Annotated in this window: 54 protein-coding genes and 1 tRNA gene (1 of these 55 cut by a window edge); 26 read left to right on the plus strand and 29 right to left on the minus strand. The window is 67.2% G+C overall.

Going from position 1 to position 55,615, the window contains the following annotated elements; genetic code table 11:
• Positions 1–1,098: 1,098 nt before the first annotated feature.
• The 4 genes from G0D83_RS09660 to G0D83_RS09675 all read right to left on the minus strand — a co-directional run bounded on the left by G0D83_RS09660 (position 1,099) and on the right by G0D83_RS09675 (position 5,147).
• A tRNA-Thr gene (locus tag G0D83_RS09660) sits at positions 1,099–1,174 on the minus strand.
• Positions 1,175–1,219: 45 nt separating this feature from the next.
• Complete coding sequence (locus G0D83_RS09665) at positions 1,220–2,797, minus strand: heme biosynthesis protein HemY (protein ID WP_164192707.1); 1,578 nt, start codon at positions 2,795–2,797, stop codon at positions 1,220–1,222.
• Positions 2,798–2,815: 18 nt separating this feature from the next.
• On the minus strand, positions 2,816–4,333 hold the full coding sequence (locus tag G0D83_RS09670; RefSeq protein ID WP_164192711.1) for a COG4223 family protein: 1,518 nt from the start codon (positions 4,331–4,333) through the stop codon (positions 2,816–2,818).
• Positions 4,334–4,346: 13 nt separating this feature from the next.
• Positions 4,347–5,147 carry a uroporphyrinogen-III synthase gene (locus G0D83_RS09675; protein WP_164192714.1) on the minus strand — a complete coding sequence of 267 codons (801 nt, stop codon included), beginning with the start codon at positions 5,145–5,147 and terminating at the stop codon, positions 4,347–4,349.
• An 87-nt stretch (positions 5,148–5,234) separates the two neighbouring features.
• Here G0D83_RS09675 and tsaD point away from each other — a divergent pair, with 87 nt between their 5' ends.
• Genes tsaD through G0D83_RS09695 form a run of 4 tightly spaced genes read left to right on the plus strand, consistent with a single transcriptional unit; the run spans position 5,235 to position 7,969 of the window.
• Entirely contained in the window at positions 5,235–6,314 is a 1,080-nt protein-coding gene (tsaD, locus tag G0D83_RS09680) for a tRNA (adenosine(37)-N6)-threonylcarbamoyltransferase complex transferase subunit TsaD (RefSeq protein WP_164192718.1), read from the plus strand.
• Complete coding sequence (locus tag G0D83_RS09685) at positions 6,311–7,270, plus strand: NAD(P)H-dependent glycerol-3-phosphate dehydrogenase (protein WP_164192721.1); 960 nt, start codon at positions 6,311–6,313, stop codon at positions 7,268–7,270. The genes tsaD and G0D83_RS09685 overlap by 4 nt, the downstream gene beginning before the upstream one ends.
• A gap of 2 nt (positions 7,271–7,272) precedes the next feature.
• Positions 7,273–7,545, plus strand: coding sequence for a YciI family protein (locus G0D83_RS09690; protein WP_164192959.1), 273 nt, complete (start codon positions 7,273–7,275; stop codon positions 7,543–7,545).
• A gap of 4 nt (positions 7,546–7,549) precedes the next feature.
• Positions 7,550–7,969 (plus strand): EVE domain-containing protein, encoded by a 420-nt coding sequence (locus G0D83_RS09695; protein WP_164192724.1) that lies wholly within the window; start codon positions 7,550–7,552, stop codon positions 7,967–7,969.
• A 257-nt stretch (positions 7,970–8,226) separates the two neighbouring features.
• On the opposite strand, the gene G0D83_RS09700 is transcribed toward G0D83_RS09695, so the two are convergent.
• Entirely contained in the window at positions 8,227–8,568 is a 342-nt protein-coding gene (locus G0D83_RS09700; RefSeq protein ID WP_164192727.1) for a DUF2853 family protein, read from the minus strand.
• 263 nt (positions 8,569–8,831) lie between these two features.
• Here G0D83_RS09700 and G0D83_RS09705 point away from each other — a divergent pair, with 263 nt between their 5' ends.
• Positions 8,832–9,269, plus strand: a complete 438-nt coding sequence (locus G0D83_RS09705) for a universal stress protein (RefSeq protein ID WP_164192730.1) — start codon at positions 8,832–8,834, stop codon at positions 9,267–9,269.
• A 17-nt stretch (positions 9,270–9,286) separates the two neighbouring features.
• The gene (locus G0D83_RS09710) at positions 9,287–10,852 is read left to right on the plus strand and encodes a sodium:alanine symporter family protein (protein WP_164192733.1); all 1,566 of its coding nucleotides are present in this window, start codon (positions 9,287–9,289) and stop codon (positions 10,850–10,852) included.
• A 75-nt stretch (positions 10,853–10,927) separates the two neighbouring features.
• Here the strand turns inward: G0D83_RS09710 and G0D83_RS09715 are convergent, their stop codons facing one another.
• Positions 10,928–12,277, minus strand: coding sequence for an esterase-like activity of phytase family protein (locus G0D83_RS09715; RefSeq protein ID WP_164192736.1), 1,350 nt, complete (start codon positions 12,275–12,277; stop codon positions 10,928–10,930).
• A gap of 206 nt (positions 12,278–12,483) precedes the next feature.
• Entirely contained in the window at positions 12,484–13,869 is a 1,386-nt protein-coding gene (gene ahcY / locus G0D83_RS09720; RefSeq protein ID WP_108964171.1) for an adenosylhomocysteinase, read from the minus strand.
• A gap of 122 nt (positions 13,870–13,991) precedes the next feature.
• On the opposite strand from ahcY, the gene G0D83_RS09725 reads away from it, so the two are divergent.
• Genes G0D83_RS09725 through G0D83_RS09735 form a run of 3 tightly spaced genes read left to right on the plus strand, consistent with a single transcriptional unit; the run spans position 13,992 to position 15,531 of the window.
• On the plus strand, positions 13,992–14,438 hold the full coding sequence (locus G0D83_RS09725; protein ID WP_164192739.1) for a hypothetical protein: 447 nt from the start codon (positions 13,992–13,994) through the stop codon (positions 14,436–14,438).
• Positions 14,439–14,440: 2 nt separating this feature from the next.
• The gene (locus G0D83_RS09730) at positions 14,441–15,043 is read left to right on the plus strand and encodes an HD family hydrolase (RefSeq protein ID WP_164192742.1); all 603 of its coding nucleotides are present in this window, start codon (positions 14,441–14,443) and stop codon (positions 15,041–15,043) included.
• Between the two features lie 50 nt (positions 15,044–15,093).
• On the plus strand, positions 15,094–15,531 hold the full coding sequence (locus G0D83_RS09735) for a GNAT family N-acetyltransferase (protein ID WP_108964174.1): 438 nt from the start codon (positions 15,094–15,096) through the stop codon (positions 15,529–15,531).
• 105 nt (positions 15,532–15,636) lie between these two features.
• Here the strand turns inward: G0D83_RS09735 and G0D83_RS09740 are convergent, their stop codons facing one another.
• Positions 15,637–16,191: an ActR/PrrA/RegA family redox response regulator transcription factor gene (locus G0D83_RS09740; RefSeq protein WP_164192745.1), complete on the minus strand. Its 555-nt coding sequence runs from the start codon at positions 16,189–16,191 to the stop codon at positions 15,637–15,639.
• A 77-nt stretch (positions 16,192–16,268) separates the two neighbouring features.
• Entirely contained in the window at positions 16,269–16,904 is a 636-nt protein-coding gene (locus tag G0D83_RS09745) for an SCO family protein (protein WP_164192748.1), read from the minus strand.
• A 141-nt stretch (positions 16,905–17,045) separates the two neighbouring features.
• Between G0D83_RS09745 and regB the strand changes: the two genes are divergently transcribed.
• From regB to trxA, 8 genes are all read left to right on the plus strand, one after another.
• A complete protein-coding gene (gene regB / locus G0D83_RS09750; protein ID WP_164192751.1) occupies positions 17,046–18,434 on the plus strand; it encodes a sensor histidine kinase RegB in 1,389 nt (462 codons plus the stop codon).
• 104 nt (positions 18,435–18,538) lie between these two features.
• Positions 18,539–20,044, plus strand: a complete 1,506-nt coding sequence (locus G0D83_RS09755; protein ID WP_164192754.1) for a PAS-domain containing protein — start codon at positions 18,539–18,541, stop codon at positions 20,042–20,044.
• A 48-nt stretch (positions 20,045–20,092) separates the two neighbouring features.
• The gene (gene tsaE / locus G0D83_RS09760) at positions 20,093–20,554 is read left to right on the plus strand and encodes a tRNA (adenosine(37)-N6)-threonylcarbamoyltransferase complex ATPase subunit type 1 TsaE (RefSeq protein ID WP_164192757.1); all 462 of its coding nucleotides are present in this window, start codon (positions 20,093–20,095) and stop codon (positions 20,552–20,554) included.
• Positions 20,551–21,510, plus strand: a complete 960-nt coding sequence (locus tag G0D83_RS09765; RefSeq protein ID WP_370457218.1) for an aminoglycoside phosphotransferase family protein — start codon at positions 20,551–20,553, stop codon at positions 21,508–21,510. Before tsaE ends, G0D83_RS09765 begins: the two co-directional genes overlap by 4 nt.
• Positions 21,510–22,184: a nucleotidyltransferase family protein gene (locus tag G0D83_RS09770; protein ID WP_164192760.1), complete on the plus strand. Its 675-nt coding sequence runs from the start codon at positions 21,510–21,512 to the stop codon at positions 22,182–22,184. The genes G0D83_RS09765 and G0D83_RS09770 overlap by 1 nt, the downstream gene beginning before the upstream one ends.
• On the plus strand, positions 22,177–25,107 hold the full coding sequence (gene addB, locus G0D83_RS09775) for a double-strand break repair protein AddB (protein ID WP_164192763.1): 2,931 nt from the start codon (positions 22,177–22,179) through the stop codon (positions 25,105–25,107). Before G0D83_RS09770 ends, addB begins: the two co-directional genes overlap by 8 nt.
• Positions 25,104–28,478 (plus strand): double-strand break repair helicase AddA, encoded by a 3,375-nt coding sequence (addA, locus tag G0D83_RS09780; protein WP_164192766.1) that lies wholly within the window; start codon positions 25,104–25,106, stop codon positions 28,476–28,478. Before addB ends, addA begins: the two co-directional genes overlap by 4 nt.
• Before the next feature lie 94 nt (positions 28,479–28,572).
• Positions 28,573–28,893: a thioredoxin gene (trxA, locus tag G0D83_RS09785; protein WP_164192769.1), complete on the plus strand. Its 321-nt coding sequence runs from the start codon at positions 28,573–28,575 to the stop codon at positions 28,891–28,893.
• 73 nt (positions 28,894–28,966) lie between these two features.
• Here trxA and G0D83_RS09790 read toward each other — a convergent pair whose 3' ends face one another.
• Positions 28,967–29,938, minus strand: a complete 972-nt coding sequence (locus G0D83_RS09790) for a phosphotransferase (RefSeq protein ID WP_235958020.1) — start codon at positions 29,936–29,938, stop codon at positions 28,967–28,969.
• A gap of 100 nt (positions 29,939–30,038) precedes the next feature.
• Between G0D83_RS09790 and hslV the strand changes: the two genes are divergently transcribed.
• The 3 genes from hslV to G0D83_RS09805 all read left to right on the plus strand — a co-directional run bounded on the left by hslV (position 30,039) and on the right by G0D83_RS09805 (position 32,736).
• Positions 30,039–30,596 carry an ATP-dependent protease subunit HslV gene (gene hslV / locus G0D83_RS09795; protein WP_108964184.1) on the plus strand — a complete coding sequence of 186 codons (558 nt, stop codon included), beginning with the start codon at positions 30,039–30,041 and terminating at the stop codon, positions 30,594–30,596.
• Between the two features lie 22 nt (positions 30,597–30,618).
• Positions 30,619–31,926, plus strand: coding sequence for an ATP-dependent protease ATPase subunit HslU (hslU, locus tag G0D83_RS09800; RefSeq protein ID WP_164192775.1), 1,308 nt, complete (start codon positions 30,619–30,621; stop codon positions 31,924–31,926).
• A 132-nt stretch (positions 31,927–32,058) separates the two neighbouring features.
• Positions 32,059–32,736 carry a D-lyxose/D-mannose family sugar isomerase gene (locus G0D83_RS09805; RefSeq protein ID WP_164192779.1) on the plus strand — a complete coding sequence of 226 codons (678 nt, stop codon included), beginning with the start codon at positions 32,059–32,061 and terminating at the stop codon, positions 32,734–32,736.
• A gap of 18 nt (positions 32,737–32,754) precedes the next feature.
• On the opposite strand, the gene G0D83_RS09810 is transcribed toward G0D83_RS09805, so the two are convergent.
• A complete protein-coding gene (locus tag G0D83_RS09810) occupies positions 32,755–34,293 on the minus strand; it encodes an ABC transporter substrate-binding protein (RefSeq protein WP_164192782.1) in 1,539 nt (512 codons plus the stop codon).
• A gap of 109 nt (positions 34,294–34,402) precedes the next feature.
• Complete coding sequence (pip, locus tag G0D83_RS09815) at positions 34,403–35,401, minus strand: prolyl aminopeptidase (RefSeq protein ID WP_164192785.1); 999 nt, start codon at positions 35,399–35,401, stop codon at positions 34,403–34,405.
• Positions 35,402–35,452: 51 nt separating this feature from the next.
• Between pip and ubiG the strand changes: the two genes are divergently transcribed.
• Positions 35,453–36,193 (plus strand): bifunctional 2-polyprenyl-6-hydroxyphenol methylase/3-demethylubiquinol 3-O-methyltransferase UbiG, encoded by a 741-nt coding sequence (gene ubiG, locus G0D83_RS09820; protein WP_108964189.1) that lies wholly within the window; start codon positions 35,453–35,455, stop codon positions 36,191–36,193.
• Between the two features lie 9 nt (positions 36,194–36,202).
• On the opposite strand, the gene G0D83_RS09825 is transcribed toward ubiG, so the two are convergent.
• The 4 genes from G0D83_RS09825 to G0D83_RS09840 are packed head-to-tail and all read right to left on the minus strand — an operon-like array spanning position 36,203 to position 38,520.
• Positions 36,203–36,643 carry a MarR family winged helix-turn-helix transcriptional regulator gene (locus G0D83_RS09825; protein ID WP_108964190.1) on the minus strand — a complete coding sequence of 147 codons (441 nt, stop codon included), beginning with the start codon at positions 36,641–36,643 and terminating at the stop codon, positions 36,203–36,205.
• Complete coding sequence (locus tag G0D83_RS09830) at positions 36,640–37,473, minus strand: carbon-nitrogen hydrolase family protein (protein WP_164192788.1); 834 nt, start codon at positions 37,471–37,473, stop codon at positions 36,640–36,642. The genes G0D83_RS09825 and G0D83_RS09830 overlap by 4 nt, the downstream gene beginning before the upstream one ends.
• A gap of 12 nt (positions 37,474–37,485) precedes the next feature.
• Positions 37,486–37,743, minus strand: coding sequence for a glutaredoxin 3 (grxC, locus tag G0D83_RS09835; RefSeq protein WP_108964192.1), 258 nt, complete (start codon positions 37,741–37,743; stop codon positions 37,486–37,488).
• Positions 37,744–37,788: 45 nt separating this feature from the next.
• Positions 37,789–38,520, minus strand: coding sequence for a ComF family protein (locus G0D83_RS09840; protein WP_164192791.1), 732 nt, complete (start codon positions 38,518–38,520; stop codon positions 37,789–37,791).
• A 14-nt stretch (positions 38,521–38,534) separates the two neighbouring features.
• Between G0D83_RS09840 and G0D83_RS09845 the strand changes: the two genes are divergently transcribed.
• Positions 38,535–39,407, plus strand: coding sequence for an SAM-dependent methyltransferase (locus tag G0D83_RS09845; protein ID WP_164192794.1), 873 nt, complete (start codon positions 38,535–38,537; stop codon positions 39,405–39,407).
• A 51-nt stretch (positions 39,408–39,458) separates the two neighbouring features.
• Positions 39,459–40,523, plus strand: a complete 1,065-nt coding sequence (gene hemH / locus G0D83_RS09850; protein ID WP_164192798.1) for a ferrochelatase — start codon at positions 39,459–39,461, stop codon at positions 40,521–40,523.
• Between the two features lie 99 nt (positions 40,524–40,622).
• Here hemH and G0D83_RS09855 read toward each other — a convergent pair whose 3' ends face one another.
• Together G0D83_RS09855 and G0D83_RS09860 are read right to left on the minus strand one after the other, a co-directional pair.
• Positions 40,623–40,817, minus strand: coding sequence for a ferrochelatase (locus G0D83_RS09855; protein WP_164192802.1), 195 nt, complete (start codon positions 40,815–40,817; stop codon positions 40,623–40,625).
• Between the two features lie 161 nt (positions 40,818–40,978).
• Complete coding sequence (locus G0D83_RS09860; RefSeq protein WP_108964196.1) at positions 40,979–41,578, minus strand: L,D-transpeptidase; 600 nt, start codon at positions 41,576–41,578, stop codon at positions 40,979–40,981.
• 231 nt (positions 41,579–41,809) lie between these two features.
• Between G0D83_RS09860 and G0D83_RS09865 the strand changes: the two genes are divergently transcribed.
• Positions 41,810–42,367, plus strand: coding sequence for a CAP domain-containing protein (locus G0D83_RS09865; RefSeq protein ID WP_108964197.1), 558 nt, complete (start codon positions 41,810–41,812; stop codon positions 42,365–42,367).
• A 157-nt stretch (positions 42,368–42,524) separates the two neighbouring features.
• On the opposite strand, the gene G0D83_RS09870 is transcribed toward G0D83_RS09865, so the two are convergent.
• The 8 genes from G0D83_RS09870 to G0D83_RS09905 form a co-directional block, all read right to left on the minus strand.
• On the minus strand, positions 42,525–43,046 hold the full coding sequence (locus tag G0D83_RS09870; protein ID WP_108964198.1) for a murein L,D-transpeptidase family protein: 522 nt from the start codon (positions 43,044–43,046) through the stop codon (positions 42,525–42,527).
• A gap of 97 nt (positions 43,047–43,143) precedes the next feature.
• A complete protein-coding gene (locus tag G0D83_RS09875; protein WP_164192805.1) occupies positions 43,144–44,361 on the minus strand; it encodes a class I SAM-dependent RNA methyltransferase in 1,218 nt (405 codons plus the stop codon).
• A 70-nt stretch (positions 44,362–44,431) separates the two neighbouring features.
• Positions 44,432–46,264 (minus strand): ABC transporter ATP-binding protein, encoded by a 1,833-nt coding sequence (locus G0D83_RS09880; protein ID WP_164192809.1) that lies wholly within the window; start codon positions 46,262–46,264, stop codon positions 44,432–44,434.
• Between the two features lie 27 nt (positions 46,265–46,291).
• Complete coding sequence (locus G0D83_RS09885) at positions 46,292–48,148, minus strand: ABC transporter ATP-binding protein (protein ID WP_164192812.1); 1,857 nt, start codon at positions 48,146–48,148, stop codon at positions 46,292–46,294.
• A gap of 42 nt (positions 48,149–48,190) precedes the next feature.
• Positions 48,191–48,772: a LysE family translocator gene (locus tag G0D83_RS09890; RefSeq protein ID WP_164192815.1), complete on the minus strand. Its 582-nt coding sequence runs from the start codon at positions 48,770–48,772 to the stop codon at positions 48,191–48,193.
• A gap of 9 nt (positions 48,773–48,781) precedes the next feature.
• Positions 48,782–49,945, minus strand: a complete 1,164-nt coding sequence (locus G0D83_RS09895; RefSeq protein ID WP_235958021.1) for a CCA tRNA nucleotidyltransferase — start codon at positions 49,943–49,945, stop codon at positions 48,782–48,784.
• Positions 49,942–50,544 carry a CoA pyrophosphatase gene (locus G0D83_RS09900; RefSeq protein WP_164192817.1) on the minus strand — a complete coding sequence of 201 codons (603 nt, stop codon included), beginning with the start codon at positions 50,542–50,544 and terminating at the stop codon, positions 49,942–49,944. The genes G0D83_RS09895 and G0D83_RS09900 overlap by 4 nt, the downstream gene beginning before the upstream one ends.
• Complete coding sequence (locus tag G0D83_RS09905; protein ID WP_164192821.1) at positions 50,541–51,536, minus strand: Hsp33 family molecular chaperone HslO; 996 nt, start codon at positions 51,534–51,536, stop codon at positions 50,541–50,543. Before G0D83_RS09905 ends, G0D83_RS09900 begins: the two co-directional genes overlap by 4 nt.
• Before the next feature lie 76 nt (positions 51,537–51,612).
• Here G0D83_RS09905 and G0D83_RS09910 point away from each other — a divergent pair, with 76 nt between their 5' ends.
• Complete coding sequence (locus G0D83_RS09910) at positions 51,613–52,050, plus strand: NUDIX hydrolase (protein ID WP_164192824.1); 438 nt, start codon at positions 51,613–51,615, stop codon at positions 52,048–52,050.
• 6 nt (positions 52,051–52,056) lie between these two features.
• Here G0D83_RS09910 and G0D83_RS09915 read toward each other — a convergent pair whose 3' ends face one another.
• Positions 52,057–53,298 (minus strand): PP2C family protein-serine/threonine phosphatase, encoded by a 1,242-nt coding sequence (locus tag G0D83_RS09915; protein WP_370457219.1) that lies wholly within the window; start codon positions 53,296–53,298, stop codon positions 52,057–52,059.
• Between the two features lie 140 nt (positions 53,299–53,438).
• Between G0D83_RS09915 and G0D83_RS09920 the strand changes: the two genes are divergently transcribed.
• Complete coding sequence (locus tag G0D83_RS09920; RefSeq protein ID WP_164192830.1) at positions 53,439–53,834, plus strand: Hpt domain-containing protein; 396 nt, start codon at positions 53,439–53,441, stop codon at positions 53,832–53,834.
• A gap of 61 nt (positions 53,835–53,895) precedes the next feature.
• On the opposite strand, the gene ilvA is transcribed toward G0D83_RS09920, so the two are convergent.
• Entirely contained in the window at positions 53,896–55,122 is a 1,227-nt protein-coding gene (gene ilvA, locus G0D83_RS09925) for a threonine ammonia-lyase IlvA (protein WP_108964207.1), read from the minus strand.
• A 61-nt stretch (positions 55,123–55,183) separates the two neighbouring features.
• Positions 55,184–55,615, minus strand: the 3' portion of a protein-coding gene (locus tag G0D83_RS09930) for a hypothetical protein (RefSeq protein WP_164192833.1). The gene runs 306 nt beyond the window's last position; only the last 432 of its 738 coding nucleotides appear in the window; its start codon lies off the right edge, out of view; its stop codon occupies positions 55,184–55,186.

The raw sequence follows: 55,615 nt of genomic DNA on the forward strand, positions 1-55,615 counted from the left end.
GCCCGGCCGGAAGCGGTCACACGCCGCTGCGTCTCATCCTGATTGACGCGGAATCTCATCCTGTTTGTCGCGCCGCAATCTACCGGACCTCCTTCGCTGATAAGCAACGAGAAGGTGGGATATGAGCGGTTGAAACAGCTGCTTTGAATATCAGTTAGCTGCCAGCTCTACGTCCGGAAGGCTAGTGCGGAAGGATTCGCACGCCTTGAGATGGTCTAGTCATCGCATTGAGCTGGGTGCGCCGGTTACACGCTCCTGTCGATAAGTAGCTGCTGGGTTAGATCAGTCATGCGTCTTGCCAAGCATGAAGGTCGGCACTGGACCTATCGCAACCGATTCTCGCACTCCCGTATTGGCGTACGCCAATATATAGAGGGCCCAAGGGGCGTGAGGAATAGATCCACTAGGGGGCTCTTTGCAACGCTTACCGCGCAGGGCGACGGGTAGTACCCCCAAGGGCTTAGACTATTGCCTCGCCTAGTGGACCAGCGCAGGGAGGCTCGTGCAAGATATGAGCTAAATGGAGTTTTTTGGGCCATGGAGGCCAACCAAAAACATTGATTAGCCGCAATACACCGGCAGCTCGAACCAAAAGTGGGCAGAAGCAGTATTTCAGGCAACTCCTCCTAGCACCGCCCATCTCTTGAGGATGTGTTCCCCGCAGTTCCCCACACAGCTGCGGCCCGGGGAACGCGAAGAGCACCAACAAAAGAAAGAGCGTTCCCCGTGTTCCCCACGTTCCCCGCCAAGAACACAGTGATGCGAGCGTCATCAGGCTAAACGTGATCAATATTTGCCGGAAACCGGCGCACAGCTGATCCATCGGATACGAGAGGATGTGCTAAGAGGCGCCGCGCGCATCGGGCAGAGACAACCCTCCCAATGCGAATCGGTTCATGCAGAAAGATCGCAACCCGGAAACTGATCTCATAGCCCCCGTCGAGGCTAGATTTTGAGCGCCGCAGTAGGTCACACTTCCGCGACTGACGCCTAGCTCTTTCGCACTCTAAACTGGTTCCGCAATGGTTCCGCGCTTCCTCAAAAGCAGAAGGCCGCCCCGAAGGGCGGCCCTTTTGCACTGGTTTACCAGCTATTTAGTGGTGCCGCTGAAGGGACTCGAACCCCCGACCCCATCATTACGAATGACGTGCTCTACCAGCTGAGCTACAGCGGCACTGGTGGGCGGCCTCTTAGCACCGGGGCCGCCGCAGGAAAAGGCCTATTTTGCCTTCTCGTGTTCAACCGCGCCGTGGCTGCCTTCCGCCGTGTCTTCAACGGTCTCGGCATCCGGCACGTCCCGCTTCAGGTCAGGAGACGTCTCGGCGCCGTCGAGCGGGTCCGCCGGCGTCTCGGGCGCCGGCGTAAGCACCTCGTGCGCCTCTTCCGCCTCGGTCGCGGCCTCGGCCTCGGCGCTGCGATCCTCGAGCGAGCCGATGATCAACGGCAGCATCTCGGCCCCGGCGGGGGCGACGTCGGACTGCGGCGGGCTGCGCCAGCTCAGCGTATCGAAGCCCTCGCAATTGGCGCAAACCGGCACCCATTCGCCGTGGATGTGGTTGCACTTGTCGCAGACCCATTGCGGGCCGCGCGGCGCCAGCAGCGCCTTTGCCAGCCAACCGCGCACCACCGGTTCGGCCGCGCCCTCGCCCTTGGCGATGGCCGCCATGACGGTGAGCACGCGGGCATCCGGCTCGGTCTCGGCGAGGTTGCCCACGGCGCGGCGTGCCTCGGGGAAGTCCTCGGCGGCGAGCGCCAGCTCGGCCTTGAGCAGCTTGGTCTCGCGGTGCTCGGGGTTGATCGAGGTGAGCGTCCCAAAACGCTTCATCCGTGCCGACGGGGTCTCGTCCGGGGCGATCTCGGCGAAGGCGGCGGCCAGGTCCGGGTGCGGCTGAACCGACCATGCCTTCTTGAGGATGCGGGTCGCCAGCTTGGGCTTGTCCTGCGCGATATAAGAGCGTGCCGCCATGGCCGCGCCGGGGATCAGGTCGGGCGAGCCCTTCGACGCAGCGATGGCCGCCTCGCGGGCCTCGATCGGCTTGTCCTCGTCCATGATGTCCTTGGCCTCCGACAGCGCCAGGACGGCGTCGCGGCGGCGGTAGACATCGCGCGGCAGGGCGCCGTGCTTGAGCTTGGCCGAGAGCGTCTTGCGCGCGCCCTGCCAGTCATGTTTCGAAGCTTGCAGCTGCAGAAGCAGGTCCTGGATTTCCTCGTGCTTGGGCTTGAGCGCAAAGGCGCGCTCGGCCAGCTTCAGCGCCGTGTCCGTGTCGCCCTTGGCCAGCTTCTGCTTCATCATACCGCGGATGCCGACGAAGCGGGTCTGCTCGTTGGTGATGAGCTTCTTGTAAACTTCCTCGGCCTTGCGGGTGTCGCCGGTCATCTCGGCGGCCTGCGCGGTCAGCAGTTGCGTCAGCTCGGGCTTGTGCAGGTAGCGCTCGGCTTTCTGCGCCTTGGCCATGGCGAGCTTGCCCTCGCCCGAGGCCAACGCCAGCAGCCCCTCGGACATCGCCTGGTACCCTTTGCGCTCGCGGTTGCGGTCGAAATAGCGCGACAGTGCCGTATCGTCGCCGTTGATGAACTTCAGGATGGCGATGAGCAGCGAGACCAGCTTGAAGACCACCCACAGCACGAAGACCAGCACGATGGCGGCGATCACCGACTGCAGCGGCCCGAGGGTGAACTCCATCCCGCCGGCGGTGACCTGCACCCCGCCCGAGCTTTCCATCAGGTAGCCGGCCCCGAGGGTCAGCCCCGCCACGGCGGCGACGAAGAGAACGATTTTCAGAAGTGACCAAAGCATGAAAACGATCCCTTACCCTCAGTTCTGGTTCAGTGTCTGTGCGACGGCATCGGCGCCGTCGAGCGCCGCCTTGCGCGCCTCGGCGCGGGCGGTCCAATCGGCCAGCTCGGCCTGCGCCGGTTCCGGCAAAGTCGCAAGCTCGCTCAGCACGGTGCCAAGATCAGCCGATCGCAGTGCCGCCTCGGCGCGCGAGAGGACGGCGTCGGGGTCGTCCCCCTCGCGCGGCTCAACAGAGCGGGCGCCAAGCTGGTTGGCGAAGAAAGTGGTGACCCGGCTGGCGGTATCCTCGGTGGTGGCCTCGGCCCGGCGGGCAGCCGAAAGCGCATCGCGCGCGGCGGGCGGGAAATCGGCCACCAGCGCAGCCTGGGTCGGTGCACCCTCGTCCGCGGAAGCGGCCAGCCCATCGGGGACGTTCACACCGTTTGTCTGCAGCACCTGCAGCGCCTCGGTGTAGGGCGCGCCATCGCGCAGCGCGGTGTTGATGTCGGACAGCGCGGTGCGCGACTTGGCCAGCATCGCCTGATCCGAGGCGCTCTGCTGCGCCGCCATGGCGTCCTGGGTCATCTGCTCGACCTCGGCGCGCTGCGTCTCGATCGCGGTGCGCACGTCGGCAAGCGCCTTCTCGTAGGCGGCCATGGCCTCGGGCGAGACCGATTCCGACAACCACTGGTTCTGCATGCTCTCGATCCGGGACTGCAACTGCGCCACCTGCTCGGTGAGCGTCGCCGCAGAGCCCTCGGCGGCCTGCATCCGCGCGCCGAGATCGGCGGTGGAACTCTCGAGCCCGGAAAGGTCGATGCCGCCCACCTGCGCCGCGGTCTCGGCAACCGTGCCACTCAGCGCGTCGATCTTCTCGGATTGCTCTGCCAGAGAGGCCGCGGTCTGCGCCTCGAACGCGTCACCGCCGTCGCCGAAGGGGTAACTCCCGGACTGGTAGCTCGAGGCGCCCCAGCCAAGCGCCGCGGCGAGGATGCCGCCAAGCGCCATCGGCACGAAGCCCCCCTTGCGCTCGACCACCGTCTCGCGGACCACCTCGCGCGGCGGCACAGCGGCGGCCGGCGCGGAGGTGTCGGTCCGTGCCGCGAGGCTATCGTCGCCCTCGGCGATCAGCGTGTCGGCGTCCTTGCCCACATCGGTGTCGCTGTCGAGCTCGACTGCCTCGCCCACCGAGTGGATCGATTCCATGGAACTGGCAGGCTCCTGCGCCGCCGTATCCTGCGCAACCGTGTCCTCGGCCTCGGCGCTGAGGAGCGAGTCCTCGGTCACGAAGGTGTCAGTGCCCTCGGCGCTTGCGATCGTGTCGGGCGCGTCGCCGGCGAGCGTATCGTCCGCGTCGGCCTCGAGACTCTCGGCCCCGGCGGCGTTCTTCACCTCGTCCCCGAGCGTGTCCTCGCCTTCAGGCGCGGCACTGTCATCCGCCGGCGCGGTGTCGGTGCCTTCGGCCGTCTCATCGAGGGTGGCCTCGGTCTCGGGGGAGGACTGCCCCTCCTCCGGCTTGTCCTTGGCGTCGTCTAGAGGCTTCTTCTTGTCGGCCACGCGGTCCACCCTTTCAATCTGTCGCTTGCGGATCCTCTGCAGATCTCGCGTCACTTTCATAACTTTTCACGGACCCGACGCGCTCCACAAGCAATCGCGCGCATTCTAGGAGCTTTTCCACCGACTTACGCATAAGCCCGGCGTCGGGACGCAAAACAATCTCTGAGTCGAGAACATAGAGGCCGGAGAGGGCCGCTTCCACCTCCGCGCTCATATATGCGGCGAAAAGCGGCGCGGTAGCGTTAACGTCCCGCGCAGCCGCGGCAAAGAGCGCGGCGCTGCGAGGCGAAAAAAGCGGCACGACCACCGGGAGTTGTCCGCGCAGCGCAGAGACCGCCTCGGCGCTGAGCGGCCGAGTCGGCTGGTCGTAAATAACCGCCTCGGCGCAGGGCTGACCGGCCGCGGTGAGTCGCGCGGCAAGATCGCCCCGCGCATGGGTGCCGCGCGGATGCAGCAGCGCGCCGCCGGGCGACTCGCCTAGAACCAGCGCCAGAAGTGCCTCGGCATCGCCCTGTGCGACGCGCGGGGTCATCCCGATCAGCCGCGCCGCGCGGGCCGTCGCCTCGCCCACGGCATAGCACAGCGGCAGCGGCGTACCCCCCAGTTCGGCATAGGCGCGCACGCCGCTTGCAGAGGTGAAAACGAGCCCGGTAACTCCCGCGAGCTCGGGCAGCGGGCCGGTGGTCTCGACCTCGATCAGCGGGCTGAGGATCGGCGTGAACCCCGAAAAGCCGTCGTCACGAAGCTCGCCGAGAAAGCGCTCGGAGGCCGCGCGCGGGCGGGTGAGCAGCAGGAGGGGCTGGGAATCTGGCATCCTTGCTCCGGGATTGGAGGGCTCGGGATTGTGAGGGCCCTGCTCTGGTGGTAGCTGCAGGACCAAAGGGATGCAACGGATGTGCCGATGCCGGAACTGACGATCCTCGGGCTGGAAAGCAGCTGTGACGACACCGCCGCCGCCGTGTTGCGCGGGCAAGAGATCCTGTCCTCGGTGGTGCTCGGCCAGAATGAGCTGCACGCGGCCTTTGGCGGCGTGGTGCCCGAAATTGCCGCCCGCGCCCATGCCGAAAAGCTCGATCTGGCCATCGAACAGGCGCTGGTGCAGGCCGGGGTGCCGGTGACCGAGCTCGATGCCATCGCGGTGACGGCGGGCCCCGGTCTGATCGGCGGCGTGCTCTCGGGCGTTATGATGGGCAAGGGCATCGCGGCGGCCACCGGCAAGCCGCTGATCGGGGTGAACCACCTTGCCGGCCACGCGCTGACGCCGCGGCTGACCGACGGGCTCGCCTATCCCTATCTGATGCTGCTGGTCTCGGGCGGGCATTGCCAGTTCCTGATCGTGCGGGGCCCGCAGGCCTTCAAGCGGCTCGGCGGCACCATCGACGACGCGCCCGGTGAGGCTTTCGACAAGACCGCCCGCCTGCTCGGGCTGGCGCAGCCCGGCGGCCCCTCGGTCGAGGAGGCGGCGGAATCCGGCGACGAGACACGTTTCCGTTTCCCGCGTCCACTGCTCGACCGCGAGGGCTGCGATCTGTCCTTCTCGGGGTTGAAGACCGCGCTGCTGCGCCTGCGCGACAAGCTGATCGAGGAGCAGGGCGGGCTTCACCGGCAGGACGTGGCCGACCTCTGCGCCGGTTTCCAGGCGGCGGTGCGCGACGTGCTGGCCGAGAAGACCCGGCGCGCGATGCGGCTCTATCTCGAGGAAACTCCCGCCGAGCCGGCGCTGGCCGTGGCCGGGGGCGTTGCCGCCAACAAGGCTCTGCGCGGCGCGCTGGAAGGTCTCTGCGAAGAGCATGGGGTGGCCTTCACCGCCCCGCCGCTGCGGCTTTGTACCGACAATGCGGCGATGATCGCCTATGCCGGCGGCGAGCTTCTGGCGGCCGGGGAAGTGTCTGACATGACCCTTGCCGCGCGTCCACGCTGGCCACTCGACAAGACCGCCGCGCCGCTGCTCGGCTCGGGGAAAAAAGGGGCAAAGGCATGATTGGCGTTCTTGGCGCGGGTGCCTTTGGCACGGCGCTGGCCGTGGCGCTGGCGCAGGACGGTCGGAAGGTGATGCTCTGGGGCCGCGACGCGGACACGATGGGCGCGATGGCGCAAAGCCGCCAGACCGCCCGCCTGCCCGGGGTGACCCTGCCTGAAGGGATCGAGGTCACCGCCGATCTCGCCCGCGCCTCGACCGCCGAGACGCTGCTGCTCGCGGTGCCGATGCAGACGCTTTCGTCCGTATTGGGGTCGATTGCCCAGCCGCTCGAGGGGCAGAAGCTGGTCGCCTGCTGCAAGGGCATCGATCTGGCGACCGGCGAGGGGCCGAGCCATGTGATCGCCCATGCCAAGCCCGGCGCCCTGCCCGCAATCCTCACCGGCCCGAGCTTTGCCGCGGACATTGCCCGCGGCCTGCCGACAGCGCTGACGCTGGCCTGCGCGGACGCCGAGGCAGGGCTGGTGCTGCAGCACGTGCTCTCGACCAAGACACTGCGGCTCTACCGCAGCACGGATGTCACCGGCGCCGAGGTCGGTGGCGCGCTGAAGAACGTCATGGCCATCGCCTGCGGCGCCTGCATCGGCGCCGGCTTCGGCGACAGCGCCCGTGCCGCGCTGATGACCCGTGGCTTTGCCGAGATGACCCGGCTTGCGGTGCACCTGGGAGCAAAATCAGAGACGATCACAGGGCTTTCGGGCCTTGGCGACCTGGCGCTCACCTGCACCTCGGAGTTGTCGCGCAACTACCGCTACGGCCAGGCGCTCGGCCGCGCCGAGGGATTCGACCCCTCGGTCACCGTCGAGGGCGCCGCCACTGCCCGCGCCGTCGCCGCGCTCGCGGCGCGTGACGGACTCCCCATGCCGGTCTCGGGCGTTGTCGCCGCGCTGACCGAAGGCAAAGTCACCATCGCCGAAGCTCTCGAAGAGCTTCTGTCTCGACCCCTGAAGGAGGAATGACCATGCTCGTCGCGCTTTTCGCCAAGGACAAACCCGGTGCCCTGCAGATCCGCAAGGATACCCGTGCGGAACATCTCGCCTACATTGATCGCACCGGCGTGGTCGCACAGGCGGGACCGCTGCTGGATGACGCCGGCGAGATGGCCGGCAGCCTGGTCATCCTCGACGTCGCCGACATGGCCGCGGCGCAGGACTGGGCCGACAAGGATCCCTATGCGCTGGCTGGCCTCTTCGAGAGCGTCACGCTGACCGCGTGGAAAAAGGTCATCGGGTGAGCAGATGAGATACTGGCTCTTCAAGTCCGAGCCCTCGACCTGGTCCTGGGAGGACCAGCTCGCGAAGGGCGACGCGGGCGAGGAATGGGACGGCGTCCGCAACTACCAGGCCCGCAACTTCATGCGCGAGATGAAACTCGGCGACCGCGGCTTCTTCTACCACTCGCAGAGCGAGAAGGCGGTTGTCGGCATCATCGAGATCTGCGCCGAGGTGCACCCCGACAGCAAGGCCGATGACCCGCGCTGGGAATGCGTGGACATCAAGGCTGTCGAGACGCTGCCGACCCCGGTCACGCTCGAAGAAATCAAGACCGACCCGGCGCTCTCGGAGATGGCGCTGATCAAGCAGTCCCGCCTGTCGGTACAGCCGGTGACCGAGGCCGAGTTCTTGCACATCTGCGCCAAGGGCGGGCTGAAGGCCTGATCCGGCGGTGAGGCCGCTTGGCAGCGCTGGGGCCGGACGGGAGTCGCGGACGGTCTGAGAACCACCGGCGACGGAAGCAACGCGCGGCTTCACCACGCAAACAGGGGTCCGCCAAGAGCCGGACCCCTGTACCACCCCGCGTGCTCCCACGCACGTTTCGGAGAAACTGGACCCGACCGTTCTGGCCGAGCCTAGAATGTCGCATGGTCGCGCCCTGGGCGCAAAGCGGTAGTGTTTAGAATTCTAGCGACCCGCCCTCAGGCGTAGGCGCCTTCCTTGCCGAAATGCTTCACCAGCAGGTAGTAGACCACCGCCCGGTACTTGTTGCGCTCGGAGCGCCCGTAGGTATCGACCACGGCATTGATCGCCTCCATCAGTTCCGGCCCGTCCTCGAGCCCCAGCTTCTTGACCAGAAAGTTGTCCTTCACGGTCTCCAGCTCGTGCGCTTCGCTGGCGGCAACGGTCGAGGCATCGGTATCGTAGATCGACGGACCGCAGCCGATGGTGACCTGGGTGAGCAGATCCATGTCTGGCTCCGTGCCGCACTTCTCGCGCAGGTCCGCGGCGTATTTCTGGATAAGATCGTCTCGCTTGCCCATCTCACTCTCCTCCTGAACTGGGTCTTCCTGCGCGCCGGGCGCAGCTTTTCCTGACCAGACTATAGTCCCCCTTGATTGTTGATAAAGAGAGGAAAATCGTTCTGTTTTTCTGCGCGGCGCGTAGTCGCGGCATGGCGTTAAACTTTTTTTAGTGACAAAGCCGTGATGCCGCCCGCAGCATGGGCGGGGGAGTGCAAGGATTGGCAGACCCGGATAACGGGCATCGCCCTGTGCTCTCAAACGCAGAAACCCGGGGAATTCCAATGGCAACAGAGACGTTTGTCGTCGCCTACGAGAATAAGGAAGGTGATGACGGCCTGCTCGATTATGCAATCGCGCGGGCCAAGAAGGACGATGCGGCCTTGCTGCTTGTCCATATCCTTGAATGGTCGCCCTACAAGTTCCTGACACCTCAGGAAATCGAGGAGCGCCACGCCCGCCGCAAGCAGGAAATGGCGCGGGCCAGGGAAGTGATGCTCGATCCGGCGCTCGCCAAGGTGCACGCCGCCGGGCTCGAGGGCGACTGCCGCATCCGCTACGGATCGGTGGTCGAGCTGGTGGCCGAGATCGCGTCGGACGCAGGCGCGAGCATGATCTTCGTCGGCAGGTCCGGCACGCAGTCCATGGCCGCACGTATCTTTGGATCGGTGCCCCTTGGCCTTGCGCAGGTCGCCCCCGTGCCAACCGTCATCGTGCCCTGAGCCGCTGGAGACCCGTCATGAAACCCATTCAAATCGCCCTTCGCGTCGGCCTTCCGGCCCTCGGCGCGACGCTCGCCGCCCTTCCCGTCCAAGCGCAGGAGGCGGCGCAGACCCTCGACGATCGGATCAACGAGGTTGTCGGCCGCTTTACCACCCCCTTCGTCAACTTCATCTTCGCCCCCTTCCCCGGCACATCCTTCCCGTGGATCGTGCTCTGGCTGGTGGTCGCGGCGACGATCTTCACGCTCTATTTCGCCTTCGTGCAGTTCCGCGCCTTCCCGCATTCGATCGCGCTGGTGTCAGGCAAGTATTCCGATCCCGATGACGCCGGCGAGGTAAGCCACTTCCAGGCCCTCGCCACGGCGCTTTCGGGCACGGTCGGTCTCGGCAATATCGCCGGTGTGGCTGTTGCCGTGTCGATCGGCGGGCCCGGCGCGACCTTCTGGATGATCCTCGCGGGTCTCATGGGGATGGCGTCCAAGTTCACCGAATGCACGCTCGGCGTGAAATACCGCAATGAATACGCCGACGGCACCGTCTCGGGCGGACCGATGTACTACCTCAGCAAGGGCATGGCGGAGCGCGGCTTTGCCGGCTTCGGCAAGGTGCTGGCGATCTGCTTCTCGATCGTCTGCGTGCTCGGCTCGCTGGGGGGCGGCAACATGTTCCAGGCCAACCAGGCGCATGCGCAGCTCGCCAATATCATCGGCGACTACCCGGGCTGGATCACCGGTGTGATCTTCGCGGCCATCGTCTTTGCGGTGATCATCGGCGGCCTGAAAAGCATCGCCCAAGTCACCGAGAAGATCGTTCCCTTCATGGGCGTGCTCTACGTCGGCACGGCACTGATCATCATCTTGATGAACTATGACCGGATCGGCTGGGCACTTGGCCAGATTTTCGACGGCGCCTTCACCGGGCTCGGCGTCGCGGGCGGGCTCGTCGGCGCGCTGATCCAGGGCTTCAAGCGGGCGGCCTTCTCGAACGAGGCGGGCGTCGGCTCCGCGGCCATCGCCCACTCGGCGGTGCGCACCAAGGAGCCGATCACCGAGGGGTTCGTGTCGCTGCTCGAGCCCTTCATCGACACGGTGGTGATCTGCACCATGACCGCGCTGGTCATCGTGATCACCGGCGTGCTGCAAGTAGACACGGAGACCGGCCAGTACATCTGGAACGCTGAACTGGGCCGGGTCGAGACCCTGGGCGACGTCTCTGGCGTGGCGCTGACCTCGGCGGCCTTCGGATCCGCCATCTCGTGGTTCCCCTACGTGCTGGCGCTGGCGGTGATCCTCTTCGCCTTCTCGACGATGATCTCCTGGAGCTACTACGGGCTCAAGGCCTGGACCTACATGTTCGGCGAAGGCAAGTTCCAAGAGGTGAGCTTCAAGATCCTGTTCTGCATCTTCGTCATCATCGGCGCGGCGATGAACCTCGGCCCGGTGATCGACTTCTCGGATGCGGCGATCTTCGCGATGGCGCTCTTCAACATCGTCGGCCTCTACTTCCTGATGCCGATCGTGAAGGCCGAGATGAACAGCTACATGAGCCGGCTGAAGTCGGGCGAGATCAAGCGCTACGCCTGAGCCCCGACACGACACGGCACGACGGAACACGAAGGGGGCGCCGAAAGGCGCCCCCTTTTTACTTGGAACAGAGCCTTACTTCGCGGCCAGCAGTTCCGGCACCTCGAGCAGGATGAACTCGTTGTGCGCCGCCTCGCCCGGCACGCGCCCGCCCGAGAAAGGCAGGTTGTTGTCGTTGGCGACCAGGATGTGGGTCTCGTCCACCGCGATCACGTCCTCGATGGTGAAGAAGGGGAAGCTGAAGTGATCGCCGCCCGCGCCCATGCCCTCGAGCGCCTTGGCATCGGGGTCGGCGATGTTCAGCAGGTCGATCTGGCCAATGCGGCGGATGAAGCCCTCTTCGTCGGTGTCGCTCATGTCGACCAGCACGATGTTCTTCACCTTGGCGGGGTTCGGGTAGCACTCGGCGGTCTCGGTCGCACCCTCGGCGCAGGCCTGCGTCATGTCGCCCTCGCCGTTGTCGCGCTCGATGACCAGCGCGCGGGTCTCGTCGATGAAGTTGAAATCACCGATCGCCGTGGCACCCTCGGCAAGCTGGAACTTCACGCTCTCACCGGTCCATTCTCCTGCTTTAGGGTCGAAAGCGATGACCCGCAGGAAGGGCCCCTCGGTTTCGCCGCCCTCGATCAGGATCGGCTTTTCCAGCATCGCCCAAAGCAGGTCCGTGCCCGGCTGCAGCGCCATGCCCTCGTAGCCGCCCGAGCGCTGCACCTGGTAGTCGGTGCCCGCAGTCGCGGGGACAAAAACGCTGTAAGTGTCGGGGCCATGAAGCTCCTTGCCGTCGAACTCGGTGGCAAAGACATCTTTCACGACGCCGTCGAGCCCGGCGCGGATGATGTAGGGGCCGAACTCGTCGCCGATCCAAACGTCACCGTCCAGCACCTGGATCGACTCCGTGTCGAAGTCGGCGCCAGTCAGATAGCGGCTCTCGGTGCCTTCATAGGCAATGCGGAAGGGCACCTTGTGGTCCGGGTCCGACAGGAAAATCGTCTCGCGGCGCTCGACCGTGCCGGTCTCGAAATCCGGCGCCATGCGGTGGAAGAACAGCATGGCGTCGGGCGAGTTGCGCTTCGAGCCGAAGCCGTTGTCGGTCAGCGTGTAGAAGCTGCCGTCCTCGGCGCGGGTCATGGCAAAACCCGACATGCCCTGCACCGGCTGACCGATGAAGGGCAGCGAAATGCCGGTGCCGTGGTTGCCGTAGGTCTTGCCGGTGTTGCCCTCGACGCTCATCGCTTGGCCATTGCGCGCGGCGCCGGTGAACTTGCCGGAGAGCCAGGCATCACGCGGCGCATCCGCCGGCGGCTCGACCAGCGACAGGGCGGGCAGGTAGGCGTGACCGGCGAGCTTGGCCGGAAAGATCTCCTGGGCCGTGGCGGGCGCGGCGGCCGCGCTGGCGAGGGCGAGAAGGGAAAGCGAAAGGCGCATCGGGAACTCCTCGTGGATGCATTGATGCGCCGCTGCTACGGACATTGCGTAACGCTCACGTGGCCGTGATGTGACGCTCCGGTGAAACCCGGCGCCCTGTCATCTTTGCCCAGGTATTCCCTCAGGACGCATCTTCACGCCCCAAAATGCGAAACGCCCCACCGAACGGCGGGGCGTCTGCAAAATAGCCTGAAACAGGCTCTAACTCAGTAGCGGTAGTGCTCGGGCTTGAACGGCCCTTCCGGCGTCACGCCGATATAGGCCGCCTGCTCGGTCGAGAGCGTGGTCAGCTTGGCACCGACCCGATCGAGGTGCAGGCGCGCCACTTTCTCGTCGAGGTGCTTGGGCAGGATGTAGACCTTGTTCTCGTATTGGTCGCCGTTCTTGTAGAGCTCGATCTGCGCCAGCACCTGGTTGGTGAAGGAGGCCGACATCACGAAGCTCGGGTGGCCGGTGGCATTGCCGAGGTTCAGCAGGCGGCCTTCCGACAGCAGGATGATCTTGTTGCCCGAGGGCATCTCGATCATGTCCACCTGGTCCTTGATGTTGGTCCACTTGTGGTTCTTCAGAGAGGCCACCTGGATCTCGTTGTCGAAGTGGCCGATATTGCCGACGATGGCCATGTTCTTCATCTCGCGCATGTGCTCGATGCGGATCACGTCCTTGTTGCCGGTGGTGGTGATGAAGATGTCGGCGTCGGCAACGACGTCCTCCAGCAGCACCACCTCGAAGCCGTCCATCGCCGCCTGCAGGGCGCAGATCGGGTCAGCCTCGGTCACTTTCACCCGCGCACCGGCACCGGCCAGCGAGGCGGCCGAGCCCTTGCCCACGTCGCCGTAGCCGCAGACCACGGCGACCTTGCCCGCCATCATCACGTCGGTGGCGCGGCGGATGCCGTCCACGAGGCTCTCGCGGCAGCCGTACTTGTTGTCGAACTTCGACTTGGTGACGCTGTCGTTGACGTTGATCGCCGGGAAGGGCAGCTGGCCCTTCTTCTGCAGATCATACAGGCGATGCACGCCGGTGGTGGTCTCTTCCGAGACGCCCATGATCGCCTCGCGGGTCTTGGCGAACCAGCCCGGGCTCTGCTCCATGCGCTTCTTGATCTGCGCGTGGATCACCGCTTCCTCTTCCGAGGTCGCCACGCCTAGATCCTCGCCCGCCTCGGCGCGCGCGCCGAGCAGGATGTAGAGCGTCGCGTCGCCGCCGTCATCGAGGATCATGTTCGCGCCCTCGGGGAACTGGAACGAGCGATCGAGGTAATCCCAGTGCTCTTCCAGCGTCTGCCCCTTCACGGCAAAGACCGGCGTGCCGCCCGCGGCGATCGCGGCGGCGGCGTGGTCCTGGGTCGAGAAGATGTTGCACGAGGCCCAGCGAACGTCGGCGCCCAGCGCCTTCAGCGTCTCGATCAGCACCGCGGTCTGGATCGTCATGTGCAGCGAGCCGACGATCCGCGCGCCCTTCAGCGGCTGCGCCTCGCCGAACTCGGCGCGGCAGGCCATCAGGCCCGGCATCTCGGTTTCGGCGATGTCGAGTTCCTTGCGGCCAAAGTCGGCCAGCGAGATGTCCTTGACGATATAGTCTTCAGCCATGGTCCGGCGCTCCAATTCGAATATCGGGATTGCTGGGCTGGGTAGCATCCCTTGCTATGCCCCGCAACGTGGATCACAGTCTGGCCTAAACGGAAGCATAATCCGCCAAAGGCAGCCGCGGCATGGACCAGACTCCTCCCAGCAAGGCTTACGGGCGCTACTGCGTGCCCGCAGGGCTCGAGACGCGCCCCGCGATGAAGGCCGTCCTGGCCGGCGGAATCTATGAACCTCAGACCATGGCCTTCATGCGCGCCCATGCGGGCGGCGGAGACATCGTTCACGCCGGCACCTTCTTCGGCGACGTCCTGCCCGGCGCCGCAGCGGCGATGCTCGACTTCGTCATTCCGCGCGACCGGCAGGTGACGATCGTGCAACTCGACGTCGAGGGTCACGAGAAGCGCGCGCTCAAGAGCGCCTATCACCTCATCCACCGCTGCAGGCGGATCCTGATCCTCGAGAACCGCGGCAACGAGACCTGGATCCAGCGCAGGTTCCGCGGCCTCGGCCACTGGGTCCGCGGCAAGCTGCACGGCAATTTTGTCTACGCCACGGAAGACCTGGACCTCTGAAGATGCCTCCCAAACCCAAGCAACCCCGCGCCTGGCAGCGCATGCTCTCCGGCCGACGCCTCGACCTGCTCGACCCCACACCGGTGGACATCGAGATCGAGGACATCGCCCACGGCCTCGCCTTCGTCGCCCGCTGGAACGGCCAGACCCGGGGCGACTTCCCCTATTCCGTCGCCGAGCATTCGCTGCTGGTCGAGACGCTGTTCTGCCGTCTGTGCCCCGGTGCCAGTCCCGCCGAGAAACTCTTCGCGCTGCTGCATGACGCGCCCGAATACGTCATCGGCGACATGATCTCACCGGTGAAAGCGGCGGTCGGCCCGGGCTACGGCGAACTCGACAAGCGGCTGGCGGCGGCGATCCATATCCGCTTCGGCCTGCCCGCCACGCCCGGCATCCGTCTCAAGAAGCAGATCAAGAAGGCCGACAACGTCTCGGCCTGGATGGAAGCCACCCAGATCGCCGGCTTTTCCGAAACCGAAGCCTCGCGCTTCTTCAAACGCCCCGACGCTACCCTGGTCGAAGGGCTCGACATCCACCTGCGTCCGCCGGTCGAGGTGCGCCGCGCCTATACCGCGCGCCACGCCGAGCTGCTGGCGCTGCTGTGAGCCGCGCTGGGATCTCCATCCGCCGTGCGGGCACGCTCGATGCGCGGCCGATGGCCGAGCTGCTCAACGAGATCATCGCGCAGGGCGGCACCACGGCGATGACACAGCCCGTCAGCGGAGAGGATCTGCGCCACTGGATGGGCACGCCGCGCGCCGTCTGGCACGTTGCAGAGGACGAGGCCGGCACGTTGCTTGGCTTCCAATGGGTCGAGCCGCACCCGCAACATGGTGACACGGTCGCGCAAATCGCAACTTTCGCGCGGGTCGGCCGCACCGGGCTCGGCATCGGTTCGGCGCTTTTCGAGGCCACCCGCGCCGCCTGCCGCGACGAAGCCTACGCCTGGATCAACGCCGAGATCCGCGCCGACAACGAGGGCGGGCTGATCTACTATCAGAGTCGCGGCTTCGAGGACTACGGCACGATCCGCGACTATCGGCTCGGCGATGGCGGCACCGTGGACAAGGTGCTCAAGCGCTACGACCTCTGAGCCCTGCCGGACAGACGGAAGCCGCGCCCTTGCGAAGCGCGGCCCCTGATTTCTCCTAGGCAGACATACCGCCGCCGGAGGGTGCGCTTGCCCGGGCGCTGCCCCTCACTTCGGCGAGCGCTTCGCGAGGATGCGCTGCAAAGTCCGGCGGTGCATGTTGAGACGCCGCGCGGTTTCCGACACGTTGCGGTCGCAAAGCTCGTAAACCCGCTGGATGTGCTCCCAACGAACACGGTCGGCGCTCATCGGGTTCTCCGGCGGCGGCGGCAGGTCGTCGCCGCGCGACAGCAGGGCATTGGTGATGTCGGTGGCGTCGGCCGGCTTCGACAGGTAGTCGGTGGCGCCGATCTTCACCGCGGCGACGGCGGTGGCGATGGCACCATAGCCGGTCAGCACGACGATGCGGCTGTCGGGGCGCCGCTCGCGGAGCACCTCGACCACGTCGAGCCCGTTGCCATCCTCGAGCCTCAGGTCGACCACGGCATAGGCCGGCGGACGCGCCTTGGCGATGGCAGTGCCGGCCGCGACCGACTCGGCGATCTCGACCTCGAAGCCGCGTTTTTCCATGGCCTTGGCCAGCCGCTTGAGGAAAGGCTCGTCGTCATCGACAAGCAGCAGCGAGCGATCTTCGCCCAGGTCGTCTTGTGTGAGTTCCGCCACGGAGGCCCCCGTCCTATGGACCGGCTTGAAGCGCCGTATGAGAAATTCTCTTATCCCGCCCGCGACATGCGGTCAAATCAAGCCGGACCCATGCGATCGATGTAGCAGGTGGTACGCTCGGCCAGCTGCTCCGGCGTCACGTCGCGGCGGAAAAACTCGGCGAAGCCGAGGCCCGGCAGGACGAGGTAGGTAAAGGCCGAATGATCCACCGAGTAGAACTCGGGATCCTCGTCGTTCTTTTTGTAATAGGCGCGGTAGGCCTTCGCGGCCTGCGCGACCTGCGCTTCCGAGCCGGTCAGCCCGATCATCTTGTCGTGAATGTTCGCGGCATACTGCCCCATGACCTCGGGCGTGTCCCGCGCCGGATCGACCGAGATCATCATCGGCGTCGCCGAATAGCCGGCCTCGGCGAGCAGGTCGACCGCATCGGCGTTGCGGATATTGTCGAGCGGGCAGATGTCCGGGCAGAAGGTGTAGCCGAAATAAAGCAGCGTCGGCTCGGTGATCACATCGGCGTCGGTCACCGTCTCTCCCGAGGGGAGCACCAGCTCGAAGGGCCCGCCGATCGCCCCGGCCCCGCCAGCCACCACGCCTTCGCGGCAGTCGGCAAAGGGATCGTCCCCCCGGCCCCATTGGGTTGCCACCCAGATCCCGGCGGAAAGGGCGACGAGGCCGCCGGCGGCGACAATGGCGACAAGCGTGGCGGGCTTCATGGCGGGTTCCTTCCGGGGATCGATCGGGCCGGCGCCGGGGCGAGGCGCATTGCAAATCCCCGACCCAAGCATGACACTCCCAGACCTAACGATTGCCCCCCGAGGCGCAAGCCAAGAAACCATGCGAAAGAAGACACCGGCATGAGCCCGACGGACCTGGTCCTGCCCTGGCAGGAAGAACGCAGCACCTTCATCCGGCTGCGCACGATGATCCTGCTGCGCTGGGTGGCCATCGTCGGCCAGATCGCCGCGCTTGTGGTGGCCCAATCGGTCTACGATCTGCAGCTGCCGCTCGGCCTGTGCTATCTCGCCGTCGGCATTTCGGTGATCGGCAACCTCGTCGCCAGCCTGATCTTCCCCGAGACCAAGCGCCTGTCGGAAGCCGAGAACTTCCTCATGGTGATGTTCGACCTCTTGCAGCTGTGCTTCCTGCTCTATCTCACCGGCGGGCTGCACAATCCCTTCTCTGTCATGGTGCTGGGGCCGGTGACCGTTTCGGCGGTGATGCTCTCGCTGCGCTCGACCATCGTGCTCAACGTCACTGCCTTCCTGCTGATCTCGGGCATGGTCTTTGCGCATGTGCCGCTGCACACAGTCGACGGGCAGGTGCTGCAGATCCCCGATCTCTTCGTCTTCGGCCAATGGGCGGCCATCGCCATCGCTCTGGTCTTCCTGTCGGTCTATGCCCGCCGGGTCACCACCGAGATGAACGCCATGTCAGATGCGCTCAACGCCACACAGATGGCGCTGTCGCGGCAGCAGAAACTCAACGATCTGGGCGGCGTGGTGGCTGCGGCGGCGCATGAGCTGGGCACGCCTCTGGCAACCATCAAGCTGACCTCGGCCGAGCTCATCGAAGAGCTTGACGACCGCCCCGAGCTGCAGGAGGACGCACGGCTGATCCGGGCGCAGGCCGACCGCTGCCGCGACATCCTTCGCTCCATGGGCCGGGCGGGGAAGGACGATCTGCACCTGCGCACTGCCCCGCTCACCGAGGTGATCCGCGAGGCAGCCGAGCCGCACGAGAACCGCGGCAAGCACGTCAGCCTCGAGACGATCGGCGACACCGATCTGCCCATGCCGCAGGTCCTGCGTCACCCAGAGGTGATCCACGGGCTGCGCAATCTCGTGCAGAATGCCGTCGATTTCGCCCGCAGCCGGGTCTGGATCGAGACCGGCTGGGATGCGCAAAGCGTCACCGTGCGGATCATCGACGACGGGCCGGGCTTCCCGCCGCATCTCATAGGCCGGATCGGCGATCCGATGATCCGCCGCCGCAAGACCGAGGCCGAACGCCGCGCCCGGCCCGAATACGAGGGCATGGGGCTGGGCCTTTTCATCGCCAAGACCTTGTTGGAGCGCTCCGGCGCCGAGTTGAGCTTCGCCAATGGCTCGGATCCGACCGCACCCGAGCCTCCGGGCACACGCCGGGGCGCGGTGGTCGAACTGGTCTGGCCGCGCGTGGCCATCGTCGCGCCCGAGACCGCGCCGGGCACCCCGCTCGGCGAGAATCCCGCCTTCGGCGCCTGACCTCACCTCTCTGCGCACCGCTCTTGATCGCTCGCTCAAAATTAACCGTCTATTAACCAGTAAGACCGTAATCTGGCCAAACGTCCAACGGAACGGAGGCCGGATTGGAGCTCACAATCGCGCTCGCCATCGGAGTCGGCGCTGGTATCGCGGCGTTTTTGGGAACCTACGGCTTGCGCGCGTCCCACGCATCGCCCGCCTCGGGGCGCGTGGACGAAAGCCCGAGTTGCCGCGACGAAGAAACCGAAATCCTGATGATCGGCCAAAGGGTCGCCGACATTACCCGGGCAGCGCGAAACTTTCTCGAAACCGAGCCCGGCGACACGCCGGACTGGCCGTCGCTGCGGCCGCGGCTCGAGGTCTATTTCGGCCCGCTGCCCGAAACCCTGCCCGCCGAGCCAGCAAGCTTTTCCGCCGTCGGGGCATCCGGCGCCCGGCTGCTGGTCCGTCCAGAGGGCCCCGCGCTTCGGCTCTTGATCGAGGCCGAGCCCATGGCCGCGGGTGCGCGGCTCAAGCTGCAGTCCGAGTTGAACGAGCTGCCCCGCCTGCGCCGCGCCCTAGCCCTGGTGCCCTGCCCGATCTGGCAGACCGACGAGACGCAAAACGTGGTCTGGAGCAATGCCGCCTACGAAGACGCCTGCGCGCAGGTCGACGCCTCGCCCACTGGCCCCGCACCCTTCGATTTGGTCGCCCCCGACGGCAGCGACACGCGCCGCAGCCGGACCGCTCTTGGCGCGCGCGGCGAGGACAGCCGCTACTGGAACGAGGTGCAGTCCCATCGCAACCGCGATGGCTGGATGCATTTCGCCACGAATATCGACGCCATCATCCGGGCCGAGATAAACCAGCGCAGTTTCCTGCAGACCCTGACCCGTATCTTCGCGCATCTGCCCATCGGCCTCGCGGTCTTCGACCGCGATCACCGCCTGGTGCTGTTCAATCCCGCGTTGATCGACCTCACCGGCTTGCAGGCCGAATTTCTCAGCGCCCGCCCAAACGTCATGAGCGTCTTCGATACGCTACGCGAGGGGCGCATGATGCCCGAGCCGAAAAACTACAAGGGTTGGCGCGAACACCTGACGGGGCTCATCGCCGCGGCCTCCTCCGATCTCTACATCGAGACGTGGGAGCTGCCCGCGGGCCTGACCTACCGGATCACGGGGCGGCCGCATCCTGACGCCGGGATCGCTTTTCTGTTCGAGGACATCAGCTCCGAAATCACCCTCACCCGGCGCTTTCGGCAAGAGCTGGACCAGGCCCATTCGGTGCTCGACAGCCTCGAGGAGGCCGTGGCGGTCTTCTCACCCCAGGGGGTTCTCAGCTTCTGCAACGAAGCTTATCGCGGGCTCTGGGGCGATGATCCCGACACCTGCGTGGCCGATCTGTCGGTGAGCGAGGCCACCGCCTCCTGGCAGGACGCCTGCGCCCCCAGCCCGATCTGGGGTGACATCCGCGACTTCGTGCTGAGCCTTGGCGACCGCGCCGCCTGGGAGGCGCCGCTGCTCTTGCGGGACGGCCGGCCGCTCTTGTGCAGGGTCAGCCCGATGACCGGCGGCGCGACGCTCTTGCGCTTCAGTCACGATCCCCGGATGGCGAACGTCCCCGGCTGACGCCCCGATGCCGCTTGCGCGCGCGGGCGGGGATTGTATCTTCCCGCCATGACGACGCGCGCCCTGTCCCTGCCCTCTCCAGACGCCACCGGCGCGCTGGCCGCCACGCTGGCCCCGCGCCTGCGCCCCGGCGACTCGCTGCTGCTGACCGGCGGCATCGGGGCGGGCAAGACCCATTTCGCCCGCTGCCTGATCCAGTCGCTGATGGACGAGCCCGAGGACGTGCCTTCGCCCACCTTCACGCTGGTGCAGGTCTACGACGTGCCCACGGGCGAGCTCTGGCACAGCGACCTCTACCGCCTCTCGGACCCTGACCAAGTGGTCGAGCTGGGGCTGACCGAGGCCTTCGACGAGGCGATCTGCCTGGTGGAATGGCCCGACCGGCTGCAGGACCTGACGCCCGCCGCCGCGCTGAGCCTCAGCTTCGAGGTCACCGGCGACGAGACCCGGCAGGTCACGCTCGACTGGCAGGACGCGCGCTGGGACAGCCGCCTGGAGGGGCTCTGGTGAAAGATTTTCTGCTCAATGCGGGCTGGGGCGGTGCCGAGGCGCATCCGCTCGCCGGCGACGCCTCGTCGCGCCGCTATACCCGGCTGACCCGCGGCGCCGAGAGCGCCATCCTCATGGACGACCCCGAGGGCGACGTGGCGCTCTTTGCCCGGCTCGCACGGCATCTGCTGTCGATCGATCTCAGCGCCCCGCGGGTGCTTGCGGAAGCGCCGGGGAAGCTGCTTCTGGAAGACCTCGGCGACGGGCTCGTCGCGCGGCTCTGCACCGATGCCGAGACCGAAAAGCGGCTCTATCTCGTGGCAACCGACGCTCTCATCGCCCTGCACCGCCACGCCCCGCTCGAGGGTCTGCCGCTGGCCGACGCGGCGCACCTGTCGCGGATCACCGGCCTCGTCTTCGACGCCTATTGCCCCGGCAGCGGCGCGCGCCACGACCCCGAGGCGCGAGACAGGGTCATCGCGGCGCTGCACGATCTGATCGCCGAGCACGCCCCCGAGACCGACGTGATGATCCTGCGCGACTATCACGCCGAGAACATCCTCTGGCTGCCCGAACGCGAAGGCGCCGCGCGCGCCGGTCTGCTCGACTTCCAGGATGCCCTCAAAGGCCCGCGCGCCTATGACTTGATCTCTTTGATCCGCGACGCCCGGCGGGATGTCTCCAAGGCGACCGCCGAGGCCTGCATCAGGCACTATCTCGCAGAAACCGGCGCCGAGGAGGCGCGTTTCCGCCCCGCGCTCGCCGTGCTCGGCGTGCAGCGCAGCCTGCGCATTCTCGGCATCTTCGCCTCGCTCGCCAAGACCCGCGGCAAGCCGCAGTACATCGACCTGATTCCGCGCGTCTGGCACAACCTGCAGACCGACCTCGCCCATCCGGCTTTGACCGAGTTGCGCGCCCTGCTCGAGCCGGCCCTGCCCGCGCCCACGCCGCAGACCCTTGAAAGGCTGAAATCCTGATGCCCCACGCCGTGATGCTCTTTGCCGCGGGTTTCGGCACGCGCATGGGCGCGCTCACCGCCGACCGCCCCAAGCCGCTGATCGAGGTCGCCGGAAAGCCGCTGCTCGATCATGCGCTGGAACTGACGGCCGGCCTGCCCACGCGCGTCGTGAATGCCCATTACCGCGCCGAGCAGGTCGCCGCGCATCTCGACCGCAGCGGGGTCGTGGTCTCGGTCGAGCAGCCGCAGATCCTCGACACCGGCGGCGGGCTGCGCCACGCGCTGCCGCTGCTGGGGCCCGAGCCGGTCTACACGCTCAACACCGATGCCGTCTGGGCCGGGCCGAACCCGCTGCACCTGCTCGCCGAGGCCTGGGACCCCGCCCGCATGGACGCGCTGCTGCTCTGCGTGCCGCTGACCAATGCCGTGGGCCGCAAGGGCGCCGGAGACTTTACCCTCGAAGACGATGGTCAGCTGCGCTGGAAGGGCGATCAGGTCTACACCGGCGCACAGATCCTCAAGACCGAGCTTCTGGCCGAGATCCCCGACGACGCCTTCTCGCTGCGGCTGCTGTGGCAGCGGATGGGCGATCAGGGCCGCCTCTATGGGACCAGCTACCCCGGCCACTGGGCCGATGTCGGCCACCCCGAGGGGATCCTCCTCGCCGAAGAGATGCTGGCGCGCCATGTTTGAGCCCTCCGGCACGCCCCGCATCTTTGGCCTCGCTCCCGGCGTCGACTTCCCCGCCGCGCTGGTCGCGGGTCTGCGCGCGCGCATGACAGGCCGCCCGCCCGAGGAAATGGCCAGGGTCGAGCTGATCCTCAACACCTCGCGCATGGCGCGGCGGGTGAAGGCGATCTTCGATACCGGCCCCGCAACCCTGCTGCCGCGCATCCGGCTGCTGACCGACATGGCCGACCCCGCCGCGCTGCGCGACCTGCCCGCGCCGGTGCCGCCGCTGCGCCGCAGGCTCGAACTCACCGGATTGGTGTCGAAATTGCTCGACGCGCAGCCCGACCTTGCCCCCCGCGCCGCGCTCTTCGACCTTGCCGACAGCCTCGCCACGCTGATGGACGAAATGCAGGACGAAGGCGTGTCGCCAGACCAGATCGCCGCGCTCGACGTCAGCGACGAGTCGGGCCACTGGCAGCGCGCGCTCAGCTTCCTCGGCATCGTGCAGCGCTACTTCGAGCAGGGCGAGGAAGCGCCGGACCGCACCGCCTTCCAGCGCTATGCCCTCGACGAGAAGCTGAAGAGCTGGGAGGCCGCGCCGCCGACCCATCCGATCATCGTCGCCGGCTCCACCGGCTCGCGCGGCGGCGCCTACAAGCTGATGTGCGCGGTCTCGCGCCTGCCGCAGGGCGCGGTGGTGCTGCCCGGCTTCGACTTCGACACGCCCGGCCCGATCTGGGGCGGCCTGAGCGACGCGCTCTCGGCCGAGGACCATCCGCAGTTCCGCTTCGCCAAGCTGCTGCTCGACCTCGCGCTCGACCCGATGCACGTGCCGCATTGGCACGAGCAGACACCGCCCAGCGCGGCGCGCAACCGGCTGGTCTCGCTCGCCCTTCGTCCGGCGCCGGTAACCGACCAGTGGCGCTCCGAAGGCGTGCATCTGCCCGATCTGACCGAAGCGACGGAAAAGCTGACGCTGGTCGAGGCCAACTCCAAGCGCGAAGAGGCCATGGCCATCGCCCTGCGCCTGCGGCAGGCGGCGCAGGACGGCACCACCGCGGCGCTGATCACCCCCGACCGGATGCTGACCCGGCAGGTGACCGCGGCGCTGGACCGCTGGGACATCGTGCCCGACGACAGCGCCGGCATCCCGCTACAGCTGACCCCGCCGGGGCGCTTCCTGCGGCAGGTGGCGGCGCTGTTCCAACGCGATCTGACCGCCGAGAGCCTGCTGTCGCTGCTCAAGCACCCGCTGACCCACAGCGGCTCGGAGCGCAACAACCACCTGCGCGCCACCCGCGAGCTGGAACTGCACATCCGCAAGAAAAGCTGGCCCTTCCCGCAGGCCGAGCTGATCGAGGCATGGGGCGAGGCCGCCGGTTTCCCCGACTGGGCGACCTGGGTCGCCGAGACGTTCTGCCAGCCACCGCTATACGGCACGCGCACGTTGAGCGACTGGCTGATGATTCACGTGGAACGGGCTGAGGCCATCGCCGCCGGTCCCGAGATGGGCGAATCGGAGCTCTGGAAGGAAGGCGCGGGGCGCAAGGCAAGGCAGGTGGTGACCGAGCTCGAGGGCGAGGCCAGCCACGGCACCGACCTCGACGCGCGCGACTACGCCGACCTCTTCGGTGCGATCCTTGCCAAGGGCGAGGTGCGCGACCGCGACGCGCCGCACCCGCATATCCTGATCTGGGGTACACTCGAGGCCCGCGTCATGGGCGCCGAGCTGCTGATCCTCGGCGGGCTGAACGAGGGTAGCTGGCCGGAGATTCCCGGTGCAGACCCTTGGCTGAACCGCCGGATGCGCCACAAGGCGGGACTGCGCCTGCCCGAGCGCAATATCGGCCTTGCCGCGCATGACTTCCAGCAGGCGGTCGCCGCCGAAGAGGTCTGGCTCACCCGCGCGCTGAAGTCCGACGACGCCGAGACGGTCCCCGCCCGCTGGGTGAACCGGCTGATGAACCTGATGAACGGCCTGCCCGCGAAGCAGGGGCCCGAGGCGCTGAAGGCGATGCAGGCGCGCGGCCGTCACTGGCTGGCGCTGGCGCGGCAGGTCGAGGCCCCGATCAAGGCGCCCTCTGCCGCCCGCCCCTCGCCGGTGCCGCCCGTCGCGGCGCGGCCGAGGCAGCTCTCGGTCACCGAGATCAAGACGCTGATCCGCGACCCCTACGCCATCTACGCCAAGCGCGTGCTGCGGTTGCGCCCGCTCAACCCGCTGCAACGCGCCCCGGATGCGCTGCTGCGCGGCATCCTCATCCACCGTGTGTTCGAGGAATATGTGCGCGAAACCGTCTCTGACCCGGGGCTTTTGACCCCCGAGGCCCTGCGCGCCAAGGCGGCCGAGGTGATCGGCGATCCCGAGGTGCTGCCCTTCCCGGTGACCCGCCACGTCTGGCAATCGCGCATCGCCCGCATCGCCGACTGGTTCACCCGGACCGAGGCTGAACGCCAAAGTCTGGCCCGCCCCGTGCATTTCGAAACCAGCGGCTCCAGCGACATTGCCGCGCTCGGCTTTACCCTCAAGGGCACCGCCGACCGGATCGACATCGACGAGAAGGGCAATGCGCACCTCTACGACTACAAGACCGGCGCTGCCCCCACTGCCAAGCAGCAAAAGAATTTCGACAAGCAGCTGCTGCTCGAGGCGGCGATGGTCGAACGCGGTGCCTTTCCGAACCTGCACCCGCGCCACGCTGCGCGCGCCGTCTTCGTCTCGGTTTCGACAAGCCCCGCCGAGGTCGAGGCCCCGCTCGACGAGGTGCCGCCCGCCAAGGTCTGGAGCCAGTTCGAGACCCTGATGACCCGCTGGTTCGAGCCCGATCGCGGCTATACCGCCCGCGCTGCCATGCTCAGCGAGACCGATTTTTCCGACTATGATCACCTCTCGCGCTTCGGCGAATGGGACGTGATTGACGCCGCCGAACGGGAGATGCTGGAATGAGCCGCAACGAGGCCAGCGAAAAGCAGGTCGAAGCCGCCCGCCCGGATGCCTCCACATGGCTCGCCGCCAACGCCGGTTCGGGCAAGACCCGCGTGCTGACCGACCGGGTGGCGCGGCTGCTGCTCGACGAGGTGCTGCCCGAGCATATCCTGTGCCTGACCTACACCAAGGCCGCCGCCACCGAGATGCAGAACCGGCTGTTCAAGCGACTCGGCGCCTGGTCGATGCTCGACGACGACCAGCTCATCGCCGAACTGCGGCAGCTCGGCCTTGACGGCGCGCTGCCGCCCGAGCGGCTGCGGCAGGCCCGCACGCTCTTTGCCCGCGCCATCGAGACCCCCGGCGGCCTGCGCATCCAGACCATCCACTCGTTCTGTGCGAGCCTGTTGCGGCGCTTTCCGCTCGAAGCCGGGGTGTCGCCGCAGTTCACCGAGATGGAGGACCGCTCCGCCGAAATGCTGCGCGCCGAGGTGCTCGAACGCATGGCCGAGGGGCGCGACGCCTGGCTGGTCGAGGCCATGGCCCCCTTCCTCGGCGAACAGCCCGAGGCCCTTTTGGCCGAACTTTGCGGGCGCAAGGCGGCCTTCCTGCCGCCGCGCAGCCCCGAGGACATCCGTGCGCTCTACTGGTTGCCCGGCGACATGGACGAGGACGCGGTTCTGGCCGAGGTCTTCCTCGGCAGCGAGAGCGATCTCATAGCCCGGGTGATCCCGGTGCTGCAGGCTGGCAAGAGCACCGATCAGGGCGCCGCGAAGAAGCTCGCGCGCTTCACCGGGCCGGACATGGCCGGGATGCTGGCGCTCGAGGACGCGCTGCTCACCCAGAAGGGCACGATCAGCAGCCGTGTGCCGACGAAGGACAGCAAGCAGGCGCTCGGCTTCGATGCGCCCCGCCTCGAGCAACTGGCGCAGCGGGTGGAATCGGCCCGCGAGAGCCGCCTCGCCGTCGAGGCGGTGAAGCGCGAGATCACCCTGCACCGCTTCGCGCAGGTCTTCCTGCCCGCCTACGAGGCCGAGAAGATGCGCCGCGGCTGGCTCGATTTCGACGATCTGGTGGTGCGCGCCCGCGACCTTCTGGCCGATGACCGTGTCGCCGACTGGGTGCTCTACCGGCTCGATGGCGGCATCGATCATATCCTTGTCGACGAGGCGCAGGACACCAGCCCGGTGCAGTGGCAGGTGATCGAGCGGCTGGCGCGCGAGTTCACCTCGGGCGAGGGCGCGCGCGGCGATGTGCGGCGGACGATCTTCGTCGTCGGCGACAAGAAGCAGTCGATCTATTCCTTTCAGGGCGCCGACCCGCGCGAGTTCGACCGCATGTGCGACGACTTCGCCGAGCGCCTGCAGGCCACCGACGCGCCGCTCAGCCGCATGATGCTGGAATATTCCTTCCGCTCCGCCGGGCCGGTGCTGCAGCTGGTGGATGCCACCTTCGAGGGCCGCGAGGAATCGGGGTTTTCCGCGGAACAGAGACACAAGGCGTTCAAATCCGAGATGCCTGGGAGGGTCGATCTCTGGCCGCATATCGAGCCTGCCAAGGAGGAAGAGGACGACGCCGAATGGTACGAGCCCGTCGACCGCATCGGCGCGCAGCACCATACCGTACGGCTGGCCAATCGCATCGCCGGCTTCATTGCCGAGACCATCGGGAAACCGCTGCCGGTCGAGATCGGCTTCAGCGGCCAGTACAAGGCCCGCCCCGCCCATGCCGGCGACTTCCTGATCCTCGTGCGGCGGCGCGGCACGCTCTTCACCGAGATCATCCGTGCCATCAAGGCCCGCGGCCTGCCCATCGCCGGGGCGGACCGGCTGAAGGTCATGTCGGAGTTGGCGGTGAAGGACATCGGCGCGCTTCTGGCCTTCCTTGCGACGCCCGAGGATGACCTGTCGCTCGCCACCGCGCTGCGCTCGCCGCTCTTCGGGCTGACGGAAAAGGCGCTCTTCGATCTGGCGCATCCCCGCAAGCCCGGCAGCTACCTCTGGGTCGCCCTGCGCGAGCGCCGCGAGGAGTTTCCCGCCGTGCTGCAGGTGATGGACGACCTGCTGAACCGCACCGACTTCCTGCGCCCCTACGACCTGATCGAGCGCATTCTGACCCGTCACCGCGGCCGCCAGAAGCTGCTCGGGCGCTTGGGCGAAGAGGCCGAGGACGGGATCAACGCGCTGCTGCAACAGGCGCTGGCCTATGAGCAGAGCACCGTGCCCTCGCTCACCGGCTTTCTCGAGTGGATGCAGTCCGACGATCTGGAAATCAAGCGCGCCCCCGACAGCGCCGGGGCCCGCATCCGGGTGATGACGGTGCATGGATCCAAGGGTCTGGAAGCGCCGATCGTCATCCTGCCCGACTGCGCCCAGCCCACCAAGACCATCCGCGAGCGCCTGCTGCCCGCGGGTGACGGCGAGACCGCGGGCATGGTCTGGCAATCGAGCGCCGCGTCGCAGCCACAGGTGCAGTCCGAGGCACTGGAGCGCGCCAAGGCCGCCGCCGAGCGCGAGCGCGACCGGCTGCTCTACGTCGCCCTGACCCGCGCCGAGAAATGGCTGGTGGTCGCCGCCGCGGGCAATCTCGGCAAGGACGGCAGCGCCTGGTTCGACCAGGTTCAAAGGGGCATGGAACGCGCCGGGGCCGACAAGGTCGGTTACGATTTCGGCCGCTGGGGCTCGGGCGAGGGTCTGCGGCTTGGTCAGGCCGACTGGTCGCACCTGCCCTTTGAGCAGGTCAGCGTGCCGGCGCCGGTGCTGCCCGAGCTGGAGCCGCACCTGCTGACCCCCGCGCCCCTGCCTGCCCCGCTGCCCGAGAGCCGCTCGCCCTCGGATCTCGGCGGCGCCAAGGCGCTTTCGGGGATCGACGGGCTCGACGAGGACGAAGCCAAGCTGCGCGGCACGGTGCTGCACCTGCTGCTGGAGCATCTCGCGCCGCTCCCCGCCGCCGCGCGCGCCGAGGCGGTCCCGCATGTGCTGACCCTCGCCGAGGATCTGCCCGCGGAAACCGAGACCATCGTCACCGAGGCGCTTTCGGTGCTCGGCGCCCCGGCTCTGGCGCCGGTCTTTGCCGGGAACGCCCTCGCCGAAGTGCCGATTTCCGCCGAGATAGAGCCTGTCGGGCGCATTCACGGGGTCATCGATCGGCTTCTGGTCACGCCCGACAAGATCATTGCACTCGACTTCAAATCCAACCGAACCGTGCCCCGCTCCGCCGCCGAGGTGCCCGAGGGTCTGCTGCGCCAGATGGGGGCCTATGCCGCCGCCCTGACGCAGGTTTTCCCGGGGCGCATCATCGAAACCGGCCTCGTCTGGACCGCCACGCAGGAACTGATGGTCCTGCCACACGATCTGGTGTCTGCGGCTCTTTCAAGAACTACCCCAACTTGACGACTCCCCGGGCGGTGCCTACCTTCGCCAACCGAACACCGGGTGCGCCGCTGCCGCGCGCCCTGCTGCCAAACCCCTGCCAAGGAGACCTCCCATGGCCACCGTCCCCGTCACCGACGCGACCTTCGACGAAGAAGTGAAGAACTCCGATATCCCCGTTGTGGTGGATTTCTGGGCCGAATGGTGCGGCCCCTGCAAACAGATCGGCCCGGCGCTCGAGGAGCTTGCCACCGAGTATGAAGGCAAGATCAAGATTGCCAAGGTCGACGTCGACCAGAACCCGAACACCGCCGCCATGATGGGCGTGCGCGGCATCCCTGCGCTGTTCATCTTCAAGGACGGCCAGGTGATCTCGAACCGCGCCGGCGCCGCCCCCAAGGCGTCGCTGGCGAGCTGGATCAACGAGTCGATCTGAGCCTTCCGGCCCAACGATTTCGCGAAATGCGCCCTCCTCGCGGGGGGCGCATTTTTGGTGTCCCGCGCCACGCTCAGCGCCCGGGAAACACCCGCCCCGCCAGAGCCTGCACCCCGGCCCACCGCCGCGCCTGTGCGGGGCCCCTGTCCTCGGCCCCGGCCGGGAGCCCCCACCATTCCGCCAGCACCCGGTTGCGCAGCAGAAGCTCGACCGACGGATCCTGCGCCCCCACCAGACCGTATCCCTCGAAGAAGGCGCCTTGCACCTCGGGCGGCAGCACCTCTCGGTCTGGGATGGCGTCTTTCGGCGCATGAAGGATGGCGTAATCCGCCAGCAGCCGGGCGATGTCATGCCCGACCGGCACCACCCGCCCTCCGGCGAAATCGAGCCCCCAGCAGCCCGCCTCGTCCAGCACCAGATTGCGCAGGTGCAGATCGCCATGGGTCTGGGCGGTGATCGTCTCGCGCCCTTCGTAGAGAACCTGATCCGCGCAGAGCGCCTCGGCGCAGCTCAGAAAGCGCTGCGGCTCGGCCACGATCCGTGCGCCCGAGGACACCTCCTCCATCACCGACCGCAGGAAACCCACGGTGTGCTTCGGCTGGAACACCCGCGTCTCGCCCGGAAGCGCCCGGTGAAACCCGCCCAGCCAGCCCCCGGCCCGCCGGAGCAGCGCCGCCTGCGCGCTCAGCGGCGCCCCCTCCAGCAGCCCCGACAGCGGCCGCGCATCGAGATATCCCATCACGCAGGTCCGCCGCTCCACATCGAAGGTCAGCAGCTCGGGCACGCCCTGCGCGTAAACTTCCTGCACCGCCAGATGCGCCGCCATGGCCGCGGCGAACTTCTCCGGGTCCGCCGGTCGCGCCTCGTACTTCAGCACCAGCCGCGCGCCGCCGGGTCCCTGTAGCCGCAGCAGGATCCGCGCCACCCGCGCATCCTCGCGCCGGGCCAGCGGCGCGGCGCGCCAGGACGCAGGGTCAAGCCCGATCTCGCGCGCAAGAACCGGCCAATGCGCCATTGCCGCCTGCGCCAAATCCCCCGCGATCATTCCCATTTCCTGCCCCCTGCGCTATCTGCCCCGGCAAGGGCGGCGCCTTGCGAGGGGACATCTCAGCCCCCATATGGCGCCCAGCAAGAAAGGAAAGACAATGTCCGATCAGGAATTTCCGGGCTGGCACGGCACCACGATCATCGGCGTCCGCAAGGGCGGCCGGGTGGTCGTCGCGGGTGACGGGCAGGTGAGCCTCGGCCAGACCGTCATAAAGGGCACCGCGCGCAAGGTGCGTCGGCTGGCGCCCGGCGGTCACGAGGTGGTCTGCGGCTTCGCCGGCTCCACCGCCGATGCCTTCACCCTGCTCGAGCGGCTGGAGGGCAAGCTCGAGAAATCCCCCGGCCAGCTGCAGCGCGCCTGCGTCGATCTCGCCAAGGACTGGCGCACCGACAAGTACCTGCAGAAGCTCGAGGCGATGCTGATCGTCACCGACGGCAAGGACCTTTACGTCATCACCGGCGCCGGCGACGTGCTCGAGCCCGAGCATGACATCGCTGCCATCGGCTCGGGCGGCAACTTCGCGCTCGCCGCCGCGCGCGGGCTCTACGAGTACGAGGAAGACGCCGAGAAAATCGCCCGCCGGGCCATGGCGATTGCCTCCGACATCTGCGTCTACACCAACGGCAAGCTGACCGTTGAGACCATTTCGGCTTGAAACAGAGCCTGAAAGGACGACCATGACTGACCTGACACCCCGGGAAATCGTCTCGGAACTCGACCGTTTCATCATCGGCCAGAACGACGCCAAGCGCGCCGTCGCCGTGGCGCTGCGCAACCGCTGGCGCCGCAAGCAGCTGAGCGCCGACCTGCGCGACGAGATCTACCCCAAGAACATCCTGATGATCGGCCCGACCGGCGTCGGCAAGACCGAGATCTCGCGCCGTCTTGCCAAGCTCGCGCGCGCGCCCTTCATCAAGGTAGAGGCCACCAAGTTCACCGAGGTCGGTTACGTCGGTCGCGACGTCGAGCAGATCATCCGTGACCTCGTCGACGCCTCGATCGTGCAGACCCGCGAGTGGATGCGCGAAGACGTGAAAGCCGCCGCCCACAAGAACGCCGAGGAACGCGTGGTTTCCGCCATCGCAGGCGAGGACGCGCGCGAGGGCACCCGCGAGATGTTCCGCAAGAAGCTCAAGGACGGCGAGCTCGACGACACGGTGATCGAGCTCGACGTGGCCGACACCGCATCGCCCTTCCCGACGATGGAAATTCCCGGCCAGCCCGGCCAGAACATGGGGATGATGAACCTCGGGGACATCTTCGGAAAAGCCTTCGGCGGGCGCACCACGCGCAAGAAGATGACCGTTGCGGAAAGCTACGAGGTGCTGATCTCGGAGGAGGCCGACAAGCTGCTCGACGACGAGCAGGTCAAGCTGGCCGCCATCGAGGCGGTGGAGCAGAACGGCATCGTCTTCCTCGACGAGATCGACAAGGTCGCGGCGCGGCAGGAGGCCCGCGGCGGCGACGTGTCGCGCGAAGGCGTGCAGCGCGACCTGCTGCCCTTGATTGAGGGGACCACGGTCAGCACCAAGCATGGCGCGGTGAAGACCGACCACATCCTCTTCATCGCCTCGGGCGCCTTCCACATCGCCAAGCCGTCGGACCTGCTGCCCGAGCTTCAGGGCCGCCTGCCGATCCGGGTGAACCTGCGGGCGCTGACCGAAGAGGATTTCGTCCGCATCCTCACCGAGACCGACAACGCCCTCACCCGCCAGTACACGGCGCTGATGGCCACCGAAGAGGTCACCGTGACCTTCACCGAGGGCGGCATCCACGCGCTGGCCAAGATCGCCGCCGAGGTCAACGAGAGCGTCGAGAATATCGGCGCGCGGCGGCTCTACACGGTGATGGAGCGGGTGTTCGAGGAGCTGAGCTTCACCGCTCCCGACCAGCCGGGCACCGAGATCACCGTCGACGAGGCCTTCGTCGAGAAGCACCTCGGCGAGCTGACCCGCTCCACGGACCTCAGCCGCTACGTGCTCTGACACGCCGGATGCGGGGGGCCAGCCCCCCGCACCTCTTCTCTTTCCAAATACGCCCACCGGAGGCGTCCCGCCTCTACCACCCAGCGTCGCCGCCGGATATGTTCGCGCCAACATTCCAGGAGGACGCCCCCGATGAAACGCTCCCACGTCAATGAGATCCTGCGCGCCAGCGACGCCTTCATTCGCAGCCACGGCTACAGCCTGCCGCCCTTTGCCTATCTCACCCCCGAGGGTCTGAAGAACGCCGAGCACGGCGAGATCAAGCGCCGCCGCATGGGCTGGGACATCACCGATTACGGCGGCGGCAAGTTCGACGAGCTGGGGCTCTTCCTCTTTACCACCCGCAACGGGCTCAATGCCGATCTCGGCCAGCGCAGCGCCATGCTCTACGCCGAGAAGATCATGATCTCGCGCAAGGACCAGCTCAGCCCGATGCACCGGCACGATCTGAAGGTAGAGGACATTATCAACCGCGGTGGCGGCACGCTGGTTCTGGAGCTCTTCACCGCCACGCCCGAGGGCGAAATAGACCGCGACGCCGCGGTCACCGTGCTCTGCGATGGGATGGAGCGGACGCTGCCCGCGGGCGGGCACCTCAAGCTGGATCCGGGCGAATCGGTGACGCTCTTCCCGTCAACGTGGCACGCCTTCTGGGGCGAGGGCAGTGACGTGCTGATCGGCGAGGTCTCGACGGTCAACGACGACCTGACCGACAATATTTTCGCCGAGCCGCTGGGTCGTTTCTCGCAGATCGAGGAAGACGAGGCACCGCTGCACCTGCTGGTGTCGGATTACGACGACAAGCTCTGATCAGGGGCCAGGACCGCCTCAGGCCATCCACCACCGCTCGGCCATGCGCGAATCGTCCATCGCGCGCATGGCCCCGACGCGCTTCGGCGTCGCGATCCGCGCCGAATGTGCCTGTAGATGGTTGGCGTACATCGGCAGGATCAGCCCGCCCTCGTCGCGGCTGATCCGCTGCATCTCGGCGTAGAGTTCGGCACGGCGGGTGCTGTCGAACTCGGCCCGTGCCTCGCGCAGCAAAGTGCCGAAGCGCCCCGAGCCGCCGCGCGTGGCGTTCCAGGGCGCGGCTTCGGTCAGCACCGTGGAAAACGCCCAATCCTCTGTCGCCCGGCCCGACCAGCCACCGGCGCGGAAACCGGCGCTGTCGCGCGGCCAGTGCGTTTCCGGCGGAAGCCGGCGCAGCTCAAGCGCGATCCCGGCCTGCGCGGCGCTCTCGCGGTAGAGCTCGGCAGCGCGACCGGCGCCATCGAAAGCGGCCTCGGAGACCAGCATCGGCAGGGCGATCCTCTCGTGGCCGGCCTGCGCGAGATGCCAGCGGGCGCGGTCCGGATCGAAGCCCTGCGGCTCGAGCGCGGCGAAATAGGGGTTGGCGGGCCCGATCGGGCTGTCCTGCCCGATGCTGCCATGGCCGTGCAGGACCTCGGCCACCATCGCCTCGCGGTCGACCGCGGCCTTCAGCGCCTGCCGCAGGTGCGGATCCGCGAAGGGGGCAAGGTCGGTGCGCAACGCGAAACCGTAATGCTGGTTGCCGGCGAGGCTCTGCACAGTGAAGCGCGGCTCGGCCTGAAGCGCAGCAGCCTCGGCGGCGGGCAGTCGGTCGATGGCATCGACGCGCCCGGACCGCATCGCCTCGAGCCGGTCGCGGGGATCGTTCATAGCGAGGAAATCCACCCCGTCGAACCAGCCCGCGCGGCCGTCCTTGTAATGCTCGGCGACCCGGTGGCCGATAAAGCGGCGGCCGGGCTCGAATCGCTCAACCCGGTAGAGGCCTGTGCCGATGCCGCGCGCCATGGCCTCGGCGATCTGCCCGGCGGGGTAGATCAGCAGGTGGTAGTCGGCGAGAAGGTAGGGGAAGTCGGCGTTGCCGGTGGCGAGGGTGAACTGCACCTGATGCGGCGCGGTGGCGCGCATCTCCTCGATCTCGGCGACGATGGGCCGGGCCGGCGAAGCTGCGTCCCGGTGCAGCGCCAGCGAGGCCAGCACGTCCTCGGCGCCAAACGCCTTTCCATTGTGGAAGCGCACGCCGGGGCGCAGGTCGAAGGTCCAGACGCGGGCATCGGGCGAGGCGCTCCAGCCGGTGGCCAGCTCGCCGCGCAAGGCGCCCCCCGCCGCCACCTCGGTCAGCGTGTCGAAGACCGCACCCTGCGCCGCGGCGCTCATGAAGAGCCCGGCGTGGGTCCGCGCGTCCCAGCTGTCGGTGCCGCGCGCGCCGCCCAGTGCGGCGCGGAAGTAGCCGCCGCGCGTCGCCCCTGCCACAGCCGCGGCGCCGGCCAGTCCCGACGCGCCGAGAACGGCGGCGGCGAGGGCCGATTGCAGCACGCGACGGCGGCGAAGGGCGGTCATGGAACGGGGCACTCCCCTCTGGTGATGTCTCTTGCGGTGCTCACTTTGCACTTCGGCCCGCGCGGGTGCAACAGCGGCTCGCTCAAACCTGCGCCATCTCGCGGCGCGGTCAGTAACCGTGACGGTTCGGCAGGCTTTCGAGCAGGGCGATCTGGTCCATCACCCGCACCAGCTCGGCGCTGATGCCGGGCTCGGATAGCGCATGGCCGGCGTTGCGCACCATGCGCAGCTCGCCCTCGGGCCAGGCGCGCGACAGCTCCCAGGCGCGGCGCGGTGGGCAGATCATGTCGTAGCGGCCCTGTACGATGACCCCGGGAATCCCGCGCAGCTTATCGGCGTTCTTGAGAATCCAGCCGTCTTCCTCAAGAAAGCCTGCATTGACGAAATAATGGTTCTCGAGCCGGGCGAAGGCGCGGGCATATTCGGCCGGCGCCTCGCCGCCGTGGCCATTGGAATAGACCGAGGCCAGCGCGTTCTCCCAGCTTGACCAGGCCCGGGCGAAGCGGATTTCCTCGCGCAGGTCGCCAGAGAACAGCCGCCGGTGGTAGGCAGCGACAAGATCACCGCGCTCGTCTTCGGGAATCAGGCTTTCGAAGCGGGCCCAGGTCTCCGGCCAGAACTGCCCGGCGCCACCTCCGTAGAACCAGTCAAGCTCGGCCTGGGTCATCATGAAGACGCCGCGCAGCACCAGCTGGCGCACCCGCTCGGGGTGGCTGATGCCATAGACCAGCGAGAGCGTCGCGCCCCAGCTGCCCCCGAAGACGATGAATTTCTCGATCTCCAGCGTCTCGCGGATCTTCTCGATGTCGGAAACGAGGTGCCAGGTGGTGTTGTTCTCGACGCTCGCGTGGGGCGTCGACCGCCCGCAGCCGCGCTGGTCAAAGAGCACCACGCGGTAGACATCCGGGTCGAAATAGCGCCGCATCGCCGGGCTGCAGCCGCCGCCGGGGCCGCCGTGCAGCACGATGACCGGGATACCGGAAGGGTTGCCGCATTGCTCTACATAGAGCTTGTGCCCAGCGCCCACCTCGAGCATGCGCTGGTCGAACGGGTCGATCGCGGGATAGAGATGTTGCACTGCGCTCTTTTGGCCCGGGTATTTGTCCATGGAACCTCTATATTGGCTGATGAACCCAAAAGAAAACGGGATACCGAAAATATGACCCTGACCGTCGATCCGTCCGAAGTCGCCAAGTTCGAAGCCATGGCGGCAGAATGGTGGGACCCGAACGGAAAGTTCAAGCCTCTGCACATGATGAACCCCGTGCGTCTCGAGTATATCACGACGCAGATTGCCGGGGAGTTCGACCGCGACCTTGCGACGCCGCGTCCCTTCGAGGGGCTGCGCATCCTCGACATCGGCTGCGGCGGCGGGCTGCTCTGCGAACCGATGGCGCGGCTCGGGGCCGAGATCGTCGGCGTCGATGCCGCCGAGCGCAATATCCCCGTGGCGCGGACCCATGCCGAGCAGTCGGGGCTGGAGATCGACTACCGCTTTTCCACCGCCGAGGCGCTGGCAGAGGCCGGCGAGCAGTTCGACGTGGTGCTGAACATGGAGGTGGTCGAGCACGTGGCCGATCCGCAGGCCTATCTGAACGCGTGCCACGCCTTGCTGAAGCCCGGCGGGCTGCACCTGTGCTCGACGATCAACCGCAATGCCAAGAGCTTTGCCATGGCCATCGTCGGCGCGGAATGGGTGATGCGCTGGCTGCCCAAGGGCACCCACGACTGGGCAAAGTTCATCACCCCCGACGAACTTTACGGGCTGATGCGCAACGCAGGCCTCGAGCCGGTGGACCGCAAGGGCTACGTGTTCAACCCGGTGAGCTGGCGCTGGTCGATCTCGGACCGCGATTTGTCGGTCAACTATGTGACGGCGGCGCTGAAGCCGCAGGGCTGAGCCCGGTCGTCAGTCCGCCTCGAGTTTCAGCCGCAGCTCGCGCAGCACCGGAAGCGCCGCGCGCACCTTGTCGACGCCAAGGTCCTTGACCATCTCCGAGATCACCGGCGCCATGGCGGCGAGCGCCGCCTCGCGGGCGCGCTTTCCGGCGGGGCTGATCGCCACCATCTTGCGCCGCGCGTCGTCCCAGTCGGGGCGGATGTGCACGTACCCGGCGATCTCGAGCTTGTTGAGCGTGTTGGTCATCGCGCCGCGGGTGACGTGGAAGCTGCGCGCCAGCTGCGCCGGGCTGCGCTCGGTCTGCACGCGGGCAAGGTGGTTGAGCACCGAGAAATGCGAGATCTCCATGCGGTCGGGCAGCACCCGGGTCAGGCGGTTGCGCAGCAGCTGGTCAGCGGTCAGCAGCTCGCTGAACAGCGAGATCGCCAGCGCATCGGCGGGGGAGCTCATGCCGGTCCCTCGAACTGGCGGTCGTGGGTCAGCGCCGGGATCTGTGCCCGCGCCTTGTCGGATTGCGCCAGGTCAATCTCGGCATAGATGATACCCGGCTCGGTGCCGCCATCGGCGATGACCTCGCCCCAGGGCGAGACCACCAGCGAATGGCCGTGGGTGCGGCGCGGCTTGCCCTCGGAGATTTTGTGGGACCCGCATTGCGCCGGGGCGAGCACCCACGAGCCGGTCTCGATGGCGCGGGCGCGCAGCAGCGGCTCCCAATGGCCGGGGCCGGTGGCGGGCGAGAAGGCGGCGGGCACGGTCAGGATCTGCGCCCCGGCATGCGCCAGCGCGCGGTGCAGGTAGGCAAAGCGCACGTCGTAGCAGATGGTCATGCCGAGGGTGCCGAAAGGTGTTGCCACCGCCACGGCGCGGTCACCCGGGGCAAAGCCGTCGGATTCACGGTAGGTCTCGGTCTCGGTCACCTGCACATCGAACATGTGGATCTTGTCGTAGCGCGCGGCGATCTCGCCCTCGGGGGTGATCAGGAAGCTGCGGTTGGCAAAGCGCTCCTCCGGCGGCTCGGATTTCACGCCGAGCGAGCCGATCAGCAGCCAGACGCCAAGCGCCTCCGCCTCGGCGCGCAGCCCCGCAAGGGTCTGATCCTCCGCCTCGGGCCGCAGCACCGCCTTCTGGTGGCTGCGGCTCGACGAGACGCAATTGGTCACCTCGGGCGTGAGGATGAAGCCCGCGCCCTGCCCGGCCGCCTCGCGCATCATGGCGCGGACGGTCTCGAGGTTCTCCGCCGGATCGTCCGACGAGCTGATCTGCAGCAGCGCGGTTTTCATGTCCTTGCCCCGTCAGCCCGCGAGCAGCGGGTCGAGCTTGCCGTCGCGCTCCATCGCGTAAAGCTCGTCGCAGCCGCCAACATGCACATCGCCCACGAAGATCTGCGGCACGGTGCGGCCACCGTTGGCGCGCTGGGTCATCTCGGCGCGACGCTCGGGCGCGGCAGCGACATTGATCTCGGTGAACTCGGCGCCCTTCTGGGTGAGCAGCCGCTTGGCAGCGACGCAGAAGCCGCAGGTGGGCGTGGTGTAGATCTCGATCGGTTTCATGCAGGTTTCCCTTTCCGGCGGACTGGCAGCCCATCTTTCAGGGATTTAGGTATCCTTTGCAACGCGCGCCAGTACCGAGACCATAACCTGTGCCGCGCCAGCCTGCTTGCAGGCCAGCGACGCTGCGGAAAGCGTCGCCCCGGAGGTCATCACGTCATCCACCAGCAGCACGCTGCGCCCCGCGAGGTCCTCCCGCCCGGTAACGCTGATTGCGCCGTCGAGCGTTGCAAAGCGTTCCTCGGCGCCCTTTCCGTCGAGCGAGGGCGTGGCGCGGTTGCGGCGCAACGCGTCGGGGCAGTGGCGCAGCCCCAGCTCGCGCGCAAGCGCCGCACCCAGCAGCGCCGACTGGTTGTAACGGCGACGCAGGTGGCGGCGCAGGTGTAGCGGCACCGGCACCACCAGCGTGCCGGCATCGAGCCCCTGCAGCCCGCGCGCCATCCAGCGTGCCGCGGGCCCCGCGATGTCGGTGCGGTCGGCGTGTTTCAGCATCAGCACCAGCTTGCGCCCGTTGCCCTTGTAGAGCAGCGCCGCCCGCCCCTGCGCCCAGGGGCGCTCCTGCACCCGACAGGCGTCGCAATGCTCGGCGACATCCGAGTGGCCGGGCAAGGGCACCCCGCAAAGGTCGCAGCTTAGCCCGCCCAGAAAGGGAGTGTCGCGCCAGCAGGGGCCGCAAAGTCCGTGATCGCTCTCGACCAGCCCGCCGCAGGTCAGGCATCGCGGTGGGTAGACAAGACGCAGCGCCCCGCGCAACAAGGTTTGCAACCGCTCCTGCCGCATCTTATCTAGCCTCCATGTCCAGCCAGAGTTCCGACCCGCGTCCCGGCCAGCCAGCCCCCCAGAGCCCGCAGCTCATCGACCGCGCCGCCCTCGCCCGGAACCGGGCCCGGGCGCGCCGCGCAGAGGACCTGCACAGTGCGCTTTTCCTGCATGAGGCCGCGCGGGACGAGGCGCAGGATCGTCTGATGATGGTTAACAGGGAGTTCAAATCCGCGGCCATTGTCACCCCCTTCCCCGAGATCTGGGACGGCGCCCTGCCCGGCGCCAAGATCCTCCGCGACGACGAGGTGCTGGACCTCGAGGTCGGCGCGCATGATCTGGTGATCCACGCGCTTGCACTGCACTGGGCGAACGACCCGGTCGGCCAGCTGATCCAGTGCCGACGCGCGCTGAAGTCCGACGGACTCTGCCTGACGATCGCCTTCGGCGGCGAGACCCTCTCGCAGCTGCGCGCCGCCCTGGGACAGGCCGAGATCGACGTCACCGGCGGGCTGTCGCCCCGGGTGCTGCCGATGGGCGAGATCCGCGATCTCGGCGCGCTGCTGCAGCGCGCCGGGCTGGCGCTCCCGGTCGCGGATTCGCTGCCGCTCGACGTGAGCTACGAGAACGCGCTGCACCTGATGCGTGACCTGCGCGCCATGGGCGAGGCCAACGCACTCTCGGCCCGGCTGCGCCGCCCCACCCGCCGTGCCGTGCTGCTGCGCGCTGCGGAGATCTACGCCCAGAGCTACGCCCGCCCGGACGGCCGCCTCTCGGCGACCTTCGAGCTTGTTACCCTGACCGGCTGGGCCCCCGACGAGAGCCAGCAGAAGCCCCTGCGCCCGGGATCTGCGGCGCATCGTCTCGCCGACGCCCTGGGTGCCAAGGAAACCCGCCTCGAGGATTGAATCATTCTAAATTCGCGTTAGTTAGCGCGTGACTTTGAGGGAACAGAACGCATGAACGACATGACCCCCGACCCGATCCGTCCCGCTCAGGCCCCCGCCGATCACCCGGCGCTCCCACGCGAGAAAGTCGGTGTCCTGCTCGCCAACCTCGGCACGCCCGACCACTACAGCTATTGGCCGATGCGCCGCTACCTGTCCGAGTTCCTCTCGGACCAGCGCGTCATCGATTACCCGAAGTGGAAATGGCAGCCGCTGCTGCAGCTGATCATCCTGTCAAAGCGGCCGTTCTCGTCCGGCGCGAATTACAAGTCGATCTGGAACGAGGAGCTGAACGAAAGCCCCCTGATGACCATCACCAAGGCGCAGACCGCCGCCATCGCCGAGTCGATGAAGGCACGCTACGGCGACCGGGTCATGGTCGATTTCTGCATGCGCTACGGCAACCCCTCAACCAAATCCAAGGTCAAGGCGATGACCGAGGCAGGCTGCCGCAAGATCCTGTTCTTCCCGCTCTACCCGCAGTACGCGGGGGCGACCTCGGCCACCGCCAACGACGCCTTCTTCAAGGCGCTGATGGAGGAGATCTGGCAGCCCACCGCCCGCGTGGTCGACCCTTATTTCGAGAGCCCGGCCTATATCGAGGCACTGGCGCAGTCGGTCGAGCGCGCCTATGCCGCCAAGGCAGAGAAGCCCGAAATTCTGGTGGTGTCCTACCACGGCATGCCGAAGCGCTACCTGATGCAGGGCGACCCCTATCACTGTCAGTGCCAGAAATCGACGCGGCTGCTGCGCGAGCGCCTCGGCTGGGAAAAGACCCAGATCCGCACCACCTTCCAGTCGGTCTTTGGTCCCGAGGAATGGCTCAAGCCCTATACCGTCGAAGAGGTTGCGCGGCTGGCGAAGGGCGAGGGCAAGAAACGCATCGCGGTGATCGCCCCGGCCTTCTCGGCCGATTGCATAGAGACGCTCGAAGAGATCAACGAGGAGATCAAGGAGAGCTTCGAGCACGCCGGCGGCGAAGACTTCACCTACATCCCCTGCCTCAACGACGACCCGGCGCATATCGCGGCGCTGAGCGGCGTGATCGAGGACAACCTCAAGGGCTGGCTCGACTGACCCCGGCCCCCGCGGACAGGGGCAAAAAAGGAACATGGGCCAAAAGGAAAAGGCGGTGCCGGGGCACCGCCTTTTTGCATGTCTGGCAAGAGCGTCCGGTCAGTCGGTCGCAGAGGCCGCGGCCACCACGGCGATCAGCAGCAGCGGGATCAGGATGCCGCCGTAGGAGGACGACGCCTCGGTGCCGTCGACGACGACGATCGGCTCCGAAACCGGCTTGCCGCTGTCATAGGACCCGGCCATGACCGAAGTCGCAGATGCGGCGAGCACGGCGGCGAGTGCAAATTTCTTCATTGCTGTTCTCCAGATCAACGCCTGCCGCGGCATGGTGAATTCCAAAGCGGGATTCCTCCACGGCAAGCCCAAGACTTACCTCGTGTATCTGGTCTAAGCAGCAAACCCCTACGATTGCAAACTCTGGCTGACGCGGCGTCCGCCGCGCCGCCCGCGCGCCGTCAAATCAGCAACACCTGCGTGCCGACCTGCGCCATGTCGTAGAGCGCCTCGATGTGCTCGTTATAGAGACCGATGCAGCCGTTCGACGAGCGGCGCCCGATCTTGCGCGTGTCGTGGGTGCCGTGGATGCGGTAGTACTGCCAGCTCAGGTGCAGCGCACGGGTGCCGAGCGGGTTGTCCGGGCCCGGCGGCACGTAGTCCGGCCACTCCGGGTTGCGCTGCTTCATCGACGGCGTCGGACGCCAGTCGGGTTGCGGATCCTTCAGCACCACCTGCGTGCGGCCCTTGCGGGTCAGGTCGTCGGTCAGCGGCACCGACGAGGGGTAAAGGTGGTAGGTGCCATTCTGTTCCCAGAAGTGCAGCGCCCGCGAGGAGATATCCACCAGCACCGCACCCTTGTTCAGGTTGCTGAAATAGGGCTGCCAGTCGAGCGTGCGGAAGCTCGAAATATTGTGTCGGATGACCTTCGAGATGTCATTTTCCATCTCGACCGTTCCCGCGCCGTTGTAGCTCTGCGCAAGGGCCGGGGTCGCCGCGGCGCCGGCCAGCGCGGCCGATCCGGCAAGGAAGGCGCGACGGGAATAGGGGGATTTTGCCATGGCGGAAATGTCCTTTGGAGCCACGAAAAACGAAAAGCCAGTACGAGGCGTCTGGGGTTTTACGCCCGACAACCGTTAAGAGTTCCCTAATCATATGGCGAGAGCGCCGCAGTCGCAAATCAAACGCAGGTGTACACGAACGATCACATGCATGTGGGTTTGATCAGCCCGGCTGCGCGAGCTATGTGTGTGCCGCAATAGTGAACCAGCGGTACGCGAAGGTCAGCCAACATGAACAGACGCACGTTTCTCCTGCTCTCCTCCGGGCTTCTCGCGGCGGCATGTGCCCCCTCGGTGACCCCGCCGCAGATTGGGCCGGACGGCAAGCCCCTGCCACGCGTCTACCGGATCAACGAGGGCGACAGCGGCCGGATCGAATATTCGATGCTCGATTCCGTGAACGCGCTGCGTCAGGCGCGCGGCGTGCCGGGCGTGACTCTCGACAGCAAACTCAACGCTGCCGCCGCAACCCATTCGCGCGACATGTCGGTACAGAACCGCCCTTGGCACTTCGGCTCGGACGGCTCCTCGCCGATCGACCGGGTGCAGCGCGTCGGCTACACCGGCCGCCTGCTCGGCGAGAACATCTCGGAGACCTATGAATCCGAGCTCGAGACCCTCGCCGCCTGGATGGAAGACGCGCCGACCCGCGACGTGATCCTCGACCCGAGCGCCCGCCAGATGGGCTTTTCCTGGTTCCAGGAACCGGGCGGCAAGATTTGGTGGACCCTGGTCATGGGCGCGCCCGACCTCGCCCCGACGCCGGGCACGCAGATGGCCGGTTTCTGAACCTCGCCGCATCGGCAAAGATGAAAAGACCGCCCCCCGGGGCGGTCTTTTCATGTCCGGCAGCGCGCATCGGCCCTCAAGAGCGTCGCCGCAATCAAAAGGCCGCCCCAAGGGGCGGCCCGCTTTCAGGCTCTACACCTGCCCGCTGCGCGCGGGGTCAAGGCATGATCAGGATCGGCGTCGGCCTGTCGGCACGGATCATCGCGTAGATATCCTCGATCTCGCGGTCGGTCACGGCGATGCAGCCCCAGGTCCAGTCCCAGACACCGTTCTGATAGGCCGGCGGGCGGCCGTGGATGAAGATGTCTCCGCCCGGGCTCTTTCCAAGAAAGCGCGCCTCGGCACGGTCGGCGGCGTTGGGATAGTCGATCCCGAGGCTCAGGTGGAACCGCGAGTTCGGGTTGCGCCGGTCGATCATGTAGAGCCCTTCGGGCGTCTTGCCGTCGCCTTCGACCTTCTTGTCGCCGGTCGGGTCGAAACCAAGACCGATGTCATAGACCTTCATGATCGAATCATGGTGCAGCAGGTACATCTTGCGAGCCTGCTTATGCACCACGACATGGGTGACGGACGGCCCGCTATAGGACCTGAATTTCATGCTCGCCGGGTCCCGCCCACCGCCGCAGGCGGCAAGCAGCAAAACCGCTGCGAGCACGAACACGTGCCTGCCAATAAACATCTTGCCTGTCTCACTCGTTCTTATTTTGCCTCAGTTATACAGTACACTGCGGCATCGCGATAGAAGGAGTTGGCAGGAAGTTGTCGGAATATCGGCACTATTGCCTTTTGAATCCTGCAACGAGCTCGATATGGGTCGACCAGCGGAACTGGTCCACGACGCGTAGCCCGTCGAGCTTGTAGCCCGCGCGCAGCAGCGCCGCGGCCTCGCGCGCAAAGGTCACCGGGTTGCAGGACACGAAGGCAATGCGGGGAATCTTCGCTTCGCAGAGCTGCGCCACCTGCGCCTCGGCCCCGGCGCGCGGCGGGTCGATCACCGCGGCGTCGAAACGCGCCAGTTCGGCGGGCAGAAGCGGGTTGCGAAAGAGATCCCGTGCCTCGGTGGTCACGTGGCGCAGGCCCTGTGCATGGCGCCAGCCATGGTCGAGCGCCTGGGTCATCGCCCGGTCGCCCTCGACCGCGTGCACGCGCGCCCTCTCGGCGATCGGCAGCGCGAAGGTGCCGCAGCCGGCGAAAAGGTCGACCACATGGCTCGCCCCGTCGATGTGCTCTAGGACATCGGCCAGCAGCGCCGCCTCGCCCTGCGGCGTTGCCTGCAGGAAGGCCCCCGGCGGCGGCGAGACCTCGGCCCGGCCCATCTTCTGCATCGGCGGGCGGCGGGTCAGCACCACGTCCTCGCCCCAGGCGATGCGCGCGCACTCATGCTGCCGCGCCAGCTCTGAGAGCTGCTGCTGCATCTGCGCGTCGGCCTCCTTGCCGCCTTTGGCGACCACATCGAGCCCGCCCTGGCTGGTGGTGACCATCACCGACAGCTCGGCCTTGCGGCTCGCGCCGAGCACCGCCAATGCCTCGACCAGCGGCAGCGCGGCGGCCAGTTTCGGGTCTATGACGCGGCAGTCGGGCACTTCGACGATGACGTCGGAGCGCTTGCGGTGAAAACCGACCTGCGCGCCCTTCTTGGTGCGCTTGGCCGAAAAGCCGGCGCGGCGCCGCGTTTGCTCGGGCGAGGTGGCAATCTCGCGGAACGCGGCCTCGATGCCATGTGCGGCCAGCGCGTGGCGCACCACATCCTGCTTCCAGGCGGCTACAAAATCGGGCCGCGCGTGCTGCAACTGGCAGCCACCACAGCTCTTGGCGTGGCGACAGGGCGGGCTGACCCGCATCTCCGAGGGCGTGAGGATGCGCGGCGCGCCCATGACGCCGCCGGAGATCTCGCCCTCGACAAGCTCGCCGGGAAGAGAGCCGGGCACGAAGACGGGACCGGCGGCGATGCCGTCCCCCTGATGCCCGAGCCGTTCGATCGTGACCTGTTCCATGCGCCGCCTCATGCCCCCAACGGGGCTGCCACGCAAGCCTGTTAAAGCGGGCGCTGCGCTCTCGCAGAGCCTATTCCGCCGCCTCCTGCGGGTCGATCACCCCGCCGCTCTGGCGGTTCCAGTAGCGCGCATAGAGCCCGTTCTGCGCCAGCAGCGCCTCGTGGCTGCCCTGCTCGACGATGCGGCCCTGATCAAGCACCACGATCCGGTCCATGCTGGCGATGGTCGAGAGCCGGTGCGCGATGGCCAGAACGGTCTTGCCTTCCATCACCCGCTCGAGCGCGCGCTGGATCAGCGCCTCGACCTCGGAATCGAGCGCCGAGGTGGCCTCGTCCATCACCAGGATCGGCGCATCCTTGAGGATCGCCCGGGCCAGTGCGATGCGCTGCCGCTGTCCGCCCGAGAGCTTCACGCCCCGCTCGCCGAGGTGCGCGTCGTACCCTGTGCGCCCCATGTGGTCGCGCAGATGCAGGATGAACTCATGCGCCTCGGCCTTTTCGGCGGCGGCGATCACCTCTTCCATCGTGGCCTCCGGGCGGCCGTAGCGGATGTTGTCCAACGCCGAGCGGTTGAACATGGCCGTCTCCTGGGTGACCATGCCGATCTGCCGCCGCAGGCTCTCCTGCGTGACATCCGCGATGTTCTGCCCGTCGATGTAGATGCCGCCCTTTTCCGTGTCGTAGAGCCGCAGCAGCAGCGCCACGAGGGTCGATTTGCCCGCGCCCGAGGCGCCGACGATGCCCACCTTCTGGCCCGGCGCAATGTCGAGCGCGATATGCTCGACCCCGCCTTCCTTGCGGCCGTAGGCGAAGCCGGCATCGCGGAACTCGATGCGCCCCTGTGGCACCGCCAGCGCCGGGGCACCGGGCGCGTCGAGAAGCGTGTGGTCCGGAGTGATGGTGCGGATGCCATCCTCGATCTCGCCGATGTTGGCGTAGATGCCCATCAACGTGAAGCTGACCCAGCCGGTCATCTGGCTGAGCCGGATGGCGACGGCCCCGGTGGCGGCGATGTCGCCGGCGGTGACGTAGCCCTGCGACCAGAAAGCCAGCGCGCCGCCGATCAGCAGCACCGGCAGCGTGCCCGCCAGCGCCATCAGCCAGAACCGGAAGGCCGAGGCGACATGCCCGAAGGCGATGAAGCGCTCGCGGTAGGTCGACATGGCGTCGAGCGCGGCGCGGTCCTCGAACTCGTCATGGGCAAAGAGCTTCACGGTCTTGATGTTGGTCACCGTGTCGACCAGCTGCCCGGTGACCATCGCCCGCGCCGCCGCCCGCGCCTTGGACCGCGTGCGGATGCGCGGCATGAAGTGGCGCAGCAACAGCGCGTAGACGACGATCCAGCCGATCAGCGCCAGCCCGATGCGCCAGTCGATCGAGCCGACCAGCCAGACCGAGCCGATCACCGAAGCGAGCGCAAAGAGCACCGCCTGGATGACCTCCGAGATCACGTCGTTCAGCGCCCGCGCGGTCTGCATCTCCTTTTGCGAGATGCGCCCGGCGAAATCATTGTCGAAGAAGGTGACGGAATGGCCCAGCGTGTAGCGGTGCACCCGGCTCAGGATCAGGTTGAACACATTGGGCTGCATGACGACCGACTGCACGTAGGCCGAAAGCCCGGCGATCCCCGGCCGCAGCAGGATGAAGAACGCGGCGCAGAGCAGCAGGAACAGCCAATGATCGGCAAAGACCGTGCTGGCGGGGCTGCTGAGGGTCTTGTCGATCACCTCGCCCAGCAGCTTTGCCGACATCACCTCGAAGATGCCGCCCAGGGCGGAGAGGATCGCCGCCGGAATCAGCACCGGCCAGGCCCCGCGCAGCGCCCAGAGCGTGAACCGCCCCAGGGTCTGCGGCGGCGGCGTCTCGGCGCGGGAAAACGGGTCTATCATGTCGGAAAGGCTCATGCCTCGCCCTCTCGGTCTTGGGTCAGATCATGCGGTGTCCTGCGCTTGGCTGTCGGCGTCGGGGTCGAGGAAGCCGCCGGACTGGCGCGCCCAGAACCCTGCATATAGTCCAGCCTGGGCCAAAAGCGCGTCATGGGTACCCTGCTCGACGATGCGCCCGTCGTCCATCACCAGAATGCGGTCCATTGCGGCGATGGTCGAGAGCCGGTGCGCAATGGCGATCACCGTCTTGCCTTCCATCATGCCGTAGAGCGTGTCCTGGATCGCCGCCTCGACCTCCGAGTCCAGCGCCGAAGTGGCTTCGTCGAGGATCAGGATCGGCGCATCCTTGAGGATCACCCGCGCCAGCGCGATGCGCTGCCGCTGCCCGCCCGAGAGCTTCACGCCGCGCTCACCCACATGAGCATCATAGCCGCGCCGCCCCTGCCCGTCCTCAAGCGTGAGGATGAACTCATGCGCCTGCGCCTGCTTCGCGGCCTCGATCATCTGCGCTTCGCTCGCCTCGGGGCGGCCATAGAGCAGGTTCTCGCGCACCGACCGGTGCATCAGCGCGCTGTCCTGCTGCACCATGCCGATCTGCCGCCGCAGGCTGTCCTGCGTCACCCGGGTGATGTCCTGCCCGTCGATCTCGACCTTGCCGGATTCAGGGTCGTAGAAGCGCAGAAGCAGCTTCACGAGGGTCGATTTCCCGGTGCCCGAGCGCCCCACAAGGCCGATCTTCTCGCCGGGGCGGATGGTCAGCGTCACCCGGTCGAGCCCGCCAGAGCCGCGCCCGTAGTGATGCGAGAGATCCGAGACCGCAATCTCGCCCTGCGCGACCCGAAGCGGCTTTGCATCCGGGCCGTCGACAAGTTCGATCGGCTGGGCGATGGTCTCCATCCCCTCGGCCACCACGCCGAGCTGGCGGAAGAAGGTGGTCAGCGCCCACATGATCCAGCCGGTCATCGCGTTGAGCCGCAGCGTCAGCGCCGTCGCCGCCGCCACCGCGCCGGTGCTGGCCTGCCCCTGCATCCACAGGGCAATGGCCCAGCCGACAACGCCGACGATGAGCAGCCCATTGAGCACCATCAAACCCAGATCCATCAAGGTATAGAGCCGCATTTCCGCCTGGAAGGTCTGCCGCGCCTGCTCGATCGCCTCCTTGGCGTAATCAAGTTCCTGCCGGTCGTGGGCGAACATCTTCACCGAGTGGATGTTGGTATAGGCATCCACCACGCGGCCCGTCACGAAGCTGCGCGCATCCGAAGCGGCCTTGGACGCCGCGCCGACGCGGGCGACCGTCCATTTCATCAACCCGGCGTAGAGCGCCAGCCAGAGCAGCATCGGGATCACCAGCCGCGGGTCGGCATCGCCCAGCAGCACCAGCGCGCCGACGAGGTAGGAGATCGAGAAGGTGATCGCGTCGAAGACCTGGAACACCGACTCGCCCGCCGCCGGGGGCGTCTGCATGATGCGGTTGGCGATGCGCCCGGCAAAATCGTTCTCGAACCAGCCGATCGACTGGCGCAGCACCTGCTTATGCGCCCGCCAGCGCACCAAGGTGCCGAAGTTGGGCATGATCGCATTGTTCAGCAGCAGCACGTCGAGCGCCTGGAACAGCGGCCGCAGCAGCAGGATGAAGAGCGCAAGGGCTATGAGATGCCAGCCGTGGTCTTCCCAGACCTGCGCCGGCTCGCCGCCGAGGATGTCGACGACCCAGCCCATGGCCCAAATGAGCCCGATCTCGATGCTTGCGACCACCACCGACAAGAGCCCTGTCCAGACGAAGACCCGGCGGAACGGCCGGGAATAGTCCAGCATGAAGGGCAGCAGCTTGGTCGGAGGCCGGTCCGTCTGCGGGTAGTCCACATAGGGATCGACCATGCTTTCGAAACGGCGAAACATGTGTCGTGTCCTGATTGTCTGACGCTAGGTCTAGGTCAGGCCTTACAGGAACACCATGACGGAAAAACTTGCCAGTGCGATGGCCATGGCCCGGTTGAACCAGCGCCAGGCCGCCGGGGTCGACAGCAGGTAGGTCAGCAATGCCCCTGCCGAGGTCCAGAAGAGGCACACCACGAGGTTCAGACCCGAAAAGGCCGACCCCAGCCGCAGCGCTTCGCCCAGCGGGCCGAAAGCCGAGGGATAGGCCGAGACCGCCGCCAGCGCCACCGCCCAGACCTTGGGGTTCACCCATTGGAAGAGCACCGCCTCGATCAGCGTCATGGGGCGGGCCGCCTCGGCTTTCTTGCGGCGCTCGGAATTCCACAGGCCCCAGGCCATGTAGAGCATCCAGGCGCTCGCCGCGATGCGCAGCGCGAACTCCAGCTTCGGCATCTGCTGCAGCAGCGCGGCAATGCCGAGCCCGGTGAGCCCGGCGGTGATGCCGACACCGATCACCACACCGAAAAGATGCGGCAAGGAGCGTTTCACGCCGAAGCGCGCGCCCGAGGCGGTCAGCAGGATGACATTGGGACCGGGCGAGAAGAGCCCGAAGAAGACAAAGGCGTAGAGCGGATCAATCGTCATGCAGGGCGCTTACTCGTCAGACAGAAGTTCCGCCTTCGTAAGCGTGAAACCCGATCCGATCCAGCGTTTCTCGGCCGCGCGCAGCGCCTCTCCCAGTGCGGGCCCCTTAAATGCGGGCATGAAATCCTTGGCCGAGAGCGGGAAGCTGGCCTCGGTGCCCCGGGCCATCTCGAAGAGCGCCTCTTCCGTCACCGGCTGCTGGAAGCTTGCGGCGCGCAGCAAGAGCACGCTTTGCGCAACCTCGCCGCCATGGCGATAGGCCAGCTCCGCCGGCCCCTGCGTCTCGCCGATCAGGCCCTGATACAGGGCAAGGTGCCGCTGCTGCGCCTTCGAGAGCCGCAGGTCGGGCGCTTCCACGCCGAGGCTCGCGAGCCGGCGCAGCGCGTCCGGGGCGACGGACAGTCTCTGTTCCTCGGCCACCAGCGGGCCCAGCGCGGTCACTGAAGCTCCGGGCAGCACATGCGCCAGCACGCCGACCTGCGCCATGACCGACACGGCGGGCACCGGATCGGGCGCGGCCAGAAGGCGCAGCATCTCCTGCCCGACGCGCTCACGCGAGAGCCTGTCCAGCCCGTCCAGCGTCTCGGCGATGCCCGCCAGCGCCTCGGGATCGAAGCCCTGCCCGGGATCGCCGTACCAGGCGGAGAAGCGGAAGTAGCGCAGGGTGCGCAGGTAGTCCTCGCGGATACGGTCGGTGGCCGCGCCGATGAAGCGCACCCGGCGGGCGCGCAGGTCCGGCAGGCCGTTCAAAGGGTCGAGGATCAGCCCCCGCGCATCCGCATAGAGCGCATTCATGGTGAAATCGCGCCGCGCCGCATCCTCGGCGATGTCGTCCGAAAAGCGCACCACGGCGCGGCGACCATCCGTCTCGGTGTCGGCGCGGAAGGTGGTGATCTCGTGGCCAATGCCGCCCGCCACCACCGTCACCGTGCCATGCTCGATGCCCGTGGGCACCGGCTTCAGCCCCGCCGCCTGCGCCAGTTCGACCACCCGCTCGGGGCGCGCATCGCTGGCGATGTCGACGTCGCTCACCGCCACGCCCATCAGCGCGTTGCGCACGCAGCCACCGACCACGTAGCCCTGATGCCCGCCGTCCTCGAGCATGGCGAGCACCTGCTGCGTCTCGGGCCGGGTCAGCCAGTCGCCGGTGACCGTGGTCTTCGCAAGGCTCATGCCATGCGCTCCGCCAGCCCGCGCAGCATCCGTGCCGTCGCGCCCCAGATGTAATAAGGGCCGAAGGGCACCGTCCAGTAGTGCCGCGTGGCGCCGCGCCAGCGGCGGCCCTGGATGCTGTACCGCTCCAGATCGGCGACATGCTCGAAGGGCACGCGAAACACCTCGGCGACCTCGCCGGGCTCCGGAACAGGGTCGAAGTCGTACATGACGAGGCCGATGACCGGGGTCACATGGAAGCCGGTGACCGTCTCGTGCGGCGGCAGCGTGCCCAGCACGTCCACCCGGCTTTCCGAAAGCCCCACCTCCTCGCGCGCTTCGCGCAGAGCGGCGGCGACCTCGTCCTCGTCACCGGGATCGACCTTGCCGCCCGGGAAGGCGATCTGGCCCGGGTGGTGCTTGAGCCTCGAGCTGCGCTTGGTCAACACCAGCTCGAGCCCCTGCTCGCAGGCGACGAAGCCGGCGAGGACGCCGGCGGGACGCAGCTTGCGCCCCTCCGGCAGGACCGTGCCCGGGTTCAGATCGAAATCGGAGGAGGCGCCAGAGGTCGCCTCCAGCGCCCGTTTCAGCAGATCGATCTGATCCCGGACCGCGCTCACTTCTTGGCCTCGAACCCGACCGTTTCCGGGTCGAGCTCGTAATGCGCGCCGCAGAACTGGCAGTCGGCGGTGACCTTGCCGTCCTCGGTGGTCATCTTCTCGATGTCCCGCGCCGAGTAGATCGACAGCGACTGGCGCACGCGGTCTTCCGAGCAGGTGCAGCCGAAGCGCACCGGCTGGGCGTCGAACACCCGCGGGTTCTCCTCGTGGTAGAGACGCACCAGCAGGTCGGTCGGCGCGATGTCCGGGCCGATCAGCTCCAGCTCGTCCACCGTGTCAAGGTGGAAGTTCACGCGGCGCCAGTTCTCACCGTCGTCCGTATCGCCCAGCAGATCCTCGGGACGCAGCACGCCGTTCTCGCCGGTGCCGCCCTCTCCGTCGACTTGCGGCTTGGCGAAGGGCGACGCCTTGGGCATGTGCTGCAGCATCACGCCGCCGGCGCGCCAGTGCGAGCTGCCATCCGCCTGCGGCACGTTGCCGAAGTTGAGCATGAAGCGGGTCGGGATCTGCTCGGACTGGGCAAAATAGCTCTCGGCGCAGCGCGCCAGCGCACCGCCCGAAAGCGGGGTGATGCCCTGATAGGGCGTGGTGCCCTTGCCCTGGTCGATGAGCACGGCGAAATAGCCGTCTTCGAGCTGGTCATAGGCCGGCGCTTCGGTGATCTGCTCGCGGTCGAAGCTGGCGTAGGCGCGCAGACGGGCCGGCTCGCCCTCTTTGGTGGGGGCAAAGTAGTCGGTCGCGATCATGCGCAGCGCGCCGCGGGTCTGCACCTGCAGCGAGAGCTTCCAGCGCAGCTTCATGGTCTGGCCGATCAGCGCGGTCAGCAGGGTCATCTCCGCGATCAGAGCCTCGACAGGCTCCGGGTAGTCATGTTGGCTGAGGACCCCGTTCAGCACCCCGTCGAGCCGCGCCACGCGGCCCCGGATGTCGGCGTGATCCAATTGAAATGGCAGGACGGTATCGTCCCAGGCGAGTTTGCTGCCGATGGTCATGGGGTTTCCTTATCTGCCGGATCTTGGCATATCGGCCCCATATAAGCAGCAAAAACACGGGAACCAAGGGGGACCGATGACTGCAAGATACGGCGAGCCGCCCGAATCCGGGCGCAGGTACACCCTCCGCCCCGGGGCCTATGCAATCTTGCCGCGAAACGGGGCAGTGCTGGTCACCCATCAGGCGGATCCCTGGCCCGAGTACCAACTGCCCGGCGGCGGCATCGACGCGGGCGAGTCGCCGATCGCGGCGCTGCACCGCGAGGTCTTCGAGGAAACCGGCTGGAAGATCGCTCAGCCGCGTCGTCTCGGGGCCTTCCGCCGCTTCACCTACATGCCCGAATACGATCTTTGGGCCGAGAAGCTCTGCATCATCTACGCCGCCCACCCGGTCCGGCCGCTCGGTGCGCCCAGCGAGCCCGGCCACCAAGCGGTATGGATGGACCCGGCGCTGGCCTCAGAGATCCTCGGCAACCCGGGCGACCGCGACTTCCTGCGCCGCGTCCTGCGCTGATCGGGGTCAAATCCCGCCGAATTCCAGCAGCGCGGCCGAGACGTCATCCTCCAGCCGCGCGCCGCCGCGCATGCGCTGGGTGATCCGCCAGAAGAGATCGTCGAGATACTCGGTGCCCTGTCCCTGCACCTCGGGCGCCAGTGCCCGAAGCCCTGCAAGATCAAGCTGCGTGCCATCGGTCATCAGCGCCTCGGTCAGCCCGTCGGAATAGAGCAGCAGCCGGTCGCCGGGGCGCATCTGCAGCCGCAGCCGCTCGTAGCGCGCGCCGGGGATCAGCCCGACCGGCAAGCCGCCCTTCCCGATGAACTCGGCCCCACCGCCGGCGCGCAGCAGCAGCGGCGGCGGGTGTCCCGCCTGCACCAGCTCGACCTTGCCGGAATCGAGATCGGCCACGGCATAGGCCATGGTCAGATACTCCGCCACGCCCGGATCCGCCGCCAAACGCTCGTTGAGCCGCCGCGCGACCTCCTCGGGCGGACGGAAGAGCGTCCCGTGCACGATCCTCTCGAGCGCGATGTTCTGATCGGGGAAGTCGCCGCCCAGCAGCCCGGCGATCCGCGCGGTCATCAGCGCCGAGGTGATACCGTGCCCCGACACGTCGATGCTGTAGAGCCCGACGCTGCATTCGCAATGCGAGAAGCTGCCCACCAGATCGCCGCCCACATGGCCGCAGGGCTTGAGCAGCAGGCTCACCTGTGAGGTGCCGATGCGCCGATTGCGGCGCGGCACCAGCGCCTGCTGGATGGTGCGGGCCTGCTGCAGGTCGCGGTCCACCGCGTCATAGGCCTCCTGCAGCCGCCCGAGAGTCGCCGAAAGCTGACGCTGCATCTGCAGGATCCGCGCCCCGGCGTTGATCCGCGCCCGCAGTTCGCTGGCGTTCACCGGCTTGGTGAGGAAATCATCCGCCCCCGCGTCGAGCCCGCGGGCGATCTCGGCCTTGTCGCTCTTGCTGGTGAGCAGGATGAAATAGCCATAGCGATCGCCGCATTGGGCGCGGAACAGGCGGCAGAACTCCAGCCCGTCCATTCCGGGCATCATCCAGTCGGAAAGCACCGCATCGGGGCGCATCTCGGCGCAGAGCAGCAGCGCCTCGGCACCGCTCTGCGCCTGCGACACTTCGAGCCCCCAGCGCTGCAGCATCGACGAGAGGATCTTCAGTTGCAGCGGGCTGTCATCCACGACCAACACGCGCCGGATCGGGGCTCGCCCCCAGCCTGGTTCAAAACTCTCGGCGGTGTTCGGGATCACTCTGCGTCCTTCCAAGCTGCATCTGACCGGAATGCAGCCTAGGGTCCGCGCGTTAATGCGTGCTTTCACCGGTGGCAGTCCCCCGCACCGAAACGCTTCGTTCAGCTTTGCATGCAAGTCTCCGCACAGGAGGTACCCAGATGACCGAAGCCCCGACATCCCCCGCGACGCGCTCCCCCGGATCAGAGCCGGGTGGCCCGCTCATCGACTGGCACAGGGTGGCCGAGCTGCGCAACGAGATCGGGGCAGAGCATTTCGACGAGGTGGTCGCGCTCTTCCTGACTGAAGTCCAGGCCACGCTCGAGCGCCTGCCCGCACATCCCGGGTCTCTGCAGGAACTCTCCGAACAGCTGCATTTCCTCAAGGGCAGCACGCTCAATCTCGGCTTCGAGCGGCTCTCGGCCCTTTGCGAGGCCGGGGAACTGGCGATCACCGCCGGGCTCGGCGCGCCGCTTGATCCCGAGCTGCTGCGCCGCTGCTACGCCCGCTCACGCGAGGAATTTCTCGCGCAATTGCCCGAGCTTCGCGCCGCCTGAGCTCTGCGGATCAGGCTCTGCGCCGGGCAGATCGCGCCCAGCGCGTTGTCGCACGCCGTGATCAGATCACGAATTGCGCCAGCACCTCGTCGTCGGTGATGTCACGATAGGCATATCCATGGGCGTCGAGATCGCTGAAAAGCCGGTCGAAATTCGCCGGATCCGCGGTTTCGATCCCGATCAGCACCGACCCGAAGTTGCGCGCCGATTTCTTCAGGTATTCGAACCGCGCGATATCATCCTCCGGGCCAAGGAAGTTCAGGAAATCCTTCAGCGCGCCGGGCCGCTGTGGCAGCCTCAGGATGAAGTATTTCTTCACCCCCGAGTAGCGCTGCGCCCGCTCCTTCACCTCCGGCAGACGTTCGAAGTCGAAATTGCCGCCCGAGGTGATGCAGACCACGGTCTTGCCGCGGATCGACTGTCCGAGATCTTTCAGCGCGTCGATCGACAGCGCCCCAGCGGGCTCGAGCACCACGCCCTCGACGTTCAGCATCTCGAGAATGGTGGTGCAGAGCCGGTCCTCGTTCACCGCCAGCGTGTTCGCCACCCCGACGCCCTTCAGCACCTCGAAGGTCTTCGCCCCGATCCGCGCGACCGCCGCCCCATCTGCGAAAGTGTTCACCGATGGCAGGGTCACCGGTTTGCCCGCCTCGAGCGCCGCGCGCAGGCAGGCGCCGCCCAGAGGCTCGACAAAGGTGTATTGGCTCGCCGTGCCGAAATAGCTCAGCAGCCCCGAGCCAAGCCCGCCACCGCCCACCGGGATCACCAGATGGTCCGGAACCCGACCGAGTTGCGCCTCGATCTCCACCGCCACGGTGGCCTGCCCCTCGATCACGTCCTCATCGTCGAAGGGCGACAGGAAATGCCCGCCGATCTCGGCGCAATAGTCCTGCGCGGCGCTGAGGCATTCGTCGAAATAGTCTCCGACAAGGCGGATCTCGACATTCTCGCCGCCGAACATGCGGGTCTTCTGAATCTTCTGCTGCGGCGTGGTCACCGGCATGAAGATCACCCCGGTCTTGCCGAACTGCCGGCACATGTAGGCGACGCCCTGCGCGTGGTTGCCGGCGCTGGCGGCAACGAAGGTCTCGACCTCGGGACGCTTGCGCATGGCATTGAAGGCGCCGCGCAGCTTGTAGCTGCGCACCGGGCTCAGATCCTCGCGCTTGAGCCAGATGTCGGCGCCGAAAATCGCCGAAAGGTGATCGTTGCGCAGAAGCGGCGTCTCGGGAAAGACCGAGCGCATCTCTTGCGTGGCGGCGCGGGCGTGAGCGAGAAAATCATCCATGCCCTAGGCATGTGGCGCATCGGCACGCTTTGCGCAAGGCCGCTGAAGGCCCGCTCGACGCTCAATCGATCGGGCGCTTCTCGACGAAATGGCCGTAGAGCGAGGTCAGCACCGAGATGCCGATCATCGTGGCGAACCAGTTGATCACCAGCCCGTAGACGAGGTTGACGATCGACCCCGCGCTGTTGTCGATCAGTGCCGGAAGCTCGACCAGCAACGAGCCGCCGATCACCAGCATGGCCAGGGTCACCACCGCGCCATCGTCCTCGGCGGTGGCGCGCCAGGCCTGCTTCAGCGTCAGCTTCTCGCCCACCGCCGCGGCCGGCAAGATCAGCCCCAGCCGGAAGAACAGGTAGCCGCCCAGCCCGACAAGGCCGAAGACAAGCACCGGCGCCAGCCCGGGCACCGCCGCGCCGATCAGCGCCACCGGGATGGCCGAGATCATCATGCCGAGGAAGATCACCAGCGCGATGAGGATCGACCGGCCGAAATA

The organism is Salipiger sp. PrR003, from assembly GCF_010500785.1.
Classification (GTDB): Bacteria; Pseudomonadota; Alphaproteobacteria; order Rhodobacterales; family Rhodobacteraceae; genus Salipiger; species Salipiger pacificus_A.

Bases quoted from the DNA above. Each gene is read 5' to 3' on its own strand.
- G0D83_RS09665 (WP_164192707.1), bottom strand. From the start codon at position 2,797: ATGCTTTGGTCACTTCTGAAAATCGTTCTCTTCGTCGCCGCCGTGGCG.
- G0D83_RS09675 (WP_164192714.1), bottom strand. From the start codon at position 5,147: ATGCCAGATTCCCAGCCCCTCCTGCTGCTCACCCGCCCGCGCGCGGCC.
- tsaD (WP_164192718.1), top strand. From the start codon at position 5,235: ATGCCGGAACTGACGATCCTCGGGCTGGAAAGCAGCTGTGACGACACC.
- G0D83_RS09685 (WP_164192721.1), top strand. From the start codon at position 6,311: ATGATTGGCGTTCTTGGCGCGGGTGCCTTTGGCACGGCGCTGGCCGTG.
- G0D83_RS09690 (WP_164192959.1), top strand. From the start codon at position 7,273: ATGCTCGTCGCGCTTTTCGCCAAGGACAAACCCGGTGCCCTGCAGATC.
- G0D83_RS09695 (WP_164192724.1), top strand. From the start codon at position 7,550: ATGAGATACTGGCTCTTCAAGTCCGAGCCCTCGACCTGGTCCTGGGAG.
- G0D83_RS09700 (WP_164192727.1), bottom strand. From the start codon at position 8,568: ATGGGCAAGCGAGACGATCTTATCCAGAAATACGCCGCGGACCTGCGC.
- G0D83_RS09705 (WP_164192730.1), top strand. From the start codon at position 8,832: ATGGCAACAGAGACGTTTGTCGTCGCCTACGAGAATAAGGAAGGTGAT.
- G0D83_RS09710 (WP_164192733.1), top strand. From the start codon at position 9,287: ATGAAACCCATTCAAATCGCCCTTCGCGTCGGCCTTCCGGCCCTCGGC.
- G0D83_RS09715 (WP_164192736.1), bottom strand. From the start codon at position 12,277: ATGCGCCTTTCGCTTTCCCTTCTCGCCCTCGCCAGCGCGGCCGCCGCG.
- ahcY (WP_108964171.1), bottom strand. From the start codon at position 13,869: ATGGCTGAAGACTATATCGTCAAGGACATCTCGCTGGCCGACTTTGGC.
- G0D83_RS09725 (WP_164192739.1), top strand. From the start codon at position 13,992: ATGGACCAGACTCCTCCCAGCAAGGCTTACGGGCGCTACTGCGTGCCC.
- G0D83_RS09730 (WP_164192742.1), top strand. From the start codon at position 14,441: ATGCCTCCCAAACCCAAGCAACCCCGCGCCTGGCAGCGCATGCTCTCC.
- G0D83_RS09735 (WP_108964174.1), top strand. From the start codon at position 15,094: ATGGCCGAGCTGCTCAACGAGATCATCGCGCAGGGCGGCACCACGGCG.
- G0D83_RS09745 (WP_164192748.1), bottom strand. From the start codon at position 16,904: ATGAAGCCCGCCACGCTTGTCGCCATTGTCGCCGCCGGCGGCCTCGTC.
- regB (WP_164192751.1), top strand. From the start codon at position 17,046: ATGAGCCCGACGGACCTGGTCCTGCCCTGGCAGGAAGAACGCAGCACC.
- tsaE (WP_164192757.1), top strand. From the start codon at position 20,093: ATGACGACGCGCGCCCTGTCCCTGCCCTCTCCAGACGCCACCGGCGCG.
- G0D83_RS09770 (WP_164192760.1), top strand. From the start codon at position 21,510: ATGCCCCACGCCGTGATGCTCTTTGCCGCGGGTTTCGGCACGCGCATG.
- addB (WP_164192763.1), top strand. From the start codon at position 22,177: ATGTTTGAGCCCTCCGGCACGCCCCGCATCTTTGGCCTCGCTCCCGGC.
- addA (WP_164192766.1), top strand. From the start codon at position 25,104: ATGAGCCGCAACGAGGCCAGCGAAAAGCAGGTCGAAGCCGCCCGCCCG.
- trxA (WP_164192769.1), top strand. From the start codon at position 28,573: ATGGCCACCGTCCCCGTCACCGACGCGACCTTCGACGAAGAAGTGAAG.
- G0D83_RS09790 (WP_235958020.1), bottom strand. From the start codon at position 29,938: ATGATCGCGGGGGATTTGGCGCAGGCGGCAATGGCGCATTGGCCGGTT.
- hslV (WP_108964184.1), top strand. From the start codon at position 30,039: ATGTCCGATCAGGAATTTCCGGGCTGGCACGGCACCACGATCATCGGC.
- hslU (WP_164192775.1), top strand. From the start codon at position 30,619: ATGACTGACCTGACACCCCGGGAAATCGTCTCGGAACTCGACCGTTTC.
- G0D83_RS09805 (WP_164192779.1), top strand. From the start codon at position 32,059: ATGAAACGCTCCCACGTCAATGAGATCCTGCGCGCCAGCGACGCCTTC.
- G0D83_RS09810 (WP_164192782.1), bottom strand. From the start codon at position 34,293: ATGACCGCCCTTCGCCGCCGTCGCGTGCTGCAATCGGCCCTCGCCGCC.
- pip (WP_164192785.1), bottom strand. From the start codon at position 35,401: ATGGACAAATACCCGGGCCAAAAGAGCGCAGTGCAACATCTCTATCCC.
- ubiG (WP_108964189.1), top strand. From the start codon at position 35,453: ATGACCCTGACCGTCGATCCGTCCGAAGTCGCCAAGTTCGAAGCCATG.
- G0D83_RS09825 (WP_108964190.1), bottom strand. From the start codon at position 36,643: ATGAGCTCCCCCGCCGATGCGCTGGCGATCTCGCTGTTCAGCGAGCTG.
- G0D83_RS09830 (WP_164192788.1), bottom strand. From the start codon at position 37,473: ATGAAAACCGCGCTGCTGCAGATCAGCTCGTCGGACGATCCGGCGGAG.
- grxC (WP_108964192.1), bottom strand. From the start codon at position 37,743: ATGAAACCGATCGAGATCTACACCACGCCCACCTGCGGCTTCTGCGTC.
- G0D83_RS09840 (WP_164192791.1), bottom strand. From the start codon at position 38,520: ATGCGGCAGGAGCGGTTGCAAACCTTGTTGCGCGGGGCGCTGCGTCTT.
- G0D83_RS09845 (WP_164192794.1), top strand. From the start codon at position 38,535: ATGTCCAGCCAGAGTTCCGACCCGCGTCCCGGCCAGCCAGCCCCCCAG.
- hemH (WP_164192798.1), top strand. From the start codon at position 39,459: ATGAACGACATGACCCCCGACCCGATCCGTCCCGCTCAGGCCCCCGCC.
- G0D83_RS09855 (WP_164192802.1), bottom strand. From the start codon at position 40,817: ATGAAGAAATTTGCACTCGCCGCCGTGCTCGCCGCATCTGCGACTTCG.
- G0D83_RS09860 (WP_108964196.1), bottom strand. From the start codon at position 41,578: ATGGCAAAATCCCCCTATTCCCGTCGCGCCTTCCTTGCCGGATCGGCC.
- G0D83_RS09865 (WP_108964197.1), top strand. From the start codon at position 41,810: ATGAACAGACGCACGTTTCTCCTGCTCTCCTCCGGGCTTCTCGCGGCG.
- G0D83_RS09870 (WP_108964198.1), bottom strand. From the start codon at position 43,046: ATGTTTATTGGCAGGCACGTGTTCGTGCTCGCAGCGGTTTTGCTGCTT.
- G0D83_RS09875 (WP_164192805.1), bottom strand. From the start codon at position 44,361: ATGGAACAGGTCACGATCGAACGGCTCGGGCATCAGGGGGACGGCATC.
- G0D83_RS09880 (WP_164192809.1), bottom strand. From the start codon at position 46,264: ATGAGCCTTTCCGACATGATAGACCCGTTTTCCCGCGCCGAGACGCCG.
- G0D83_RS09885 (WP_164192812.1), bottom strand. From the start codon at position 48,148: ATGTTTCGCCGTTTCGAAAGCATGGTCGATCCCTATGTGGACTACCCG.
- G0D83_RS09890 (WP_164192815.1), bottom strand. From the start codon at position 48,772: ATGACGATTGATCCGCTCTACGCCTTTGTCTTCTTCGGGCTCTTCTCG.
- G0D83_RS09895 (WP_235958021.1), bottom strand. From the start codon at position 49,945: ATGAGCCTTGCGAAGACCACGGTCACCGGCGACTGGCTGACCCGGCCC.
- G0D83_RS09905 (WP_164192821.1), bottom strand. From the start codon at position 51,536: ATGACCATCGGCAGCAAACTCGCCTGGGACGATACCGTCCTGCCATTT.
- G0D83_RS09910 (WP_164192824.1), top strand. From the start codon at position 51,613: ATGACTGCAAGATACGGCGAGCCGCCCGAATCCGGGCGCAGGTACACC.
- G0D83_RS09920 (WP_164192830.1), top strand. From the start codon at position 53,439: ATGACCGAAGCCCCGACATCCCCCGCGACGCGCTCCCCCGGATCAGAG.
- ilvA (WP_108964207.1), bottom strand. From the start codon at position 55,122: ATGGATGATTTTCTCGCTCACGCCCGCGCCGCCACGCAAGAGATGCGC.